The organism is Streptomyces sp. NPDC045956 (assembly GCF_056430705.1).
Genome location: NZ_JBWKKZ010000009.1, coordinates 202199 through 258445, shown reverse-complemented (window position 1 = coordinate 258445; position 56247 = coordinate 202199). Strand labels below are relative to the sequence as shown.

Genomic DNA, 56247 nt, shown 5'->3' with positions numbered 1-56247 from the left:
TCGCCGCGCTCGTTGTGCAGCAGCAACACGCGTTCGCGGGCATCGAGAGCAACACCCTTGACGGACACCGGCCACAACGACGGCTTGTACATGGGCTGTCCCTGAGTCGTGAGGGCGGGCATGTCCTCCGGAACGTAGCACCCGTCCGCAAGACGAAGTCGGGCTTGCCGCCTTTGTCCGGGTCGACAGTTTGTCGCTTTACGCCGCCCGCTATTCGTCCGGACGCTGGACGTCCAGCCCGATTTCAGAGGAGCACGTCGATGACGACCCGTTCGCTCACCCTGTTCGAGGCACACGTCACGCCCCTCGTCGGCGGTTTCGGCCGAACCTCCGCCGTGATGGAACTCCTGCGGGCGCGGGGTGTCGCCACCGTCGAGGGACTGGACACCCGGGCCAAGGTTCTCGCCTTCGCCCAGCGGGTGATGACGCTGGTACCGCACCCCGACAGCGACCCGGATGCGCTGACCACTATCCGTGACAGAGGCGCCGCCTCCCGACGCCCCGGGCTGGCGGGGCTGGGCACCGGGGAACTCCTCGCGCATACCGAGCGCTCCAGTCTTCCCCGTCCGCCCCGTCTGATGCTCCTGGTCTGCCAGCAGCCCGCCGCGTCCGGTGGAGACGTGCTCCTGACCGACGGCCGCGCCCTGCACGCCCTCCTCATGGAACGCGCGCCCCGGGCTTTGGAAGTGATGGCCGCGCCCGGTACCGCCTTCTACGGCGACGGCGGCGGACACCCCTCTCGGATCTTCACCCGCCACCGAGGCGAGCGGGTCTCCATCCGCTTGCGCCAGGACGCCCTCGCCGCGTTCAGCCCTCTCCTCACCCCCCACCTGCCCCACCTCCGCACGGCGATCGAAGCGCTCCAGCAGCGCGTCACTCTCGACGCCGGCCAGGGCTATCTGATCGACAACAGCCGCTGGCTCCACGCCCGCACCGGCTTCTCCGACGACCGTGTGTGTCTGCAGGCCCTGGGCGACCCCCGCACCCCGATACCCCCAGGCTTCCCGTCTCAGATCCACTGGCCCGCGCCGTGACTAACGGGCCCGTCGGCGCCTAACGGCCGAACGCTGCCGTGGAGCGACCCGCACGACACGGTCTCGCCGCAGGTGCAGTCCCCGGCCGCCCCCGCTCAGTCCAAAACCGCCCGGAGGAGCGCGACGTGACTTTCGACGTCGACCAGCTCACCCGGTGCCGGTCGAGAAACGCCTTCACGCACAGATGGTGACCGGATTTGTGCCTTGTCGGGACCGCTTAGGGGAGCTGATGAACGTGCATTTCTCCGACGCCGCTCCTCAGCGGCCGGACGAAGTTCTTGACGTGGCGGTTCACAACCTCGTGGGTCCCCATCCCAGTGCCCCCGTCGAAACCGTGCCGATCGCGGATCGGAGGCGTGCCTTCGAGATTGTGGCGGTGTACCCGGCGGAGGTGGCAGCAGTCTCGCGGGGCCGGCGCGAACTTCACGAATTGATGCTGGTAACGGGACTGGCGGCCATCGCGGACGCAGTTGCTCTGGGAGCCCATGAGCTGATGGCGAATGCAGTGACCCACGGGTGCCGTCACCAGGCGGTGAAGGCATTCACGCTGAAGGTCACCCACTCCAGCGGACGTCTCCGGACCGAAGTGCAGGACCCCTCCGGCAGACAGCCTTTCCAGAGCCTACCGAGCGACGAATGTGAGGGAGGCCGGGGCCTGCTCCTGGTCGACGCGTTGGCCGCGAACTGGGGAGTCCGACCTGGCCCGGGCGGGGGCAAGACGGTCTGGATGGAGCTGGACGTCCCCGGTGAAGGGACTACGTCGTGAACCTCCTCAGCCGCGGCGCTCGCACAGCCGCCTGGTCCGTTCTGCCGGTACCGGCCGGAGGCTTTGACCGAATTCCCGTTCGGGGAGCGGAGTATCAGCGAGGACGGCCGACTACTTGGTGCGCCCCTCTCATCTCTGCGAGCGGGGCCCTCATGAGCGCTGCCGCGAGCGACAGATCACTACGGCAGGTCGGCTTACGGACGCTCCGAGACATCCAGCCAGTACGTGGCAAGCATTTCGGCCGGCCAGGCTGGCTGATGAACCGGTCCTCGGGGCCCCATCTGGGTGAAGTACGGCGCTATGTCGAGGACGGGAGTGCCGTCCACAGCGTCCAGGTCGGTGACGACGAGGTCCCGGCCGTCTGTCTTGAGCAGTCGCGGATAGCTGATTGCCAGTTGGTTGGGGCGTCGGTGGTTGCGGTGGACGAAGGTTCCGGTTGCCGGCCAGATCGGGTTTCCCCTTGGGCTGCGGGCGTGGAGCTGCACGTCTTCGGGCCGCGCCAGGTGGAAGTGCCAGGTCACTGTGAGGTGGGAGAACTCCTCGATGCCCTGCAGCGTTTCGAGCGGGAAGGCGTCGTCCAGCCGGATGATCGATTCCACCCCGCCCTGGTAGTCGTCTTGGACGCGGGTGTGGCCCCCAATGACCGTTGCGATCGGTTCGACCTCGTACGTCGCCATCGGCGCTCGTTCCTCTCCCATGAAGTCGCGTGTGCAGCAACCGCCGGCCGCACCTGCGAACCTGCCCTGTGGTCAGCCTATGGCGCGCAGCATTTCCCGTGCCCGGCGATCCAATTCAACAACGTGGCGGCCTCCGCGTTGCCTCACGGGCGACAGGTCGCTCTGCATGCGGACGATGACGTCGCGGGCGCGGCCGGACTGGACGCCGACCATGGCATCGAGGGCTTGTCCCCAGGTGCCGCATGCCTCGTCGAGACGTCCTTGCTGGACCTGGACGGCGCCCAGGTAGCCGAGTGTCACGCTGTGGGTGCGGGCGTACTGCTGCCGGCGGCGGGTGCGGACGCTGCGCTGGAAATGGATCTCCGCCTCGACGGGGTTGCCCAGGTCGCGCAGGGCGCAGGCAGTTTCGTGGGCGAGAGAGGCTTCCTGGAAGAAGCCGACGCGGTCGGGGGCGTCCTCGTTGTCGGCGCGGGCGAGGTCCCGCTCTGCTCGGCTGATGGCCGCGAGGGTGCCGGGCCTGTCGCCGTCGGCGGCCAGGGCGCGGGCGTGGACGATGGAGAGCAGGGCCTTCTCGCGCGAGCTGGCCTGGCCGTAGTGAGTGCGGGCCATGGAGGCATCGGCCAGGTCGAGGGCCCTGCGTGGGTGTCCGAGGTCGACTGCCTGGTGGGCGAGGGCGCGCAGGATGTGGCCGCCCAGTGGTCCGTCTCCGGCTTCGGCCGCTATGCGGGCGGCGAGGGTGAGGTAGCGCTGGGCGGTGCGGTGCTCCGAGGCGTCGAACGCCATCCAGCCGGCGATGTAGGTCATCTCTGCCACGGCCGAGTACGTGTCCCGTCGGTGCCGTTCCGTTCGAAACCTGCTGCCCAGCAGGGGCGCCGCTTCGTCGCGAAGGTGGCCGGCCAGGGCAGAACGCCCAGAGGTTCCACCACGCTGCTGGTCCCGTGCGGAGTAGAAGGCTGTCAGGTTGCGGACGTCTTCGATGTCGGCCTGCGTGACCAGCCGTGGGGAGACTGCTGGGCGCGATGCTGCAGCGGCTGGGGCGGTTGTCCACCACGAGCTGACGGGCAGGGTGAGGCCGGCGGCCGAGTACGCGGCGGTCGCCAGCAGCTTGCGTCGGTGCATGTCCAGGTCGTCGCTTCCCAGCTCGGCCAGCACGGTCAGAGGGTCGACGCTCCAGTCGGAACTGCTGTCGGGCGAGCCTGTCGGTCCGTCTTCCAGCCCGAGGTCAGCGAGGGTGAGGGGGCGACTGAGCCTGCGGGACAGCGTCTCACGCAGGATATGAGGCGCTCGTCCGCTGGGCTTGGTGCCCTGGACCCACATGGCGATGTGCGAGCGGGAGATGGCCTCCAATTCGCGAGCACCGCTCTCCGCGGCGACACGAGCGACCGCGGCGGCTGTTTGGGGCTGGGACCAGCCCGCTTCGCGCAGGAGTGCGGCGAGGGCGACGTTTCGCTCACGGGCCATGGGCTGCCCCTCGGGTCCGAAATGATCTTTGACGTCTTTGACGGCCTTGCGGGCCGCACAGGCATACCCCCCAGCGGGGATTCGCGGTTCGCTCAACGTAGCGGCCGGATCACTCACCATGCACGCCGACCGACTGTGGTGCACGGCGTCTCTCACTCAACTTGGCTTGATCCACTTAGGAGTTGTGTCATGCGTCTCTCGCTGGCCCCTCGCCGGGCGTTCTGCCAGCGCAGTGGTCAGGACCGGTGCCTCGGTGATCCGGGTGCCGGGCGTGACCAAGCGGTGTCCGCGACGGAGACGGTGACGCTCGTGCTGGGCGAGGACTCCCCGGTGCCCGAGACCGCCGCCGATGTGGAGGACCTCGTCCTGCGGCTGCGAGGGCACGTCAACCAGCTCGGAACCCTGATGCCTTCGCAGGAGCCAGCCTTGCTCCGTGCGCAGCAACTCTGCTCGGTCGGGCTCCCGGAGGGCTATCTGCCCAGCCGGGTGCACCTCGTCAGACTCGCCGAGGCAACGCAGGAACTCATCGCGAAGGTCCGGCTGGAGGACGTCGGAGCGAGTCGACCGGCACGGAGGCTGGCTCGATGGAAGCCGCAGACCAACGTGCTGCGCGGTGCGGTCTTCGCCGTCGCCCTCACCTGCCTGGTGTGGGCCGCTTCGGTGCCCCGGACATGACCCTCACCGGAGCGCTCCTCATCGGACTGATCCTCGTCGCGATGGCGTGGCTGGTGTGCCGAGGCACTCGTGCGACTGGCCTCGATCCCGCAGACAGGGCCTCTACACCACCTCCGAGCGAGCCTGCGTCCCCGCGGTGACCGCTGACTCCTTGACTCCCGGCCTGTCCCCGGCCGCTTCGGCGGCCCCGATAACACCCCCAGACCAGCGGGGCTTTAACGGAGATCCACACACGATGAAACGCCTTCCGCGTATCGAGCAGTACGGCCTGATCGGCGACACGCAGACCAGCGCCCACGTCTGTGACGACGGCACGATCGACTGGCTGTGCCTGCCCCGCTTCGATTCACCGGCCGTGTTTGCCGGTCTGCTCGGCACACAGAAGCACGGCACCTGGCAGATCGCCCCGGCTTCGTCCGCAGGCCGGTCCGGCTCCGGAAGAGTGGCTGAGCGCCGGTACCGCGGTGACTCGCTCGTTCTCGAATCGCTGTGGCGTACCCCGACGGGTTCGGTCCGGGTCCTGGATTTCATGCCGCCGCGCGACGGTGCCCCGCAGGTGATCCGGATCGCTGAGGGCCTGACTGGCGAAGTGGAGATGGTCTCGGCCATGCGTCCTCGGCCGGGGTACGGCAGCGTCAGCCCGTGGATCCACGACGTCGGTGGGCGCATGGTCGCGGAGGCCGGCGCGGACGCTCTGTGGCTCGACACCTGCGTCCCGCAGGTGGAGAAGGACGGCGTCGTCGTCAGCGCCTTCACCATCGCCGCCGACCAGAGTGTGGCGTTCGTACTGGGCTGGTGCCCGTCGCATGCAGCCGCCCCTGACGTTGCTGCCCCTGAGACCGCCCTCGCAGAGACGCTCGCTTTCTGGCAGGACTGGACGCAGGAGTGCACCTACGACGGGCCCTATCGCGAGGCCGTGGTCAGGTCCTCGATCACGCTGAAGGCCATGACCTACGGGCCGAGCGGCGGGATCGTCGCGGCGCCGACCACGTCGCTTCCCGAGGAGATCGGCGGCGACCGGAACTGGGACTACCGCTTCACCTGGCTGCGCGACGCCGCCACGACGCTTACCGCGCTGCTGGGGACCGGATACCGGCAGGAGGCACAGGCATGGCGGCGGTGGCTGCTGCGCGCCGTGGCCGGAGACCCGGAGAACCTGCAGATCATGTACGGGATCACCGGGGAGCGTGACCTGCGGGAGCGGGAGCTTCCCTGGCTTCCCGGGTACGAGGGATCGGCTCCGGTACGGGTCGGGAACGGGGCGGCGAACCAGCTGCAGCTCGACGTGTACGGCGAGGTCATCGACACCCTGTACCTCGCGCACCAGAGCGGAGTCGCCCACTGCGCCGACACCGCGGTCCTGCACCAGCGGCTCATCGAGCACCTGGTCCAGCGCTGGCGGGAGCCCGACGAGGGCATCTGGGAGATCCGCGGGGCCCGCCGGCACTTCGTCCATTCCAAGGTGATGGCCTGGGTGGCGGTCGACCGCACCATCCGCCTGGCCGAGGCCGGCGCGCTCGACATGGACGTGGCCCCGCTGGTCGAGCTGCGGGCGGCGATCCACCGGGAGGTCTGTGACAAGGGCTTCGACCCGGTGCGCAACACCTTCACGCAGTCCTACGGCTCGCAGGAGCTGGACGCTGCCACGCTGCTCATCCCCCGCACCGGCTTTCTGCCGCCCGACGACCCGCGCGTCATCGGCACCGTGGATGCGGTCCGTCGTGAACTCTCCACGGAAGACGAGCTCGTGTACCGGTACCCGACCTGCGGTGAGGACGTCGGGGTGGACGGCTTGACCGGCGACGAGGGCGCCTTCTTCCTGTGCAACTTCTGGCTCGTCGACGGCCTCGCCCTGACCGGCCGCCCCGACGAGGCCCGTGCCTTGTTCGAACGCCTCCTGGCTCTGCGCAACGACCTCGGGCTCCTGGCGGAGGAGTACGACCCCGACCAGCAGCGCCAGCTCGGCAACTTCCCGCAGGCGTTTAGCCACATGGGCCTGATCCAAAGCGCCCTGCTCCTTCAGCAGATGGCGGCGCAGTCCTGCCCCCGCCACGCCGCGCTCGCGGTTCCCGCACCCCCCTCAACCTCCCGCAGCACGCGCCAGTCCACCGCCGACCTGACGCCGCAGCACTCATAGCCACCCCACCCCTGACGAGGATTCCCATGTCTGACAGCGCCTTCCCGGCACGGCCGGCCGCGACCGGCCACCGCAGACGGCGGCCCCCGGTCGACGCGACCACGCTGTACCTCGCCCGTCGCGCCGTGGCACTGCCCCTGGCACTCCTTGCCGCGCTGCTGCTCGCCGCCTTCGCTCTCCGGTCGGGGTCCGCCGTAGGCCCCGGCTGGGTCCTGGCCGGCCTGGTCTGCGGACTGGCGGCGGTCGTCGCGGTGGCGGCACACGGAACGCGCACCGTGGCCAGTGCCGTGCAGTCGGCAGTGGAGGAGTCCCAGTCAGCAGCGCTGACAGCGGTCACAGGGGCAGCGGCAGCCGTTGAGAAGTCGGTGCAGTGGTCGGCGGACGAGCTGTGCCGCGGAAAACGTCCAGCGTTGCCGGACCCGCACACCGCCCAGTCGCCCACTGCGAACGCCGGGATCTACAACGCGCTGAGTGCCCTCCAGGCGCAGGCCATCATGTCGCTGATCCGCGTGCACGACGAGTCCCAGTCCGTGGTGCTCCTGGAAGTGCTTCGCCGCCTGGCCATGCGCGAGCACGCCCTGGTCAGCAAGGCACTCCAGGCACTGAGCCAGCTGGAGATGCTGACCGACGACCCGGAACTGCTGGCCAAGATCTTCGAGATCGATCACCTCGTGACGCGGATGCGCCGCCAGGTCGAGAGCACGGCGGTCCTGGGCGGACAGTCCCTGCGCAGCGTGCGCCGGCCCGTTCCCGTCACGACGGCCCTGCGTGGCGCTGTCTCCGAGGTTGTGCAGTATCCGCGGGTGGCCGTCGCGGCCGGATCCGTGGGCGCCGAGCTGGGGTTGCCCGGCCATGTGGGGCCGGACCTGACGCACCTGCTGGCCGAGCTGATCGAGAACGCCTGCGAGTGCTCGGATCCAGCGACGCGGGTGATGGTGCGCGCGCAGCGGGTGCCACACGGGCTGGCCATCGAGGTCGAGGACCGCGCCATTCCCATGCACCCGCAGACGCGGGCACAGATGAACCACCTGCTCAAAGCCCCGGACGAGGTCGACGTCAGCGGCCAGGTCCGGGCTGGACAGCTCGGCCTGCTGGTCGCCGCGAAGATCGCCCAGTCACACGGGTTGTCCGTCCTCCTGCAGGAGAACGCGACGGGAGGCACCACCGCCCTGGTCGTCATACCGGCACGGCTCCTGGTAGCCATTCCATCGATCGAGGACGCGGGTGCGCCGCAGCCCGAGGAAGCTCGCATGTCCGGGCAGCAGCCGCATCAGGTGGCCGCGGCTCCTGCCGCCCCAGGGGTGGGGCAGGTCGCACGCCCCGGCGCCGCTGGGGCATCGACCTCGGCGGGTCATTCGGCCGACGCGCCCGCTCTTCCCACGCGCACGCGTCGGTCGGAACCTTTCCGTCCGCCACAGGAGCGGGAGCAAGCCCCCGTATCCGCGGCGACGCCCGGGCTGGCAGCCGCCTTCCGCAGCGGCCTCCAGGCCGGCGGCACCGCCAGTCCCCCTCCCGCGTCGACAGAAGACCCCACCCCCTGACCCGCTTCTTCCGCGTTCCCGGCGGCCCAGTACACCCACTGGCCCTTCCCCCTTCTGGAGCGATCCCCATGAGCACCCACCCCGCGATGAACAACGTGACCGACGGCACGCCCGCATCCGCGACGACAAGCGGACAGCGGGACAGCATGGCCTGGCTGCTGCGTCAGTTCGCCTCCGAGACGCCGGGCGTCACGCACGCCGTCCTGCTCTCGCGCGACGGACTGCGGCTGCTGGACAGCGAAGTCGACAAGGACTGGGCGGACGAACTGTCGGCCGCCTTCAGCGGGGTCGCCTCCCTCGCGGCGAACATCACCGGCCCCAGCCACAAGAAGAGGCCGGCCCGGCAGGTCATCATCGAGCGAGACGACTGCCTGTTCTTCGTCCAGAGCGCCGGGCGCAGCGCGGCCTTCGACACCCACCCCGGTGCCGAACGCGGTGAGGTGGACACGATCCTCGCTGTCATCGCCACCAGGGACGCCGATGTGGGCACCGTCGGCTTCGAGATGGGGCGCCTGGTCCAGAAGTTCGCCCCGTACATGCTGATCCCCGTCCGCGTTGGCACAGGCGGAGAGGTCCGGTGACCACGTACGGCCGCGCGGCCGAGGAGTCGGCGTTCGTGCGGACCTACTCCGTGACGCGCGGGCGTACCAAGCCGCGGCACCTGCTCGCTCTGGAAACCGTCCTGGAGGCCGGGCAGGGACGGCCGGGCCCGGCGCAGGCCGAGGAGTGCGGGGAGATTCTCGCCCTGTGCCGGGAGCGCCGGCGGTCGGTGGTCGAGCTGGCAGGTCGCCTCGGCCGGCCCGTGACCGCCGTCAAAGTGCTCGTCTCCGACCTCCTGGACGCCGGCGCCCTCGTCGTCCCCCTGACCCAGTCCTATGCCGATACCGGCGCAGGGTCCGGTCCGTCTATCCAACTGCTGGCAGCCGTTTCCGCCAGCTTGAAGAGGAAGTGGCCTGATGCCGTCGCCTACCCCCAGGCCGGATGACCCGTCCACGGTTTCGCCGCACTCGCAGGCCGGTGCGCCGACCGTGCTGAAGATCGTGATCGCCGGCGGTTTCGGCGCGGGCAAGACCACCGCAGTGGGCGCCGTCAGCGAGATCACGCCGCTGAGTACGGAGGAGTACCTGACCGAGGCGAGCGCGGACGTCGACAGCCTGGCTGGCCTGGCGTCCAAGCGGACCACCACGGTCGCCTTCGACTTCGGCCGATTGAGCCTGCCCGATGCACCGATGCCGCTGGAGCTCTTCCTGTTCGGCACGCCGGGCCAGGACCGGTTCGTCGACCTCTGGTACGACCTCTCCCGCGGCGCCGTCGGCGCGGTCGTCCTGGTCGACACCCGCCGCTTGGAGAGCAGCTTCACGCCCGTCAGCTTCTTCGAAGACATCGGCCTGCCCTTCGTCGTCGCGGTCAACCAGTTCGACGGCGCACACCGCTACCACCCCGAGCAGGTCCGCGCCGCTCTCGAACTCCCCGCCGCCGTGCCGGTGGTCACCTGCGACGCCCGCGACACGAATCACGTCGCCGGCGTTCTGCTGGCCCTCGTCGACCACGCCGTCGATTGCGCCGCCACCACCAATCGCGCTGGTCACACCCCTTCTACCACCCTCCAGGACGCCTGATGTCACAGCACCCCAGCGACCCCTACCGCACGCCGCAGACTGCCCCGCCCGCCCGGTCCTTGCCTCGGCGCGACATGCGGGACACCACCCCCGGCCCGTTCACCCCACCCGGCACCGCCCTCACCAGCCAGCGACCTCAGCAGTCGCGGGAACTGGCTCAGCGTTACGAGCTGCTCAACCGCCTGGGCGTGCCCCCGGTGGCCAACGAGGACTTCGACGAGCTGGCCCGCGACATGGCCACACAGGCCGGGTTCTTGTACGGGTTCGTCAACCTGTTCCTGGAGGAACAGACTTTCGTCGGGCTGCACCAGCCGCCGGCGGACAGCGGGTTCGTGATCGTCGGCCGCACCATGAGCCGGGACCACGGCTGGTGCCCGGAGGTCATGGCCCGCAGGAAGGCCCTCCCGCTGCACGACGTGCACGCATCCCCGCGCTTCAGCGGCAACGCGGTGGTCGACGCCGTCGGGATCCGCTCCTACTTCGGCGCTCCGTTGATCCACGACAGCGGCACGGTGCTGGGCACGGTGTGTGTGATCGACCCCGAGAAGCGGCCCCTGGCCGAGGCACGTCGTCTGCGGGACATCGTCATCAACGCCAGTGCACAGGTGATGGACCACATCGCCCGCGCCCCCGTCCGCTAGGCCGTTCCACAACTTCCCACCCGGGAGCCGTAGGCGTTCCCCGGCCGCTCCACGCGTTGCGACCTTCATCCAGGGAGAGGGAGACCATGTCCGCCACACCCACCACGCCTCCACCGGCGCTGCGTCCCTACCTCACCGCCCGCCACGATCTGCTGTGGCAGGAGGCGGACGCCTTCGCGGCCGAGCACGTCGCGCCGCGCGCCGCGCGGATGGAGGCCGCTCCGGGCAGGGTGGAGCGCAAGGTCGCCGACCTGATGGCCGCCCGGCGGTGGTTCGCTGTCACCGTCCCGGCGGTCTTCGGCGGGCTGGGCGCCGGACACGTGGCCAGGACCGTCTTGGTCCACCGCATCGCGCGGGTCTCGGCGGCTGCCGCGGCCATCCTGCAGGCGACCTTGATTCCCGTGGGCGCCCTGCTGCACTTCGCCACCTACGAGCAGAAGGGCCGTTGGCTGGCCCGGGTTGCGGACGGGTCCGTGCTGCTGTCGATCGCCGTGACCGAACCGCTCGCTGGCGGACACATCGGCGGCATCGAAACCACCGCCGAACGTTCCGGCAACGAGTGGGTGATCACCGGCAGCAAGATCCATATCGGCAACAGCCATCTCGCCGGAGCCCACCTCGTCGTCGCCCGCACCGCAACGGCCGGAGTGAGCACCTCGCAGGCTCTGACCGCGTTCATGGTCGAAGCCGACCGCCCCGGACTTTCCGTCTCCGACCACCGTGCCGGGCTCGGTCTGCACGGCTTCTCCGCCGGCCGCCTCGACCTCGATCACGTCCGCGTCCCCGAGGACAACGTGGTCGGGGAGATCGGCCAGGGACTGGCCGTGGCCCAGAGCAGCAGCATCCTCTACGGCCGCCCCAACCTGGCCGCCGTCAGCCTCGGCATCCACGAAGCAGTCGTGGACACCACCACCGCCCGGCTCAAGACCCGCCCCCGCTACCAGGGCGCCCTGTCCGACCTGCCGGTCCTGCGGGACCGCGTCGGCGACATGGAAGCCCGCCTGCGCGCCGCCCGGATACTCGCCTACCAGGCCGTGCACCTCCTCGACCAGGGCCTGCCCTGCGACGCCGACCTGATCAATTCGAAATACCTCGGCCACCAGTGGGCCGTCCAGTCCGCCCAGGACGCCATGGAACTGCACGGCGCCCATGCCCTCGATGGCGACTACATCGTCCACCGCCTGTGGCGCGACATCCAGCACACCTACCCACCGGCCGGAACCGGCGAAGTCCAGCGCATACGCCTGGCCGACGCCGCCTTCGCAGAGGGCCACATCCAGTGGTCCGAGCGCCTCGCCGCCGAAGCCGCCTGGGCACGACCCGATCCGACCGCCGCATGAGCCCCCGTGCGCGGCACCCCGTGACTCCCCACCGCCGCGCACGGGCCCGTGCCGCCGGCCCCCGTCCCCCGCGGGGACCGGCGACACCCCTCCCAGTGACCATCCACTCAGCCGAGAGAGACACCGTGACCCCGCCCGTGACGACCAGCGCACCGATCACGCCCCTGACGCCGACCCTGCAGCGCGTCGCCCAGCACCTCGCGAACGGCCTCACGGCCAAGGAGATTGCGGCAGAGACCAGCCTGTCGGCCGTGACCGTCCGCCAGTACATGCGCGACATCCGTGAGAGCCTGCACTGCCCGCCCCGCTGCAAGCCCCCGGTGATCGTGCACCGCCTGTTCACCACCCAGCAGGTGGCCTCACCCACGGCGGACCGGCCAGCGCCATCCCTCACCCCGGACCAGCGGCTGCTGCTCCGAGCCGTCGCCGAGCACAGCGACCCCCGTGACATCGCCGTCGCCGCCAAGCTCGCCCCCGCCGACCAGCGCGCCGCACTCGACCAACTCCTCGCCGACACGGGCGCGCGGGACACCACCCACCTGGTGATCCTTGCCCACGGCTGGAAGCTGCTGCCGACCGACCCGGCGGCGCGGAGCGGAGCGAGCCAGTGAGAAGGCCCCCCACTCCCCTGGCCAACGAGGAGGCTCCGGCTTCCACCTCGTTCGCAGCGAAGTACCCGGGCGCCGTGTACGCGGTGCGCAGGTTACGTACGGACGCCGAGCGCGCGGAAGCCGCTGCCCTCGTGCAGGACCGGCAGCGCTGGCTCACCCTGCGCGGCCTCCCCGTGCCCGCCCAAGCCGACGTGCCGGCCTTGTTCCGCGACCCGCACACGACGTCGGCCGGTCTGTTCGAGGACGGAAAGCTGCTCGCCTGCATGGTCCCCGCGCGCGACCCCGGACTCAGCTGGGGCGAAGGCCCCTGCCTCCGCCTGGGCTACGTCCACACCCTGCCCGACCAGCCCGACGACATCACCCGGCTGATCACCCTGTGGGCCTCCGACTTCGCCGCCCGGCAGAGCTTCCCGCTCGTACGGGCCGAAATCCTGGCAGGCCACACCGTGCAAGCCGAACCCATCGCCGCCCTGCTGCGTCGGCTCACGGACATGGGCTGGGACGTGCGGGGTTCCGGTCCGGGACGGGAGGGGGACCGGGTCGCCCGCCTCGAACTGGCCGCGGAGCACCGCCCCCGACTCAGCACACTAATCAGCTGCCAAACCCAAGCTCCCCATCTTGCCGCGGAAGAAGGGAGCAGCACGTGACAACCGAAAAGCCGCAGCGGCCCGACATCGCCCGCGAGCTGATCGCCCGCGCCACGGAATCGGCAGCGCACCGGGCCACACGCGTGCGCAACCAGCTCGATGGCGTCCAACTCGGCCGTGGTCGGCACACCGACTACGCCAACGCCAAGTTTCTGCACCGCGTCCTGGGCGAATACGAGTGGCCCGGCCACCGCCTCGTCGGCCCTGCTGCTGCCCGAGCCGCCTGGAGCATCGCCCTGCACAGCGACCACGATCTCGTCTTCCAGCGCGCCGCCACCATCCTGCTCGGACGTGCGGTCGAGGTCGGCGACGCGCTCGTCCACCACTGGGCACACCTGCACGACCGCACCCTCATCAACACCGGCCAGGACCAGGAGTACGGCACCCAGCTCCTGCTGAGCTCCGACCGCATCGAGCTGTGCCCACTGCGCGCGCCGGGATCCGTCGACAAACGAAGGGCCACGGTCGGTCTGCCGCCGATCGCTGTCGCACTGGAGACGGTGCGTAGCCGGTACATGCCTAACGGCTCTACCGATGAAGTCCCGAGCATCGTCCTCGCGGAGGCCGCGTGAACAAGCGGAACACTGCGGTCCCCACCATTCGGCCTTCATGCCGCACATCCGCTCTGCGAAAGGGTTGTTGATCGATGAAGCTCCCTACCGCCGTCCTCGCTGCCGGTGTTGCCCTGTCCCTCACGACCGCCGTGGTCGGAGCCGCCCGGCTCAGGCAGAACGCACGGCACCAGGCCGAGCGGCACGAGGCACTCCTCGCGGGCAACCAGCTCGACTGGCTGAACCGGGTGTCCACCAACGCCGACCTCGCCGAGCTGTGGAAGCCCGAGGACATGAAGGCCGAGGAGTACATGCAGCTCATGTCGGCCAACCGACTCATCTGCGCCCTCAGCCTCCGACACTGCCTCGGCCGCGTCCGCGACGGACAGCTGCCGTTCTACGCAGAGATGGTCATGAGCAGTGACGTCTGCCGGCGCTACTGGCAGCGCTTCGGCGACCTCCGCGCTCAGGAGGCCGAGGGCGACAAGCGGGCCGAGCACTTCACCCGGGTGCTGGACCAGGCCGCGAAGAACCATCCTCAAGCGCAGCCCGCGGCAGCCTGACGGCGTATCTCGGTTCACCTTTCGGACTTCCGTGTCCCGTCCCCAACTCCTCTTCCGGACAGCAGTTCTCGTGTCTGAAGAGGTGGCCGCGAGGACCCGACTGGCGCAGGCCACACAGCTGCTGCCCACCGGGGTCGGCCGTACCGCAACACACCGAATCGAAGTGTTCCACCGGACCAATCAGGAGGATTCCCGTGACTCCCAGGGTGACCGACCAGGGCATGAGGACCGCCTCGGCCTCTGCCGCGCAGGACCCGTTCGACCTCGACATCAGCGTCATCGAATCGGGTGGCACGGTCGGGGCGAGTATCGCCTCCGACGGCGGCTGCGGCTCAACCTGCGGTGGCAACGCCTGTATCTCCAGCGGCTCCTGACCGCACCAGACCACCGGCACGACGCCCATGTCCTGTCGGCGCCGCCCACGCGGCACGTCCCTCGCGGCTCGATCGGAGCCGCGCATGACAACGGAGGAATCACCACATGCAGAACGACGAATTCGACCTCGACATCAGCGTCCTGGAGTCCGACGACGGCTCCGCCACGCTGATCAACCTCACCGACGACGGCTGCGGCAGCACCTGCTCCAGCCCGTGCGCCACCAACGTGGCCTGATCATCTTCCACCGCACGACGAGTAGGGAGAAACCCGCATGAACGCGAGCACGATCAAGGGCCAGGCACAGTCCCCGGCCGCCACGGCGGGCGGTGACGCGTTCGACCTGGACATCAGCGTCCTGGAGTCCGGCGACGGCTCCGCCACGGTGATCAACCTGACGGACGACGGCTGCAAGCCGAGCTGCCAGGGGTCCTGCGCCACCAACGTGGCCTGACCTCGGCGCATTGATCTGCCAGCCCGCGCGGCCTTGCGCCGCGCGGGCTGGCACCCACCCCAACACACCACAACCAGGGAGGGTGCATGGGTACCCGGAAGGACGGCCCGCTGTACCGGTGCGCGGATACTGCGCTGGTGCGCGCCGCCCGTTCCTCGAGGCTGCGGCTTCCCGCGTGGCCGGACCTCACCGACGACACCCCGGACTGCGAGGTGCGGTGGCAGACGTGGCTGCGCGACGTCTGGTCGCTGTCCGAGGCCGCCGACTCCATCGAGCAGGCCAGCCCTCTGCTCGCGCAGCAGGTTCAGACCCTGTGCTCGGTGGCCAGTCCCGAGACCCGTCAGTTGCGCCGCGCAGTGGTGTCGGTCATGCGGTACCTGCTGCGTATGACGGGCCGGGCGACCCCGAACGGTCTGTTCGCCGGTATCGCCTCCGCCTCGTTCGGGGAACGACCGGGATGGTCCTGGGGTGAGTGGCATCGACCCGTCATCCGTGCCGACGGCGACTGGATCGCGGACCTGGTCGCCCGTCTGGAAGCAGATCCTGAACTCCTGCGGCACCTGCATGTGATGGCCAACAACACCATCTTCGTACGGGGCGATCGGCTGATCGTGCCCTACCCGCCCCGTTCATGCCGTACCGACGGCAGCCCAGCGGCCGAAGTGTCCCTCCGGTACACCAGCGCCGTACGTATCGCCGTTGATGCCACCGTTTCGCCCGTCCCCGTCCATGCGGTGGTCGCACTGATGAGGAGCGAGTTCCCCGACGTTCCCGCGGACCGGGTGGAAGGGCTCGTCAGCAGCCTCGTCGAACGCGGTGTGCTCATCAGCAGCCTGCACGCGCCCTCTGCCACCCTCGACGCCCTGGACCACCTGGCCGAGCAGGCCGAAGCAGCCGCCGCCTCATCAGCCACGGACCTCGTGGCCGACCTGCGGACGGTCCGCGACGCCATCGCCCGGCACAACCAGGTACTGGCCCCGGCGGACGGCCGGCGCCTGCGTACCGCCCTGCGTCGGAAAATGACCGCTTTGAGTAGCGTCAAGGCTCAGCCGTTCACGCTGGACCTTCGCATGGACTGCTCCCTCACTCTGCCCCCACAGGTTGCCCGCGAGGCGGGGCAGGCCGCCACAGTGCTGGCCCGGCTGAGCGCGTACCCCTTCGGCACTCCGGCATGGAAGGACTTCCACAACCGATTCTTCGAGCGGTACGGCATCAACTCACTCGTCCCGGTCCGGGACCTGGTGGACCCCGATGTCGGCCTCGGGTTCCCGGTCGGATACCGCGATGCGCAACCTGAACAGGGTGAGGCCCTGACCGCCCGTGAACAGCGGCTGCTCTCCCTCGCCCAAGCGGCCGTCCTCGACGGCCGCGACGAGATCCGCCTGGACGAGGACCTGATCCGCACGTTGACGGTCGGAGATCGCAACGCCCCGCAGGTACCGGCCCACACGGAGCTGCGCTTTCGAATCCGTGCCGCTTCGCAAGAGGCCCTGGAGAGTGGAGACTTCGTTCTCCACGGCATCGCCCCGTCCCGCGGGATCGGCACCACGATCGGCCGCAGCCTGGGGCTGCTCGCATCAGACGATCAGGCCCGCGTGGCCGTCATGCTGGAGGAGCTGCCGGTCAACACGCCCGGCGCGGTGCCCACGCAGGTCTCCTTCCCCCCACTCGACCGGGGCGACACCAACGTCACCCGCGTTACAGAACTCCTGCCGGCCGTCATCAGCCTGGCGGAGCACCGTCCGGTCGACGCGCGCACCATCCCGCTCGACGACCTCGCCGTGGGCTGCGACCGCCGCAGGCTCTACCTCGTCTCCCTCTCCCGCGCCTGCCTGCTGGACCCCATGACGCTGCACGCGCTGGACCTGCGCGGCCACACGCCGCCGCTCGCACGCTTCCTCACCGAGATCAGCCGGGCCCAGACCGCCGTCCTGACCGTCTTCCCCTGGGCTTCCGCTACCGCACTGCCGTACCTGCCGCGGGTGCGCTACGGCCGCGCGATCCTCTCTCCGGCGAGGTGGCGACTGGCCCAGTCGGAGCTGCCCGACCGCCGCGCCTCCTGGGGGGAATGGCACAAGGCGGCCGACGAGTGGCGCGCACGCCGCCGAGTTCCGGACGAAGTCGCGCTGGCCGAGGGCGACCAGCTTCTGCCGCTGGACCTCTCCGAGCGCGCGCACCTCGCGCTGCTGCGCGCCCACCTGGACACCCACGAATCTGTGATCTTGACGGAAGCGGAATCCGACAGGGGCTGGTTCGACGGACGGGCCCACGAGATCATCGCCCCGATGACGGCCGTCCACCCGCCGCAGTGGCCGGCCGTCCCTCCCGTCACCGCCGACCAACTCGTCACCCGCGACCACGGCCACCTTCCGGGCACCGCCTCCCGGCTGCTGGTCAAGCTGTACGGGCACGTCGAACGGCAGCCCGAGATCCTTGCCGACCACCTGCCCGCGCTGCTCGGCCAGTGGAACGAGCCGCCGACCTGGTGGTACATGCGCTACCGCGATCCCCGCTGGCACCTGCGCCTGCGCATCGCGGTCCCCAGCGAGCAGGACTTCGCCCTCACCGCACAACGCGTGAGCGCCTGGGCGAACGGACTGCGCCGTGCCGGGCTCCTCACCGACATGCAGTTCGCGACCTCCTACCCGGAGACCGGCCGCTGGGGCCCCGGGCCGCTGATGAGCCTGGCCGAGGACGTCTTCGCCGCTGACTCCCGAGCCCTGGCCGTCCAGTTCGCCCAAAGCTCCCGTCCGCACCAACAGGTCCTCGCCGCAGCGAACTTCGTCTCCGTCGCCGCCGCCTTCACCGGCAGCACCGCAGCCGGCATGAACTGGCTGATCGCCCACAGCCGGATCACCGACCCGCGCCCTATGGACCGGACCGTGCGCGGTCAGGCGCTGCGCCTAGCCGACCCAGCCGACGGCTGGGCGGCCCTGCGCGCGGCTCCCGGCGGCGACGCCATCGCCAGCGCCTGGAGCGAGCGCGACGCGGCCCTGGCCCGCTACCGGCAGAAGCTGGACACGTTCGGTGGCATAGACCTAGACCTCGTTCTCGACTCGCTCCTGCACGCCCACCACATCCGCGCCGCCGGCATCGACAAGGACGACGAGCGGATGTGCGTACGGCTGGCCCACGCCGCCGCCATGGCCTGGACTCACCGAGGAGATCACCATGAATCTGCGTGAAAGCGCGCGGGCAGCCGCCGACACGATCGCCGAGCGGCTTGCCTCGCCGCAGGACGTACGGGAGCTGCATCACCGCCAGGGCTGGTGGCCGCAGTCGCTCGCACACGGCGCAGCCGGTGTCGCCCTGCTGCACATCGAGCGGGCCCGCACCGACCAGGGGCCGTGGCAGCGCGCCCACGACTGGCTCGCCTGCGCCGCAGCCGAACCCGCTGTCGGCGGCCCGGACAGCCACCTCTACTACGGGGCGCCCGCGCTCGCCTTCGCCCTGCACGCCGCCGCCAACCGCCCCGGACGCTACGCCCGCGCCCTGGACACCCTCGACCGGTACGTCACGAAGGCGATCCGGGACCGGCTCGCGGACGCCCACGCACGCATGGACCGCGGCGAGATGCCCGCGCTGGCGGAGTTCGACGCGATCCGCGGCCTGAGCGGGCTGGGCGGGCTCCTGCTGCACCGCGACGTCCATACCGACGTCGTCCGCGAGATCCTGACCTACCTGGTCCGCCTGACCGAGCCGGTCAAGCACGACGGGGAAGTTCTGCCCGGCTGGTGGAGCTCCCTAGCTCCCTCCGGCACGACCTCCCCGGAGTATCCGGAAGGGCACGCCAACAACGGCGTCGCCCACGGCATCGGCGGCCCCCTCGCTGTGCTCTCCCTCGCAGCCCGCCGCAGCGTCACCGTCGAGGGCCACCTCGACGCGATCACCCGCATCCTGGCCTGGCTCGACCACTGGCAGCAGGACGGCCCCGCCGGCCCGTGGTGGCCGTACTGGATCACCCGTGAGCAACTACGCTCCGGCACGATCGGCCCCGGACCATCCCGGCCGTCCTGGTGCTACGGCACCGCCGGATTCGCCCGCGCCCAGCAGCTCGCCGCCCTCGCCCTCAAGGACCCGGCGCGCCAACACGCCGCCGAATTCGCCCTCCTGCGCGCCATGACCGACCCCGGACAACTCGACGCGACCGTGGACGTCTCCCTGTGCCACGGCTTCGCCGGCCTGGCGCACATCACACAACTCGCTGCCACCGACGCCCTCACTCCCGGCCTCACCGAATGCCTGCCCCGGCTCCTGGCACCAATCACCGACACCACGCCCGGCGCCCTGGCGGACTCCCTGATCAACCCTCCCGGCGGCGGCGACATCGGACTCCTCGAAGGCGCCGCCGGCACCGCCCTCGCCCTGCACTCCTTCCACACCGGAACGCCGTCCGCGTCCGGGTGGGACACCTGCTTCCTGATCAACTAGCCGACGAGAAGAGGAAACATGGCAGCGGACGAATGGCCGCAACGCCTCATCCGGTTCACCGACTGGAGCCGCGCGGAGGCCACCGCCGTGGAGCATCTGCTCCCAGTGCTGATCGCCCAGGAGTCGGAACTGGCCCAGTGGTCATTCCTGCGAAAGTTCCCCTGGTGGCGGTTGCGATACCGGGCCGCGGGCCCGGACACGGCGAAGGCCCTGGACGCTGCCCTGGACGAGCTGGTCGACGCCGGCGTCCTCGCTTCCTGGACGCGAGGCATCTACGAGCCGGAAGAGACAGCCTTCGGCGGCCCCGCCGCGATGAAGATCGCCCACACCCTGTTCCACTACGACAGCCGTCACCTGCTGGAGGAGGCGGCCCGCCAGCAGGCAGTCACCGGTCCCCAGCTCGGCCGCCGCGAGCTGGCGGTGCTCCTGCTCAGCGTGGCGATGCGCGCGGCGGGTCTCGACTGGTACGAGCAGGGTGACGTCTGGGCGAGGATCGCGGCCGAGCGCCCCGGCGACGAGGTCTGCAGTCCGCAACGTCACCGGGCCGCTGTCCACCGGTTGATGACCGTCGACGTCAGCACCACCAGCCGCAGCGTCACCCAGGGCCGACTCGCGCCGCTGGCCGAGTGGATAGCCACGTTCGAGTGGTTTGGCCAGCAGCTCGCAGACCTCAACCGTCAGGGCCGCCTGGAACGAGGGTTGCGGGCCGTGATCGCCCACCACGGCATCTTCCACTTCAACCGCCTGGGTCTCCCCGCCCAGGACCAGCGCACCTTGTCAACACTCGCGAAAGAGGTAGTCATGGGAACGAGCGACAACACCGCGTCCACCCGAGCTGAGGGGACGGCGAGCACTACGGTCAACGGGGTGAACAGTGACACCATCGAAGCCCCCTCCGCAGACCGTCTGCGCGCCCAGCTGATCGACCACCTGGTCGAGACCGGGTGCGTGCGCACGCCCCGGGTGGAGGAGGCCATGCGGACCGTACCCCGCCACCTCTTCGTCCGCAACGCCCCCCTCGAAAAGGCGTACGGCAACACACCCGTGGACACGAAGTTCGACGGATCCGGCCGCTCCATCAGCTGCGCCTCCCAGCCCGACATCGTCGCCATGATGCTGGAACAACTCGACGTCCAGCCCGGCCAGAAGATCCTGGAGCTGGGGGCCGGCACCGGCTTCAACGCCGGACTCCTCGGCTACCTCGTCGGCGAGACGGGACACGTCACCACGATCGACGTGGACGAGGACATCGTGGACGGAGCGCGCGGCGGGCTGGCCGCCGCCGGCATCCACAACGTCGAAGTGGTCCTCGGAGACGGAGCCGTGGGCCACGCCTCCAACGCGCCGTACGACCGGATCGAAGCCACCGTCGGCGCCCACGGCGTTCCGCACGCCTGGCTCGACCAGCTCGCCCCCGGCGGACGACTCCTCACGCCACTACGCCTGCGCGGCAGCGTCTCCCGCTCGATCGCCTTCGAGAACCAGGACGGAGCCTGGCGCAGCGTCGGCAGCCAGATGAACACGTTCATGCCGCTGCGCAGGGGCATCGCCGACGACCCGCGCGTCTTCGTTCCCCTGGACACCGACAACACCGTCACGCTCGTCACCAACGGAGACCAGAAGGTCGACGCGGACGCCCTGCGCGACATCTTCCGCCAGCCGCGCGCCGAGGCGTGGACGGACGTCACCTTCCGGGGCCCGGAATCGGCGGAGTACCTGGAGCTGTGGCTCGCCTGCGCCATGCCGAACGGCCTGAGCCGGATGCCCGCCAACAACGAGGCCATCGAGAAGGGCCTGGTCACCGCGCCCTACCCGTCCTCGACCGCGGTCTTCGAGGGTGGCACGCTCACCTACCTCACCCGGCGCCCCTACGCGAAGAAGGCCCCCGATGGCGCCAGCCTGTACGAGTTCGGCGTCATCGGCCACGGCCCTGACGCCGAAGCCCTCGCCTCGGACGTCGCGGACCAGGTCCGCACCTGGAACCAGGGCTTCCGGGCGCTCGACGTCGGGTTCGAAATCCAACCACTCGACGCGACCCCGCTCGCCCCGAAGCACGGCCGCTTCACCTTCGACAACCCGCTGAACCGCATCGTCATCGAATGGCAGTGACATGGACGTCAGCCAGATAGCGAAGCGGTTCCCGCTCGTTGCCCGTCCACGTCCAGCGTGCCCGCCCCTCGCTGAACGCATCCGCGAAATCACCGACCTCGCTGCCGCCGCCGAGCGCAACGACAACGTGACCTCCGCAACCGTCGCCCTGAACAAGGCGGCACTGATCGCAAGCGACTGCGGCATGCCGGACCTGGCACGCTCTCTGTGCTGGCGCCACGCCGAGGCCGTCCTGGGCGCCCAGCCCCTGGGCGCGCAGGAAGCCCGGTACGCCTTGGAACCCCTGGTCAACCTGGCCCGACTGCGCATCCGCGACGGCGACGGGACTGGCGCGTATCATCTGCTCGATTCCCTGAACCGAGCAGTCAGATCGAAGACGGAAGCGGTCATCGACGACCGCGCCACGTCCTTCCAGCGCCTCACGAAGTCGGCTTCCGACCATCAACAGGTATGCCAATGGCTGTGGGCCGTATTCCTCGGCGACGGAACCCGTGCCCTCGTCGCAGCAGGTGAATGGGACTACGCCCGGGCGCACAGTAGGCAACACCGGGGCGTGGGACAGCGCCTCTTCGACGGGCGCCAAGTCGAGGTGCTCGTCCGCTGCCTCGGCGAGCAGCCCAGCGATGCGTTGAAGTTCCTACACGAGAGCACCCTGGTGGAGCCATGGGAGCACGCCGTCGCGGCAGCCCTTGCCGTCCTCTGCCACAGGGCAGCCGACGATCAGCCAGTTGAGCCGATCAACAAGATGGTGCAGCACTACCTGGCTCTCGACTCGGCCCCCGACCTTGCCGTCTTCCGCTCTCGTGTAGGACTAGTTGTGCTCGACCTCTCCCCAGAGTCCCGACAAGCCGAATTGATGCGCCGCCTCACCAGCGAAGCGACGACGCATCCCGACGGGTACATCGCACGAGACATCCTGGCCCACTCTGTGTGCAGCGAAGGGCTGAGCCAGGACGAGCGCAGAACGCTCTCCACTGCAGTCGCCTCCTCCGGCCTCGGACGGGGCAGCATCCCCGACCCTCTGGATCAGGCAATACGGGACGCTTCAACAGTCGCAGCGGATGTCTGGCAACGCCACGCTAGCTGCCGAGCTAACGCCTGGCCCGCATGACCGGCTCCCCGAGCGGCGCACCCCGTCGTATGTCCACTGCAACCGCGGTTGGCCGTGCGAACACGACGCGAATCAACAGGAGTTCTCGTGAACGAGATGCGGCCCAGCGAGCAGATGCGCAACCTCGGCGTAGTCCAGGAAGGCGCCTCCGTCCTTGCCGAGCCAGCACGCCCCTTCTCACTCCCTGCCGAACGTGAGGCCGCCGAGCAAGCCGTGGAAAGCCTGTTCACCTCCATGGCGCGCATCGCAGGCGTCCACACGTTCGCCAAGGGCATGGGCATTGCAGCCCCACAGATCGGCATCCGCCGGGCCGCGGCCGTCGTCCAGCCGGCCGAGCCAGGAGCGGGCGCGATCGTACTGCTCAACCCCCGGGTCATCGCCGCCTCGCAGGAGACCGACGACCAGTACGAGGGATGTCTGAGCTTCTTCGACGTACGCGGCCTCGTCCCTCGCCCCCTCCGGATCACGGTCGAGACCACGACACTCGACGGGACGACCGTGACCACTGACTACGAACGCGGCCTCGCCCGTCTGGTCCACCACGAGATCGACCACCTCGACGGCCACCTGTACACAGCCCGGATGCGCCCCGGAGTGCAGCCCATCTCCGTGACCGAGTACCGGCAGACCGGACGGGCCTGGCCCTACGAGCACTGAAACCCGATCCTGCCGGCCCGCGAGCTCGGGGATGCAGAGGCCCGAAAGCCGGGTGAGATACCTGGGAGGCGTAGCGGTGGTCTCAACCACGCCCCTCCTTCGGATCAGCGCGCCAGGTGGAAGACGGCTGCGGCCACGATGGTGCCGAGGATGGTGCCTGCGATCACTTGGTTGCGTGTATGGTCCCGCAGCTCGACGCGGGACCAGCCGACGACAACGACCAAGAGGAAGCCCAGGGCCATCCACGGGCCGTAGGTCTGCACGAGCATCGCGCAGGCACCTGCGGACACGGCCTGGTGGACGGAGATCTTCCAGGCGAAGGTGATTGCGGTGAGGATCGCGAGCGTCACGAGCATCGAGACGATGAGGGCAACCATGGTGCGCGGCGCCCCCGCGACGAGCATCAGGACGATGCCGGTGGCTACGGAGAGCAGGATGACGGCCATCACGACTAGCCGTGCTGGCTTCGCTCCGACGTGTCTGTCGCCCCAGTGGCCTTTGCGAATGCCGTACTTGATGAAGGTGATCGGGATAACGGCCGCAAAAAGGGCGCCGACCACGCCCCAGGCGACACCTGTCCATTGTGCGGTGTGCCAGCCGACCAGCAGGGTGACAGCGATGATCCAGTTCTTCGGCTCAAGCCAGTCTGTAATGCGGCGGGCCAGCCGCGACTCGCTGGGGCGGACATCAGTTGCCATTTGAGGAGATCCTTTCCGAAGCGCCCTGCTCGTGGGAAACGGACGAATGTTCTTGCCGGACGAATTCGGAAACGACTGGCGAGGTTAGGTACGCGCGGGCAACGGTGCGCAGCCATGACAGTTCGCTCGCTCTGTCTCGGCCAGTGACGCCGAGGGGTGGATATTCAACTCCCCGCAGCCGTTCCCCATTTCGTGCGCTCTGGACGGCTGCACGCAACCAGCAGGCTTCCGCCACTGCGTCAGAGAGTTGCGCAGCGACCCCTTCCTGACGGACGAACCTCCGGGCCTTTGTGTGCATGTCGACTGACACGTACTCGCGAAGCGCCAGGCAGGCATCCTCGATCTCGATGACGCACCGTTCCAGCCGGAAGCGGACACGCCACCTGCCTACAGATGTCGCCAGCACCACATACGGGGCTGCTTCCGTGAGCTGCACCCAGAGGGGACGCAGTTTCCGCAGGGTGCTCCACGCGGCGACGTATTCCACGGCGACGGAGAGAGGAGGCAAGCAGACGCCGACTGCGACCGACAGGACGGTGGCTTGCTTGAGCGTTGTGGAGAGAAGGTTCTCCAAGGCTGGATAGCTGGTGCCGGAGGCAAGCTGAACCGTCACGAAGACGATGCGCTGGAGGGCGTACAGGCTTCCGAGCAGGGTTCCCGAGCCCAGAAATCCGAGGCCGGCCTTCCCCAGGAGAGTCCGGCTGTGGCGTACGCCGCCGAGGAACAGCCATGTAGCGACGACCATGGCGATGCCGATGTACAGCGTGAAGACCGTCATGTAGAGGACGGGAAAGAGGGCGCCACGGCCCTCCCCAAGCCTGACGGGCCCTCCTGACGTCCAGTTGGCCAGGGCGTAGAAGGCGAGCATGAGGGGCAACGTCACGCCGGCGGCCACCAGCCGGGTGCGACTTGCCAGGCCCTGCGGTCGAACGACTGCGATGACGAAGTCGAGCAGATATGCCGCCGAGGTAACGCCGAGCAAGTGCTTCAGCAGCGGCGACAGCCTGGCATCTGCGCCGACGGCGGCATCGACTGCCTCTTTGACCGGCGGAACCTCGAACGTCATGGCAGCTGCGAGAGCCACCAGGGTCAGCGCCAGACTTCGCTGCTTGCGAGAGTGCCGGAGGGACGGCAGTCGCCACAGAGCCACCAGCCAGAGGACGCCGGCGATGAGGGTGGATGTACTCATGAGCGGCGGTTCCTCCGTGGGTGGACCAGGGCGTCGTCGAGCCGCGCCACGGCACCGGACCGACCGCGTTCCCGGCCCGAGTGGGCAAGATCGTGAAAGAGCTCTCCCAGACAGGAGGCGGCCATCTCGGCGTCGTACTCGGTCTCGCTGTCGTAGCTCGTCCGGCCGAGAGCGGAGAGCACGGCAGAGGGGTCGACCCCGTCAGGCAGGACTCCCAGTAGAGACCTGACGACGCTCTCGTTGTTCCCGGCGTGCCCGAGCAGCAGGTGCGCTAGCTCGTGGCGCACGATTTGTGCACGATGCCGCTCGCTGGTAGCCGCGACGTGAAAGACGTAATCCCCGTGGTCGAACGAGAGGACCATTCCGCAGGGAGCGTTGGCCCCTCCGGTCTCAGGCAATTCGTGGAGGTGCAGGGGGCGGCCACGCTTGACGGCGAGCTGCCGACATATTTCATCCACCGCGTAGGGATCGGATATCTCGACCCCCCGCAACTGCTCCTCACACAGTCGCCTCAGCTGCGCCTCTCTGCGCGCGAATTGCCGCTTGAACATGGACGAGATCCTTGCTGTAGCCCCCGAATGAGCGCTGACACGGCCTGCGCTAACCGGAACCCACCATTCCGCGTGGTTCTAGCGGAGCTTTGCATAGGTACAGATGGTTGCCCAAGGCGATCTTGAAGATCCATGCGCGGCATACCAGTCAAATCCGCCCAGCAGGTGAGGGAGGTCACATCACTCCCCGGGCTTGTCGAGCCCTTCCCACCGTCTCGCCTGATTGATCACATCCGTGATCATCCTCAAGCTGTCCGCCGAGAGGCCGTTGGCTCGAAGCGCAAGGCCGCGGACGTCGCTGTCGGCTACGGCCTCGATGAGTTCCATGGAGGCGCGCACCTTCTCGGCCTCCTCGGCGTCGTAGTCCGAGAAGAAGTACTGCTCTTTGACATGGAAGTGGCCGGCCAGTCGTTCCACCGTCGTGTAGGTGGGGTTGGACTTCGCACCGGTCCGCAGCTGCGAGATCGCACTCTCGGACACGGAGATCGCCCGGGCGACCTCGGCATTGATGTAGCGCTTGCCGGTCTCCGGGTTCGTCACGGTCTGGAACAGGTGGTTGAGCTTGTCGGCGAATGAGCGCCGAGCGTCGGCCGCGCCGCCGGGCGCCTCCGCCGGTCCGCTGGACTCCACCATCACCGACTCCTCTCATCTAGACGCCGACTCCGGACTGTACTGCAGTGTAGTTCCCAGGGCCAAAGGCCGAGGCGCTTCACTTCAGTGTTGACAGACTGGGATCACTCTGGCGTAGGTTTTCGATCACAGCTTCACTGAAGTGTTGTGACGCCGACGGGGTGCGGTAAGCGCTCCTTGCCCGGCCGTCGTGGCCTACGTACGCGCTAGGACTCGCCCATGCTCGCTCCACCCCCGTCGCAGCAGCTCACGCGACTTCTACAGGGTTTAAGAACCAACTCTGGACCTTGACGCGGAGCCGTGCGTATGTTCGTCGTGCCCCGCCGGGCAGACCGCCCGCGCGGACGAGCACAGGAGCAATGACGTGCACAACCTCCGGGCCTCATAGGTCCCAGGACACAGCGACGGCGCCCGAGAGCGGCAACTCCCGGACGCCGGACGCTTAACGGCTGTACCGCCCCGGCAAGGGCGGAGATCGCCACCATCACCACGCTGATCCCTTCCACGGGGCGTCTCAGCGTGGCAACACCAAAGGAGATTCTTGCATGCGCTCCGCCCTGCGCAAAAGGTCCTACCGTCCGGCCTGCGCGGCAGCTAGCTCCGCCTCGGCGCCTCAGCGCCCCGAGCCGGACCGCACCATCCAGGCCCCCGCGAGCCGCCCCGCCCGCCCGCTTGCCGGGAGCGGCCGATGAGCAGCGAAGCTCGCGAGTGGGTGTGGGAGCACAGCTCCAGCCGAGGGGCCGCGCGTCTGGTCCTGCTGTCGATCGCCGACCGGGTGGCCGACGACCAGTGCATCTCCTGGGCCTCCCTGTCCAGCCTGGCCAAGCGCACGCACGCCTCGGTCTCCACGGTGCGCGAAGCCATCGAACGCCTCGTCCTCGCCGGCGAGCTGGAACAGCTCGACGACCTGGTGGGCCCGCAGCGCAGCACGGTCTACCGCCTGCCGCTCGCCGCCGAAGCAGTCGCACAGGCGCTGCGAGAGCAGCGGGAGGAAACGGGCGACACGGCGGTGCCGGACGAGCCCACTGGTCCTGCCAAGCTCCGGCTGTCAGCGCTGCGGCGGTACGGAATCCGCCCGCGTGAGGTGCCGGAATCCCCCGCCAGGGTCCGGAAACCGGCAGTGCCGGAAACCGGCAGGTCCAGGCGGAAACCCGCACAGCGGCGTACCGGCCACCGGCACAGCGATGTACCGGCCACCGGCACACAGAACCGTAGTGAACCTGATTTGAACCGGAGGTACAGCAGTAGTGGTGGTGCTGCGGTCACCTCGGCTGCCGAGTGGCAGGTCGACCCCGCCACCCACACCTGGGCCCGCCAGCAGGGACACCTCGACCGCCTCGGCGAGCATGGCCTGCAGGCCGCCGACGCGAAGTGGCGTGCCCACCGGGCGGCCCACGCCCCGAGGCCGGCGGAAGCCTGGGCTGCCGACTGGCGCTCCTGGATCACCCGGGAACACGCCCCCAACCGCCCGAACCTCTACGCCGTGCCCGGCCAGAACACCGCCGCGCCCGGTGGCATGACGCGGGCCGAGAAGCACACCGCCGCCCTTCTCGCCGCCCTGGACGAGCCGACCGGAACGGAGGGCTGACCGTGGACCGCCGCGAAATCGCCGCCCTGCTGGCCTACATCGGCCGACTCGACCCCCGCAGCATCCGCACCGACGAGGGCGAGGCCCGCGACCAGCTCGCCCAGTGGCACGAGCTGCTCGGCGACGTGCCGATGGCCACCCCGCACGGCTGGGACGCCCGCATCGCCGCACGCCAGCACTACCGCACCTCGCCGTACCAGATCCAACCCGCAGACGTGGTCCGCCCCTGGGAGAGCTACCGGCGCAACCGCCTGGCCCTCCACTGGGACCCCACACCGTCCGCGGACCCGGACGACCAGGCCGCCTGGACCGCAGAGCTGGTCGACACCCGCCGCGCTGTCGCCGCCGGCATAGCGCAGCCCGCGTATGCCCCGGCCATCACCAGCAGCCAGGAGGGGATCAACCCGAGGCTGCAGGCTCGGCTGGACCAGATCGGCTCCTGCATACCGCCCGCCGCCCGCGCCGCTCTCGCACCGTTCCGGCCCGCCCGGGCAGCACGCGAAGCCGCCGTCGCGCAAGGGCTGCCCGATGCCCTGAGCGTGCGATGCGAGTGGTGTCTGGCCCCGGTCGGCGAGCCGTGCCGGCGCCGCCGGATCGGCCCCAACGACGGGGTACGCGCCATCACGCCGCGCGCCACCCCGCACCCCGGCCGTGTGGACCTCGCCGCCCAGCAGGCCCAGCACGCCGAGCAGGCCCAGCTGCCCGCCCTGGCCTGACCGGCGCCTCCGGCGCGTGCATCCCGTCCGCTGCACCGCCGCAACCTCACCGTCCCGCACCGGATGCGGCGCACACCCACGCGCCGCAGCCGGCGCCCGACGCCGCACCCGCCAGGCACTGCGCCAGCCGGCCGGGGTGGCAGCACATCGGAGACTCGCCTTGCGCCACATCACCACCCACGACGCGCCGGCCACCGGCCTGCGCGGCATCGGAGACACCAGCTGGCACGTCCGCGGAGCGTGCCACGGCATGGACGTCGAGGACGCCGACGCCGTGTTCTTCCCCGGGCCCCGGGATCACGAGGAGATCGCGGAGGCGAAGGAGCTGTGCGGCTGGTGCCCCGTCCGCCGCGCGTGCCTGAACTTCGCCCTGGAGAACGTCCTCAAGGAGGGCGTCTGGGGCGGGCTCACCGAAGCCGAGCGGCGCCCGCTGCACGACAACCTGCACCGGCGCCTGGACTACCGGCGTGTGACCGCCTTCTTCCAGGGACGCGACGTGCACCTGACGGAAGCCGAGCGGCAGGTGGCCATCGACCACGCCTATGTCCGGGGCTGGCAGCCCGACCGGCTCGCCGCCGCCCTGCAGATCAGCCACAAGCACGCCCGAGACCTGCTCCGGCAAGCGGCCAACAAGGTCTTCGACCGGGACCGCAACTACGGCGTGCCCCGCTCCAAGAAGAAGCGGAAGAAGACCTCCAAGGCCAAGGGCACCCCCGCGCCCGCAGCTCCCGGCACTCAGCAGCCGACAGGCCGCCTGGCGGCGTCGACCCCGGCGCACGCCCCTCTCGGAAAGGCAGCATGACCCACCCTGTCCTCGCCTTCGGTGCTACTTCGGACCTCCCTCTCCTCCTCGCCGCCGCCGTGCCCGCCGCCCTCGCGCTCGTGCTGACCGCCTGGGCGATCCGGCGCCGGGGAACCCGCCCGCGGAAACGTCTCGGCGGCCCGGCGGTCAAGGTCGCCGCCGTCGCCGCCCTGGGCTGCACCGCCTACAGCGCCGACACCAGCTGGCGCTTCGCGGCCGACTACCTCGACATGGCCGGCACCGCCGAGCGCGCCGGCATGTTCGCTGCCGCCGAACTCGCCCTATTCGCCACCGCGCTGATGGCACGGCAGAACCTCGCCGTCCAGGGCGCTCCCGGCCTGCCGGGCACGCTGGTCTGGGTGATCACCACAGTGCAGGTGATCCCCGCCTACGCCGAGAGCGGCCCCATCGGCGGCACGGTCCGCGCCTTCGTCGGACCGGTCATGGCGGCGATGCTGTGGCACCTGGCCATGGGCATCGAACTGCGCCTGCGCACCCCGGGTGCAGCCTCGAACGGACTGCTCGCCGTCCTGGGCCGGGAGGCACGCGAGCGGCTGCTGTCCCGCCTGGGCATCGCCGCGCGGGACCGCGACGCCGCGCTGATCACCCGGGACCGGGCCACCGCCCGTGCGGTCACCCTCGCCGCCCGCCTCGCCGAGCGCACACCCGAGCAGCAGCAGAGCCGTCGCGGCCGGCGACTGACGCGACGCCTGTCGAAGGCGGTCGGCAGGGCTTCGGTCGGCACCGACCCTCACCAGCGGGCGCAGCTGCTCGACCAGCTCGCCGCTCGGCGACACGCGCTGGCGCTCGCCACGGTCCCGCTCCCTTCTCCCTGGTCCCCGGCGCACAGCAGCGCATCGGCGGCCACGGTCCCCGTACAGCCGACATCGGATGTGCCGGTCCCCGTCCCCGGTCCCGACGGTTCCGACGAGCCGGTCCCGGACCGAGGACCGAGGGCTCCTCGGAGCCCCGTCCCCGAGAACCCGGAAGCCGAGGTCGCCGCAAGGACCAAGGGCGACGCAACGGGAACGTTCGCGGAAACCAAGCCCTCTGAAGACGGTGCGGTCCCAGGGACCGTGCTCGCCGGACCGGGAGCCGCAGCGCGGGACGCAGCGGCCATGAGGACCGACCACAGCACGCGAGAAGTGGCAGCTCAGGACCCGGATTCTCATCGGGGACCGGGCATCACGAAGTCGGGGACCGAGACCACCGAGGACCGAGGACCGACCGCCCCACAGTCCGGGACCGAAACCACCCAGGACCGAGGACCGACCGCCCCACAGTCCGGGACCGAAACCACCCAGGACCGAGGACACAAGGTCCCGCTTCGCCGGAAGCCGACCAGGACCTCCCGGACGAAGAACAAGGACAAGCGTGCACGGTCCCGCTCGCAGACGGAGCGCCAGGCACGCGAGCTGGGTGAATCCGAGCGCCAGCTTGTCCGTGAGGTGCGTCCCCATGTGCCGGCTCTGCTCAAACGTGACGGCAACGGCGCGGTCACCCGAGTGCAGCTGCGCGAAATCATCCGCCGCCAGGGCCTGACGGGTGTCGGTAACGACCGACTCGGCCTGGTCCTCCAGGAGCTGCGGAACGCGGACATCACGACGGCGAGGAGCACCGCCCGATGAAGACCTGCCACCAGTTCAAGACGGTCCGCGCCGAGTACGAGCGCGAGATCGGATTCATGCTCGCTCACTCCGAGCGGCATGCGGGCAGGCCGGCGGCGAAGTCCAGCGCGAAGCAGGCAGCCTCGGCGAAACAGCGGATGGCCCGCGCGCTCAACAGCCACGTCGGACGCTGCCCCGAATGCGGCTGAACCGGCAAATCCCAGCACAAGGCCCGTATCCGTAAAGGTGGCCCGGCTCCACGCCGGGCCACCGCCCCGCTTAGGAGGTACGCCATGATTCCTCGTCCCCCTCGCTTTTCCGGGCCCACCACCGCCGAGGCCGGTGCCTGGGCGGACGTCTTGGTCCGTCGGCGACTCCTCCACGCCGTCGTCCTCACGCCGACCGGGCAGTGGCTCGTCCAGGACCGTCCCAACAGACCGGTTCGCGTCCTTGCCAGCCCAGCCGAAGTTCTCGCGCTGGCCGCAACCATCCAGCAACGCACCCGCTCTACGAGGCCCGAATCTCAATGACGAACGCACCCAAGAACGGCACCACCCAGGAACCTGATCGCGGCTCCAACTCGGTCTCGGGGCGAGCAAGTTATCGCAAGAGCATTGCTCCCGAGGGGAGCAATGCTCTTGCGTTCCCCGCCCCTGGAGTGGCGGGAGCGGAACGGCACCGGGAGGCGCCGATCCGTGAGGATGCGACCGAGGGCGGCTCGCATCCCGAGGAGCAGGACCAGCACGCCTGCCACAGTGCGCACTACACGCACACCGCCCCTTCAAAGCCGCATGTGCAACAGCGTGAGCGCCTGCGCGACGAGAACAAGCGCATGCGCCAGCCCAGCTGCCGCATGAACGACGACGAGTACCAACTCCTAGCTCGTGCAGCCGCCGTGTGCCACATGAGCGTAGCCAGTTTCCTCGCCCACGCCGCTCTCAAAGCCGCCCACGATCTCGACCGTACGGCGGCGGAAATCGCCGCCCAACGAGAAGTCCACAACGAGCTCTTCGCTGTGCGCCGGCACCTCGGCCACATCGGCAACAACGTCAACCAGGTAGCTAAGGCCGCCAACTCCGGTGCCGACGTCCCCTACGCCGAAGCCGTACTCGGCGCCGTCCAGCGCGCCACCCAGCGCGTGGACGCCTTCATCCAGCACTACCTCGACACCGAAAGGCGAACCGGTTGATCCCTCGCGTCCACAAGCGTGGCTCGAACACGTTCGGCCTGCTCATCTACCTCTACGGCAAAGGGACCCATGAGGAGCACGTCGATCCGCATCTCGTGGCGGCATGGGACAGCTTCGCTCCCGACCCCGGTCGCGATCCTCAAGCTACGAAGAGACAGTTGCAGCAGCTCCTGGACCAGCCCGTCCAGACGCTCGCGGAGTCGCGCCGCCCGGCTTTGCACGTCTGGCACCTATCCGTCCGGGCCGCACCCGACGACCCGGTTCTCTCCGACGAGCAATGGGGGGAGATCGCCCGACGCATGGTCGCCGCGACCGGCATCGCTCCGGCCGCCGACGAGGCGGGATGCCGCTGGGCAGCCGTGCGCCACGCCGACGACCACATCCACATCATCGCCACGCTCGTCCGCGAAGACGGCCGGCGCCCCCGACTCAACAACGACGCCAAGCGATCCCAGGCCGAAGCCCGCCTGATCGAAGCCGAGTACGGGCTCAAGCAGCTCAGCACCGGGGACGGAACCGCAGCGCAACGACCGACCAGCGCCGAGCGCCACAAGGCCCAGCGCCAGGGCCGCGAGCGCACCGCCCGCGAGGAACTGCGGGAATCCGTGCGGCGTGCGGTGGCCGGCGCGAGAAGCGACGAGGAGTTCTTCGACCGCCTCGCCGCCGCTGGCCTCCTGATCCGCAAGCGCGCCGCGCCCTCCGGTGACCTGCTCGGATACAAGGTCGCCCTGCCCGACGACCTGAACAAGGACGGCGAGCCGGTGTTCTACCCCGGCGCGCGCCTCGCTCCCGACCTGTCCTTGCCTCGCATCCGCGAGCGGTGGTCCGGTGATGCGCAGGATGTCCCTGCGGCCCGGCGGGAGGAAGCGATTCGTACGGGGCCGGGCAGTCCGGCCGCCGCGCGCCGCGGCACGGCATCGGCCGTGTGGAAGGCCGTGCTCGTCGTCGAACACGGCGAGGACGGGGTCGCCGCCGCCCACATCGCCGCGGTCGGCGAGGTCCTGGACGCCCTCGCGAAGACGTCCGCCGCTCACACCCGCCGCGAACTGCACGACGCCGCAACGGCCTTCGAACGGGCCTCGCGCTCTCACGTCCGCGCCGTACGCGGGCACGATCGAGCCCTGCGACAGGCCGCCCGCGACCTCGTCCAGGGCGGCCCGGCCCTCGGCCGCGGTGAGGACGGAGCCACCACGGCGATGGCGATCGACATGCTGTTCTTCCTGATCACCGCCACCGCGCACTGGCACGCCCGGAAGGGCCACGCCCAGCAGGCCGAGGCCGCCACCCGAGCTGCCGAACACCTGCGCACCGCTTACCAGGCCGCCTCGGCCCAGCCGCTCGGTGTGCTATACCAGCGCGGCCGACGTCTGAGCCGGCCGATGCTCCAGCGGCAGACCGCGCTGCTGCGCGAGGCGCTACCGGAACTGGCCGAGCAGATCCTCGCCGAACCCGGCTGGTACGCCCTGGCCGCGACCATCACGGAAGCCGAAGCCGCCGGCCACGACCCGGCCGCCCTCCTGTCCGACGTTGCCGCTCGGCGCGAACTGGGCACCGCGGACTCCATCAGCGACGTGCTCGTATGGCGGATGCGACGGACAGCCGACCTGCCCGCCGATGCCTCCCAGCTTCCCGAGACCAGCACCGCAGCGAACCGGTCCGCGACGCGCAGGGCGACGACCAGGCCCTCCGCGCCCGGCAGGCGGCGCAGCGGAGAGGAGTCACCGCGTCAGGCCCGATAAGTACACCAGACGGCACGCAGGCTCCCCGGATCGCCGCTGTGCCGTACCGAGACATGCGTCGTGGCCTCCTCGTCGCCCGGGCAGCCGAGAGGCCACACCCGTGCTGACCTGGCCGAAGGGACTGTGGACGTTGTGAATTGAAACCGCCGACGGCGTGGGGCACGATCATGAAACGCGCAGGACGAGGTGCCGAGGTAGAGGAGGACGCCAGGGTGTTTCACCGAATACGCCGCAGGGCCAAGGGGCCGAGCGGAGCTCAGAAACGGTTCGCCGAGCTGCACGCGCAGATGCAGGGACAGGTCCCGCCCGGCATCGGAGTGCCGGCGCCCGAGCCGCAGCCCGCCGAGCCGACCGCCATCGTGGACGACTTCCTCCCGCCGGAGCTGCGGGTGCCGAGCCACGACCAGATCGAGGGCAAGATGATGCCGTGGAAGCAGCCCCTGGTCCTCGACGGCGAGATGGCCACCTGCGCCGAGTGCGGCGCGTACCGGGACTGGCTCATCCTCTCCACCCGCGGTGAGATCTGGCTGCGCTGCAGGGCCGGACACCAGCAACTGGAGACGCGCATCGACACCGCCTGGTACAACCGGCACTCCGGGCCGGCGGACTCGACGCACGCCACGTTCGAGGACTGCCTGCGCCACCTCGGGCACTGACCACCACTCCTACGACCCCACCGGGCCCGCGGGCCCGCACTGACCACCCGTCGCCTAGCACCAAGGGGTCAGTTCCGTCATGCGCGTTCGCGTCGCCACCACCGCACTCGGCATCACCGCCGCCCTCCTCGCCGTGCCCGCCTGCTCCACCGACACCCCCGGGTCCAAGCACAGGACCGCCTCCTCCCGTACGGGAAAGCCGACCGAGGTCGCCCAGGAGCCGGCCGCGCTCTCCTCGGCCGCGCTCGAGTCCCGCCTGCTCGACCCGCGCGACCTCGGCAGCGGCTACCTTCCCCAGCCGGAGCGTCCGGCCCAGCACGATGACGTCACCTTCCTCGGCTGCCCGGCCCTGAGCGAGTTGGGCGGTGACGCGGCGACTGGCGGCACACTCGCCTTCCCGCACAAGACGAAGGCGGACTTCACCTACGGCTACAGCTCCTCGGAGATCTCCGAGGAGCTGTACAGCGACAGCGTGAAGAAGCTCTCCGACGGCACCGGCCGGATCTTCGATGCCATGACAGGCTGCCCGGCCTATCAGGTCGTCGCCGGTGGCACCCAGGTCGACGTGACCTCGCAGAAGCTGCCCGCGCCCAGCGTCGGCGGTGATGAGCAGTGGAGCCTGCTTCTGACGTACATCGCCGGGGGCCGGAGCACCGTGGTCAAGCAGACCGCGATCCGCGACGGCAGCCTGCTGCTGGTCCTCTCCGGCTCCCCGGCCCTCGTCGACCGCCACCTCGACAAGGCCCTCGCCAAGGCCACGGCAACGAGCTGACCTGCGTGCACGTCACGCTACTGCCTCCGACCGTCGCGGTCGGGGGCAGCAGTGCGTTATGGGCTAAGCACTAACGACCCGACCGGCCACTTCGCCCAGGAAACAAGAAAGTCCGGCACCCCCAACTGGGAGGATGCCGGACTGCGATCGTCGAGAGGGGTGCGCGGGACGTTAGATGGCCGGCGCGCGCAGGAGGCGCTCCTGGGTGGCCTCGGGCAGGACCCGCCGCAGGACCGGTGCGGTCGAGCTGAGGGAGGCGGCGAAGGCGGCGACGAGATCGTGCGGGACGCTGGCGGCGAACGAGGCCACCCACAGAAGCGGGGCGCCGAGTACGGGCTCGGCCCACGCCTGCCATCCGGCCGGTCTAGTCTCGTCGTCCTCGGCGGACAGGGCCCGTAGGTCGCCGTCCTGGATGAGGGGCGGCACCTCCCCCAGGCTGATGTGCGAGGTGAACGTCGGGTCCATCGCCGCCGCCTCGGGTTGGTCGATGTCGCGGAACCAGCCGTGGGCGGCGACAGCGTCAAGGACCAGCTCGGTTCCGGCGAGCGCCGAGGCAGGCTGGTTGCTTGCGTCGAGCGCGACGAGGAAGTCGACCACCGCCTCGCCGGGGACGTCACGGGTGAAGTAGGCCGACCACTGGGCGAGCGGGCTGCTCGTCCCGGCTCGGGCGGAGATCTGCCAGGCGATCGGCAGCCCACCCAGGTGGAACGGCTCGTCCGCCAGCCCCCACTGGGCCCAACGCAAGGCGTCGGGGCTGATGTGCAGGACGGTGCTGCGCAGGACCTGGCGGTCCTCCGGTTCTTCGTCCGGCTCGTGCCGTCCGCGGACGATCGTCAGGCTCGTCCAGCCCAGGCCGGCGAGCGCGTCGGCGACGACGTCGTAGAGGCGTCCATCGTCACCGGCTAGGTGCCGGGGGCCGACCCAGAACGCGGGCTGGCCGCCGCGCGGGGCGGACGGGTCGGGCGGAAGGTCGGGGTACAGGGGCGCCTCCAAGGGCTCGGTGCGTGTCTAGTTGCCGCCGGCACGGCGGCGAGGGCGGCGCGGGGGCGCCTGGACGGGGCCCTGCCACGTCAGGGCGATGGCGACCTCCGGCGGAAGGTGGCCGAGCTGTGCGTCCTCGTCCCGCCCTTCGGCGAGGTAGACAACGGTCCGGCCGGTCTCGTCGACTGACTGCAGGACCTGCGCCAAGCGGTGCGCCATCGGGAAGAACGGGTTCATGGCCTGGCGGACCGGAGCGCTCCGGTCGCAGCCGGACAACAGATCGATGAGATCGCCGACGGTCATCTCCGGGGACGTCACGGACAGCCTCCTGGGGTTCGAGGGAAACGGGGGCGGTGGAGCCGGGCCGGCCTACGGCACCGCCAGCGCTCATAGGACGGGCGCTATGTATCGGTGGCCGCGCTGTCAGAGGCGGCGTGAGGTCTGCAGCACCCTCGCCACGGTGGCGGCGACGATGTCGGCCGGCGTCTCGGTGTCGAACGACATGTGGTAGCCGCGGACCTGAGCGGTGCCGGTGACAGCGATCTTCCGCCCCTCGCCGTCCGTGCCGGGTCGGCCGTGCGGAAACCAACCGAGGTAGAACCGGCCGTCCTTGGAGCTGACGTGCACGTCCGCGCGATCATCAACGATCAGGTGGAAGTCCTCGGCCGAGAACTGGTCCAAGACCAGAGTCGGCTGACCGGGGCCGAGCTGCCACTCCCGCAGTCGCAGGGCCTCGACAGTGGTGGCGAAACCGGGGCCCGCAGGGGCTACGGTCACGAGCAATCACCTCTCTGACCTGGGGTTTCTTGCAAGGTCGTCTACGTTGACATGCTCTCGCCCCCGTTGGCCAGTCTTTCCCGGAACATTTCTGTCTGCCCCCGGCGAACTGCCGTCCGTCGACAGCTGTGGGATCTCAGATGCTGTGGCCGAATCTCACGTCAGCTGGCCAATCAACGGCCGTTTGGCCACGAATCCGAGACCGACGGCTCAGCCTGTGTTCGCTCTACGGAGCGAGTCGACGCGAGATCAGCTGGATCTGGTACGGGTAGGCAGCCGCACCTCCAGCACGGCTCTCGTCAGCTGCGATTCCTGGTGTCGCCTCAGCCAGGACCGGCGCCGAACTTGATCGATATGGCCCCGAGATCACACGGTTTCGCTACCGTCATGTGCACAGTCGCCGTTCATGACGCCGTTGTACCGGAAAGTGACGAATGTTCATCGAGAAGCTGGTGCTGGAGAACTTCAAGTGCTTCGGGCCGGGGCGCACTTCCCTCCGCCTGGACCGGGGGATGACTGCCTTCATAGGCGCCAATGGTTCGGGCAAAACCGCGGCCTGCGAGGCGCTACTGCGGTTGTTCGGGATATCCGGGCAGGAGCGGTCCGTACGTGTAGACGACTTTCACGTGCCCGTCGGCGAGACCGACCCGCCCGCCAGCCGCGAGCTCACGATCGAAGCGGTGCTCGCCTTCCCCGAACTCGACGGCAACGGGGAGAACGACGAAGTCGGAGAAGCCGACGATGGTGATGCCGTGGAGGATGCGGAGCGCCAGCAACAGGCCGGCGCATCCCGAGCGGTCCCGGAGTTCTTCCGGCGCATGGCCGCCACGGAGGATGGCGACCTGAAGGTCCGGGTGGCACTCCGGGCCGAATGGGTCGATGACGGCACGGTGGAGGGCGCGATCACCGAGTCACGCGTGATCGTCAACACCCTTGCCGAGGAGTACGACGAGGACGACTACGTGCAGCTGACTGCTGCGGAGCGCAGTCGTATCCAGATGATCTACATCCCGGCCTCCCGTGACGGCGTGCGTCAGGTGACGGCCTTTCTCCGCAGCCGGCTGTGGCGCGCTGCGCAGTGGTCAACTGGCCTGCGTGACCTCGTCAGTGGCCACGCGGCTGAAGTCGCTGAGAAGTTCACCGAAGAGCCCGTGGTCCAGGCGGTCGAAGGCGCACTGACAGCCCGGTGGCAGGAACTGCACGACGCGGGGATGCACTCGGATCCGAAGCTGCGACTCCTCGACGGCGACTTCAACCAGCTGGTCCGCGATTCCGAACTCGTCTTCGAGCCCGACCACAACAGCCGGCCCAGGCCAGCCCGCATGCTGAGCGACGGGCAGCGGTCGCTGCTGCACCTCGCACTGGTGGCGGCAGCTATCGACGTCGAGGCAGCGGTCTCTGCCGGCCAGCACATGGATGACTTCACACTGCAAGCCGCTCACCTGCCGCACCTGACCCTGATCGCGGTCGAGGAACCCGAGAACAGCCTTTCGCCGTTCTTCCTGTCCCGGATCGTCAGCCAGATGCAGGACCTGAGCGGCACTACGGCGACACAGACGATCCTCTCCAGCCACTCCGCCAGTGTCATGCCCCGCATCCGGCCCGAAGACGTCCGATACTTCCGCACGGAGCCAGCCGCCGCGACCACATCGGTCCGCGAGATTACCCTCCCCGGCGACACCACCGAGGCGGGCAAGTACGTACGCGAGGCGGTGCGCGCCCACCCGGAGCTGTACTTCGCCAAGTTCGTGGTGCTCGGCGAAGGCGACACCGAGCAGCTCGTCATCCCCCGGATCGCCCAGGCTCACGGTGTGCAGCTGGACCCGTCGTTCATCGCGATGGTGCCACTCGATGGCCGACACACCAACCACATGTGGAGGCTGCTCAATGACCTGGACATCCCCCATGCCACCCTGCTGGACCTCGACTATGGCAAAGTCGGCGCGGGCCCGGCCCGGCTACGTGATGCCTGCAACCGCCTCATGGACAACGGGTTGGACCCACTGGAAGGTCTCGCCGACTACGACGAGGTCGACGACATCCACGACGGCCTCCGTCTCAAGCACATCAAGCCGATCCTGAAACACCTGCGCGCATTCGCCGTCTTTTACTCCGAGCCGCTCGACCTCGACTACGCCATGTTGTGGGCGTTCGAAAACGCCTACAGACACCTTGAAGCCAACCAGCGCGGGCCGGATTCCAGTGATCCGACCATCACGGTCCTGGGAGAGAAGGGGACCAGGCCGCTCTACTGGAATGAGAAACGGGCCGAGTGGTTGCGGTGGTACCGCTACCTGTTCCTGTCGCGTTCAAAACCGAGCACCCATTTGAGCGCACTCGGCCGCCTGAGTGACGAGGAGCTCCGGCTGAACGCGCCGGAGGTGCTCGTGGCCCTCGTAGAGCACATCCGGAAGAAGGTGTCATTGTGAGCGCTTCCGACCGCCTCGTCCCGACGAGAACGCCGACGCTGCGCCCAACGACCCTGATCTCTGTGGAAGATTGGCGCCCGGCCGGTATCGAGGATCTGGAACCGGCCGCGTGGGAGGCCCTGCGGGACACCGGGAATGTGGCGGTCGTGGCCGGGCCGGGCGCGGGCAAGACGGAGTTCCTCGCTCAGCGCGCCGCCTATCTGCTGCAGACCGGGCTGTGCCCGTGGCCGCAGCACATTCTGGCGATCTCCTTCAAACGGGACGCTGCCGCCAACCTCGGCCGCCGGGTCACCGCCCGCGTCCCGGAACACGCCAGCCGCTTCGCGTCTATGACCTTCGACGCATTCACCAAGGGACTGGTGGATCGGTTCGCGCCGGCCCTTCCACGGGACTGGCGGATGTGCCACGGGTACGACATCCGCATGGCGCCCGACTCCGAGGTGAGGGCATTCCTCAACACCGTCGCCTTCTCGGCGCCACAGACGCTGGCCGGGCAAGTCGGGTTCCAGCCGGGACGCTTCGTCTCCGACATTGTCGGGGGATGGAACCTGCCCGAGAGCGTGCCGACGGACGACGCCGTCGACGCCGTCTCCTACGCCGCACGCGAGTGGTGGCGCGCCCGCTACCTGCGGCCAGGGAAGGCGGAAGTCGACTTCGTCATGCTCAACCGGCTCGCCGAGCTGCTGGTCCGTGCGGTGCCGAGGCTCCGCCGCGCCCTACGGATGACCTACCCCATAGTGTTCGTCGACGAATTCCAGGACACGACCAGCGCGCAGTTCTCCTTCCTCACATCAGTGTTCGGCGAGGAGACCGCGGTGACCACAGTCGGGGACAGCAAACAACGGATCATGGGCTGGGCCGGCGCTGTGCCCGAAGCCGTCCAGCGCTTCACCAGCACGTTCCAAGCCACCACCTACTGGCTGGCCTGGAACTTCCGCTCCAGCGACGCCCTGGTCGAACTCCAGCACGTGATCGCCAGCAAACTCGATCCGACCACAGTGCGGGCCACCTCGAAAGCGACCACCGAGGACGGGCACGAGCCGGCCGTGCTGTGGACGTTCTCCGGCGGAGATAGGGAAGCGAGGTTCATCGCCGACTGGATCGCCCGGGATATCGCCAACTCGGACCGTGCGCCAGCAGACTTCGCGCTCATCGCACGACAGAGAATCAAGGACTTCGAGCCGCTGTTTCGGGCTCGCCTCGCAGCACACGGCATCCGAGTCCGCAACGACGACGCACGGGTCGGCAAGATGACCCTCCAAGACCTGCTGAAAAGCGATACGACTCGCCTGTTCGTGGGGCTGCTCCGGCTGGCGCACCAGCCTCGTGGCCTCGCCGCCGTGTGGCAGGAGGTATCGGCGATTCTCGAGCGTGTACACGGCGCAACCGATGACGAGACGGCCCAGCAGCGTGTCGGCGAGGACTTGAGCGACCTGACCACCCGGCTCCGTGCCTGGCTTCAGGCCCACCCGCCATCCGACACGTCCGCGGCCGACGCCGTCCGAAAGGTGCTCGATCTCGTGGACAGCGCGGCCCTGCGCCGCTACGTGAAGGCCACGGCACCCGGTGAGGAGTTCGATCTCGTCACCGGCGCATTCGAGGCGCGCCTTGAGACGGTGCTTGACGGCGCAGACGACTGGGGTGTGGTGCTCGACGAGTTCGAGTCCGCCGATGCCGTCGTCTTGCTCACCACCCACCGCAGCAAGGGCCTCGAATACCACACCGTGTTCTTCCTCGGTATTCACGGCAGGCAGTGGTGGGCGCTCGGAAGCGACCCGCGTGAAGGGACATCGACCTTCTTCGTGGGTCTGTCCAGGGCAGCTCAACGGCTGGTCTTCACCACGGACCGGTCGGAGCGCACCGGCCCAATCGCAGCCTTCTTCGCGATGCTCACCGAGGCGGGAGTGCCCGAGGTCGATCAAGGATAGGGACAGGCCCGTGAGACTGCTCCATCCGACACAGTGTGAGACGCCTTGAGAAGCCGCAGGTCCCAGCCTCGCTGTAGGACGCGAGCAACGAGATCCCACAACAGCTGTGGCATCTCAGATTCCGTGGCCCTAACGCCAGCTGCCCCGGCGCACTCCCGCGCGGGGACTACGCCGTACAGCCCGTCGGCGACCTTGTCCCGAGTCGGGACAGGTATCCCACGATGACTTTGCTGCTGGTTCCCCAAGCGTCACCAGCCCGAAGAGGGACACCGCCCCCTATGGGCTTCACAGGCTCTCTGGCGAGCCTGCCTCATCCGCTAGCGAGACGGATCTCGAAGCATCGGTCCGCCAGAGCCCCCCAAGGTCGGCAAGGTGCTGGCGAAGGGCGCCGCGCTGCTCCTCAAGGTCCTGCGAGGCGGGAGACAGAAGATAGACATTGTCTCGATAGGGACGGAAACCCAGGCTCTCCCACCCCTGGGCAATTTTGGCGTTCACGCGGTCCCACTCGGCTCTGGCCGTCAGCCGATGGCTGCTGAGATCGGTGATGCCGGGCGAACAGGCTACGGCCCGGCAGCCGGCCATGAGCCGGGTGATCACCTCGCAGGCAAGCACGGCCGCCAGGCCGTGCCCGCGCCATGGCGGATCCAGCGTCACGCGATTCATGACGAGCAGCGCTGAGCCGACGTACTCCAACTGTTCGCTGACTTCGTCGGTGAAAGAACCCGTCTCGGGATCAAGGAGGACCTGTGCGGTCTCGTACCGTTCCTCCGACTCCTCCTCCATGGCCCAGTAGGCGTTGCGGCCCCGGTCGAGGTGCACCCGGTAGAACGTCATGGAGCTGACGACTACGTCCTCGACCGTGCACGAGAAGCAATCAGCAGTCGTACACCCGCTGGAGCTGACCGGCTCGTGATGTTCACCATGAGCGCGTCGGCGGTGCAGGACGGCCACGTTCCAGCACTCCAGCTTGTCCGCCTGGGGAGTGTCCCAGAGTCCGTCGTCGTAGGAGATGCGCAGGTGTAGCTCGGAGGGGTCGCCTGGCAGCGGGGAGGGCTCGGTCACGGCCGCAGCGTAACGAGGTGTCCGCGCGTTTGTGGATAACGGAGCCCCAGCTCAGAGATGGCGTGCCCACACCCACGCCGAAGCGAGGAGTTCGCGCGCTGGGACCCGCGGTCCTTCGCCGAGCTGAAGGCCAGCTATTCCTCCTGTCCCGTCCGCGGCAGCTCACCACACGCGCGTCACGGTCACTACGGCATGCCTCGTCGTCCCCGCCAGCACCTCGACGAGCAGTCCGGACTCCACCGCCGTGAACGACTCGCCCCCAGCCGCCCGACCTCGCGCGGCCGGAGCAACGGCCACCAGCGCCGCCGCGACCTGCGCGGCCAGCTGCGCCCCGAGCCGCTGAGACAATGCAACACGGCCGTCAGGCAACCGCACCGCCAGCGCCCGCGGCCGACCCGCCGCCCCCGTGAACCCCACCACCTCCGCGTCGATCGTCTCCGCGTGTCTGACCTTCTTCCACGACGACGACCGACCCGCCCGGTACGGCGACCGCCCCGACTTCGCCACCACCCCCTCCACACCGGAGCCGGTCAGCGTCTCGTACCAAACCCGGGCGACCTCCACGTCTTCCGTCGCCGACACTGCCTGAATTGGCGACCCCTCCGGCAGCCCGGCCACCATGTCCAGCATCAAGGCGCGCCGCTCCTCATACGGACGCGCCCTCACGTCCCCGGTGGGCAACGACAAAACGTCCCACACGATGAGCAGCGCAGGGTGCCGCGCCACCAGCTCCCGCGACCGTGCAGGCGAGGAAGCCGCCCGAGCCTGAGCGGCCTCGAACGACACCCGCCCGTCAACCACGACGACTGCCTCGCCGTCCAGGACGACACCAGGCGGCAGGGCCATCCCCGCCACGGCAAGATCCATCCAGGGCGTCGTCACGTCCCGACCCGACCGCGCTTGAAGTCGAACCGTCTCAGCCAGCCGCCACAAAACTGTCCGGTGACCGTCGAGCTTCACTTCATACCACCAGCGCGGCTCGGTCGGCAGTTGCGGCACCAGCTCGGCCAGGGCAACGTCGACAGGGAACTCCACCCCGCCACCCTCAAACGCCGCCCGGGCCGCCCGCGCGCCGGGCTACTCCAGCAGGCCCAGCCGCGTGTCCGGCCGACACTTCGAGCACGCCGGAACCTGCTGACGTATCGCGTCGCGTGCCTGCTCCCGCGTCGCCGGCATCTGGCGCTTACCCGGGTCCCAGTAGTCCCCCGTGTGCACCGCCACCAGGCTGCTCCGGTCAAGGCCCCGCTCGATCAGCCACTCCGGGGGCGGCAGTCGCCGCTCCTCGGCCTGCCGTCGCTCGGCCTCGCGACGCTCCTCGTCCGCGATCCACCGGTCTAGCTGCCGAAGGCTCGCCCGCGCCTGCTGCTCGACCACGCGGCGCGTGAACTGCAGCAGTTCCAGACGGGACGGAGTATCGCTCACACGTTCGATTATAGAGGGGCGGTTCACAAACACCGAGGTCCCCACATCCAGGAGGACGCTGTTGGCGGTCGCGAACAGCGTGTCCAGCTGGGGCTGCGGGGGCTCCGTGTAGTGAAGAAGGGTGGGTGCGGTCAGCTCCCGGTGTTGTCTTCTGTGTGGCTGTCGGTGCGACTGCGGCGTGCCACGGTGAGGGCGCCTCCACCGGCCGCGATCAGAACGGCCGCGCCGCCGATCAGCCACGGCGTGGCGTCAGCACCGGTGTGGGCGAGGGAGCCCGTCGGCGTCTTCGGTGTGGAGTCGCCGACCGGGGTGGCTGCGATGGCGGAAGTGTCGGTTTCCGGTGTGTCGCTATCCGTTACGGACGGCGTGGCCCTGTCCGTACCGCTGTTCGGCTTGCCTGGGCTGGAGGAGGGGGTGTCGGTGGGCGTGTGCGTGGGCTTACCCGAGGGTTCGGGCTTCGGGGTCGTGGTGGTCTTGGCGTTGGTGACGGTCACGGTCACCGGGTCGCCGGGACCAGCGGTGAACGTCTTGGTGGGCTTGTACAGGTCGTAGCCGGCAGGGGCTTTGATCTCTTTGACCCAGAACTGGGCCTTCCGGCTCGACATGGGCAGCTCTCCGGAGGCCGTGCCCTTAGCTCCCGTGGTCAGAGTGAGCAGCGTCGAGCTGCCGGTGCCGATGTTCACGGTCGCGCCGGGCAGGAGCTTGCCGGTCTTGTCGTCCTTGGCCTGCAGGAGGACCTTGGCGGCCTTGAACGGATCGGTGATCGTCAGCCGGGTGGTCGCGCCCGGGGTGACGATGACGTCCTGGTCGGCGACGACCTCGTGCAGCGGGCTGCCGGAGGCCGTCTCCTTGAGCCGGTAGACGCCGGGCGCGAGGTCGGAGAAGGTCAGCTTTCCCTGTGCGTCGGTCTTCCCGTGTCCGGCTACCTGGCCGGCGGAGTCGAGCAGCAGGAACACGGCGCCGGGCAGGGCGTCTCCGGCTGTGTCCCTGGTGGTGATCTCGACGCTGCCCGCGTCCGCGGCCGGAGTCTCGGCAGCGGCGGAGGCTGAGGGGGTCGGTTCGGTGGGCTCGGCACTCGCGGCCGGTGCCCAGGTGAGGGTGCCGGCCGCGGCGACGGCGATGGCGGCGGCGGATCGGACGAGATGTGCGTGCACGAGGAAGGGGACTCCTTGATCGGTCGGGGAAGGTCAGCGGGCGCGGCCGGCGGGGTGGGGTGCGGACGGCAGAGCGGGCGGCAGATGGCTGGGCGGCTGCGGGGTTGCAGCCGGTGCGACGTAGAGGTGACGACGGGTGTGGAAGGGGATCTGCTTCACGGCCCGGTGCAGCGGTTCGGTGGAGATCAGCGAGGCGGTGAAAGCCGCGGCGAGGGTGGTGGGCGCGCCGGCAGAGAACTGGGCCTGCCAGTGCGGTTCGCTCGGGTATCCGCCCCAGGCCCGCCAGACCGGACCGTCGGACCCAGTGGTGGCGTACCGGTGGCGCACACCGCCAAGGCCCTCTGGTGGCAGAAAGGTCTGCGTACCGTCCGTTTTGACGCTGTGGCTCCAGCCGTGGGTGAGGAGCGGCGTGTACACCTCTTGCGGGGCCGTCGGATCCTCGACCAGGTGGTTCTTGTCGCTGTGGCGGTCTTCCAGGTACAGGTCGAGCAGTTCGGTGTGGACGTCGCGCAGGAGCTCGGCGGGGGTGGTGGCGTCGAAGGTGATCTCCCAGGCCCGCGGGCCGAAGGGGGCACGGTCCATGCCGATGGTCCACGTGTCTGCGCCTCGCTCCTCGGGCTTGGGAGCGAAGCGGGTCCACAGCCGGGCGCAGGGGCTGATGGCGAACACCATCCCTTCGAGTCCCTGGTGAAGGTGCCATCCGTCGTCGAAGGGGAAGGCCCAGATCGTCTCCAGGTCTGCCTGGCCGGGACCGGCGAGGTGACGCGGGAGAACTCTCACGGTCTGGGCAGGGTCGAGACTGTTGAAGGGGTCGCGTGGTGGGTCGGGCAACACGAGGAGATGCTCCTGCTGAGTAGGTGGCGCGGGGATCGGGACGAGGCTCAGCGGGTGCGGGCCCCGGCGGGGACGGTCGGCGGAGCTGGAGTGCTGCGCGGCGTGGGGCCGGCCGCACGCTTGGGCGCGGAGGCAGCCCAGGCGCCGGGGAACCAGACGGCCGTGTACTGCTCGATGGCGTCGCGCAACCTGGTGGTGACGGCTCCGTCCCACGGGGGGCGGCCGGGGCGGTGGTAGGTGCCGAAGGTGCCGTACTGCTTGGTGTTCGGAGGGGTGTTGGTGGCTTCGTCGCGGCGGTGGAAGGTTCCGTGGTCCACGAAGCTGAGTGCCACCGCGTCGATCTCCCCGCGTTCCGGGTGGACGACTGCGACACGCAGCCCGCCGTAGGTGTCCGCGTGGATGGTGCGGGTGAAGTCAATCCGCAAACGCAGCGGCGTGCCCGGCACGGGGGCGGCGTAGTAGGTGTTGCCCACGACGGCGTGCTCGTGGAAAGGAAGGCACAGCTCGGTGAAGAACTCGGGAGCCTGCAGGAACACGAGGGTCTCCGGTCGGAGTTGAGTGGAGTCAGCGGCGTTGGCCGGGCAGGGCATGTCGGCTGGTGGTGCTCCAGCACGGAACGCTGGCCGCGGGAAGCGCGGCCGGGCGGCGGGACGCTGCGGCCCGCCGGACGTCGAGCGGGGTGGGCGTCGGCGGAGAGGGCGGGTGGATCGGGGAAGTCTGGGCGTGGTCCTTGACGTAGCTGGAAGTGTCGTCCCGCCATCGAGGCAGGGGTGCGGGGTCGGCCACGGCCTCGGTCACAGCTCGCAGAAGGGCTGCGGGGGTGTCGGTGCTGGCCGTGGCGTACCAGTAGGGCCGAGCTGAGGAGGTGCCGGCCCACAGGTGCCAGCGCGCGTCGCGGGTTTCCAGCTCGATCGGCGGGTCGAGGTCGCCGGTGGTGTATTCCAGCGTGGCGAGCCCGTCGGGTGCGGTGATGGCGAAGGTCCTTAGATCCGGGCGGTCGAAGCACCAGCCTCGGTTGATGAGCGGGTCAACGGCCTGGAACGGGTCACGGTCGGTGCTTCCGGCAAGCGGGCGGGCAAGGTAGCGGTCTGGGCCCTGCCGGTACGCCTCGGCGAGGGCGGTGGTGAAGGCAGTGACGAACTCCGTGGGCGCGCTGTCGTTGAAGCAGACGCCCCAGGCCGGTGGGCCGAAGGCGTCCTTGTAGGCGTTGATGCGCCACAGGCCGTCGTCGTCGCCTTCGGGGAGGTAGCCGAGGCGGACCTTGCCGTCGGGGGCCGTGAGGTAGGCGTTGCCGAGGTGGTCGTGGTGCAGATCCCAGCCGAGGTCGTGCAGCGGGTCGAGGCCGGGGTCGCTGACCGCGGTGGAGCGGGCCAGGTGGCGTGGGAAGACGTAGACGTCGCCGTCGATGGTGTCGTGGTCGTCGTGGGGCACTGAATCCTGGGGGGAGGAAGCGGGTCAGTTCGGGGGCTGCAGGGCGGCTGCGAGGTCGGTGGGGTGGCCGGTGTAGTGCAGGGTGCGCAGGCCCAGGTGGCGGGCTGCATGGCAGTTGTCGTCTCGGTCGTCCACGAAGAGGACGCGGTCGGGGTCTGCGGCGCCGGTGGCGTTCATCGCGTGCTGGTAGGCGGCCGGGTCGGGTTTGCAGACCTGGAGCCGGGCCGAGTAGAAGGCGTGGGTCATCAGGCGGCGCCACGGGCGGCGGTCGAGGACATCGCTGAGGTGGCGGGGTGCGTTCGACAGCAAGACCAGCGGCAGCCCGGACTCGTGGGCCTGGTGGAGAACATCGATGACGTGATCGTCGATGGACGTCCACATGTCGGTATCGGCGTCGCGGAGTTCACGCAGCCTGCGGGCACCGGGGTGGTGGTCGAGGACCGTGGCCCAGTACGCGAGGTCGCTGAGGTGGCCTGCGTCGTAGGCGGTGCGGGCGGTCCAGAAGGCGTGCTGGAAGGCGGGGAGGTCGTCCTCGGGCCACAGGGCGGTGCGGGCCAGGCGGAGCCACTGGTCGGTGGTGGGTTGCAGGCCGATGACGCCGTTGTAGTCGAGGATGACGGCGTCCAGGCCCGCGTGGGCAGTGGTGGGTGTCAAGGGGTGGTGTTCTCCAGGGCGCGGTGGGCGAGGGCGGCGACGGCGGCTGCGAGGAGGGCAGGCAGCAGCAGGGCCGTGGGCAGGGTGGTGGCGCTGGCCAGGGCTCCGATGAGGGCCGGGCCGGCGAGGAGACCGAGGTAGCCGGTGGCGGTGACCGTGGCCACGGCCTTGGCGCCTCCGGCGCCGGCCGCGGTGATGAGCGAGGGGACGGTGGTGGACAGGCCGAGTCCGAAGACCGCCCAGCCCGTCAGCGCCAGTGGGGTGCTGTTCCCGATGACGCCGATGGTGAGACCGGCCGTGGCGAGAAGGGCTCCGGCCCGTACGACTGTCGGGGCGCCGAAGGCAGCGGTGAGCCGGTCACCGGTCAGCCGTCCGGCCGCCATGGCCGCGCTGTACAGCGCGAACGCGGTGGCGCTCGCGGCCGTCGGGGCACCCAGGGTGTGCAGGTGCACGGCGGCCCAGTCAGCAGCGGCTCCCTCGCCCAGCAAGCTCGCAGCGGCCAGCGCGGCCAGAAGCCAGAGCTTCCCCGGCGACGAAAGCAGGGGCAGCTTCTCGGCGCCAGCGCGCATTGCGGGTCGGTCTGCGCCGCTCAGGCTTCGGGTGACCGGCACCGCTGCGACAGCGGCCCCGGCCAGGAGGGCGCCTGTTGCGGTGAAGAGTGTGCTGTGCGGGGCCTGGGCGGTGAGGGCGGCCAGGGCGGCGCCGGCGAGGGCGCCGAGGGAGTATGCGGCGTGAAGACCAGACATGATGGGCCGGCCGAAGGCGTTCTGGCAGCGGACGGCCGCAGTGTTGGCGGCCACATCGAGGACGCCGTGCGCGAGACCGAACGCGAGAGCCGCCGCCAGCAACGCGGACAGGCTCTCGCCTTGCCCCACCAGGACGAGGCACCCGGCCAGGGCGAGGGACCCACTGGTGAGCTGGGCTGGTAGCCGCGCCGGGCGGGCGTAGCGGCCTCCGAGCTGCAGTCCAGCGACCATGCCGACGGCGGCGGCCAGCAGGACCAGGGCCAGCCCTGCGGTGCCGAGGTGGGCAGCCTGCTGCACGGCGGGCATCCGGGCGCCCCACACCGCCATGATGGCCCCCAGGCCGAGGAAATAGCCGGTCAGCAACGCCCGGCTCTGCCGGTCAGCCGCAGACACCGCGCTCACGCCGCAGCGCTATGGGGGCCGGAGGTCCGGTCGAGGACCGCGGTGACGGCACGAGCAGCCTGGTCGGCGCGTGCACGCGCCTGCTGGCCGGTGGTGGCGGTGGTGATGAGGTAGCCGATCCGGCCGGTGTACAGGTTTCCTCCGTCGGCGGGGAGGAGGAGCAGGTCACCGGGGCGGCACTGGTAGTGCAGCCGGTCCAGCCACGTCGGGCGGGGCCCGTCGTAGGTGAGGTGGGTGAGGGTGCCGGAGGTGTCCGGATAGAGGAGCCGGATGGCGGCGGCCGACGACCTGGTGGGCGTGAGGTCGGGGGTGCGGTCGCAGGCGATGTCGGCGGCGGCACGGACCAGGTCGATGCCGGTGGCGAGACGCACGAGGTGGCCGATCATGTCTCCGGCCAGGCGAGCGTTGACCTCGATGAGGCGGGGCCTGCCGTCGACGAGGCGCATCTCTATGTGGCTGACGCCGTCGGTGATGCCGAGGGCGTTGATCGCCGCCCGGGCGGCCGGCGCGACGGTCTCCCGGAGCGGGTCGTCGGCGTCCACACTGTGGGCCAGCTGCTCGAAGTGCGGCGGAGGGCTGATGGTCTTGCGGTTGACCGCCACCACCGTGGTGGCGCCGCGGTAGGTGACACACTCCACGGAGATCTCCGGCCCGTCGAGGAACTCCTCGACGAGGACGCTGGTGCTCTCGGTGCCCTGACCGGCCGTCCGTTCGGCCGCCCGGTAGGCGGCCGTGAGCTGGTCGCGGTCATCGACGCGGAGCACGCCGATGGCACCCGCGTGTGAGGCAGGCTTCAGCACCACGGGATAGCCGATCCGGTCGGCGGCGGCTTCGGCCTCCTGCCGGGTACGCACGCTCACCGAAGCGGCCGAGGGCACGCCGTGGCGGGCGAACAGCGACCGAGCGGTGGCCTTGTTGCGGCACCCCTGCATCACTTCGGGCGCGGTGGTGGACAAGCCGAGCTGGCGGGCGAGTCGGGCGGTCGTGACCACACTCCACTCGTCCCAGGTCATGACACCGGCGAAGTCGTGGCGTGCGGCCAGGGCCCGGCCCCCCGCCAACAGCGCGGCAGGATCGCTGAGGTCCACGACGGCGTGATCGGTGATGTGCGGCTTCTCCCACGAGGGTTCGGTGCCGGTGAGCAGCACGACTCTGTAGGCGTCGGCGACCTGCTCAAGGCAGTAGCCGCGGTAGTTCTCATCTCCGGGAGCGACGACAAGTACAACAGGGCGAGCGGGCAAGAGGGAATTCTCCGTATCAAGGGACGGCAGGGCAGGGAAAAGGGGGTGTCTCAGGCGGCGCGGCGCCGGCGCAGCTCGAACGCGTGGGACCAGTAAGGGTGGTCGTCGATGAGGCGACGGGCGTAGAGAGCGGTGAAGTTGTTGTTCAGCCCGGCGACGCCGTACGGGAGTTGGCGTCGCAGGTCTTCGAAGAGGTCCTTGAGGCTGATCCGGGTGGCGCCGGCGGCCAGGCGGCGGGCGGCCATGCGTTCGAGGGATCGGTACACGTGCGGGTTGCGGGCGTCGAAGGCGTGGAACTGCTCGGTGATGGTGCGGCCGGTCGCTCGGTGCGACCCGAGGGCGGCGATGGTCATAGGGGTCCTCCACGGGCGGGACAGCCGGGTCAGGCGCGCAGGGCAGGGTCGGTGCGCAGGCGGGCGAAGGCGCAGAACAGGCCGAGGGTTTGCAGGGCGGCACAGGCGGTGATGACGTGGCCCAGCGCGTCGGGCGGGGTGAGCGCGGTGAGCACGCCGGCGAGGGGGAAGGGCAGCAGGAGGATGAGGATGGTGGCCGACAGGGTGCTGCCGAATGCCTCCGGGGGGATCAGGCGGGAGCGCAGGGTGCGCAGGACGACCGCCAAGCCGCCATCGGCTGCCATCAGGACCGCGACCATGACCAGGTAGGACAGGTAGTCGGGGGCCAGGGCGGCTGCGAGACAGGCGAGCGAAGCGATGACGGAGCAGGCGACTCCCACCGGCCACAGGCCCAGGCGGTCCAACGCGAACCGACAGACGGTGACGGCCACCAAAGTGGCCGCCGCTGCGGCGGACCACACCAGGCCGACGGCCGTGGTGGACTGCCCGAAGTGCTGGACGACGATCACCGGACCGGCTGCCTGGAGAAGGCCGATAGACAGGTTGGACAGGGTCAGCCCGGCCACCAACCAGCCGAGCGCGGGGAGCGCGCGGATGGTGCGCCACCCGGTGACGAGCCCGGCGCCGGGCCGCCCCTTCGGCGCGCGGGCCGGGGCCACGGGTGAGGGCGGTATGCGCAGGGCGAGCAGCGCGGCAAGCAGCGAGAGCACGGTGACCACCGCGAGCATCGACGGCGGCCCGGCGAGCAGCAGCACGCCGGCGAGCGCCGGTCCGGCCAAGGTCGCCGTCTGGTCGATGCCGAGCAGGGCAGCCTGGACACGGTGAGCCCGAGGTCCCGCTCGTCGGCCGGCGGCGGCACCTGCAGTCTCGACGGCGATGTAGCTGAACTCAGTGAGCACACCGGTCGCCGCCGCCAGCACCATCACCGTCACGCTCGCCGCAGCACCGGACGGGTAGAGGTACAGCAGGACAGCGCCGGCGGCGAGAGCCAGCGCCCGTCCCAGGGAGGCGAGGTGGAAGACCACCGAGGCGCCGCGTCGGTCGACGATCGACCCGGCCCACCCGAACGCTGCCAGGCGCGGGATCCACTCCAGGGCGAAGGCGGCCCCTGTCAGTACGGCGGATCCAGTCGTGGCCAGAACGAGCAACGGGATGCCGTAGGTGGACATCGCGAATGCCAACGCGTCCGCCGTGCGCGGCAGGTAAATGCTGCTCATCAGCCCGGCCGTGTGGCGTGCGTGCCGGGGTGTGACCGCTGCGCTCACGCGGCCCGCTCGGGCTCGGCCCTGGTCACCTGGGGGTTGCCGGCCAGCCACTGGATCAGGTGCGTGCGGACACGCGCTAGGTCCGCCTCAGCCTCCGCGCTGATCGGGTGCGCGTCGGGCAGGGGTGCGGGGCGGTCGGCGTTCCCGGGGGTGAGTGAGGGTGCCAGCAGGCCGAGAACGTGCTGGATGCGGCTGCTGAACTCGCAGACGGCGGCGGGGGCCGAGTGACGCCGCGCCCACCGGGCTAGCGCGTCGTACAAGTCGGCCAGTTCCATCCCGGAGTCCGTGAGTTCCAGACCGGCGCCGGGCGCGACCCGGACGAGGCCGTGGGCACGGGCTGTGTCGGATGCACTGCGCAGTTGGTGCGCGGAAAGGTCGGGCAGGGTGCCGGCGAGCCGTCGCGGCGGTATGGCGCCGTTGTCGTCGATCTCGGTGACCAGACGGATCAAGGAGCGTGAGGCCAGCAGGTCGATGACCTGGCGCGCTTCGGCAGGGGTGAAGGAAGTGCTCATCGGCGCGGGCCTCCCGCCGGGATGGCTGCCGTCGGGCGGCCGGTGGCAGCGTGCGAGAAGAGGTCGCGGTGGTGCCACACCGGGGACGACCCAACCGCCCGAGCAGGTGGAAGCGCCACGGGCGCCGGCCGTGACGGGCTGCTGACCCACGGCCTCGGCGCGCTCTTGGCCTGCGGCTGCCCCCAGACGGGGTGGCTGGCTGCCTGGTCGAGGGGTTGCCCGGCGGACCAGGCGGACAGCGTGCCGAGGACGGGGCCCAGGGCGTCGCCGGCGGCGGACAGCCGGTAGGGCCGGCCGTTTCCCTCGGTATCGGCCAGACCGTCGGCAACGAGCTGGCGCAACGGCGGATAGATGTTGGTCCAGTCGCTGCTGGGCATCACGATCCGGGCCAGAACCCGACCACTGACCTCCTTACGCGACTTGAGCACCCACAGGATGGCGGCAGCATGGCGCCGGGTGAGCAGGGTGAGGCTGTCCTCGATCTGCTCGATCGCGGCCAGCGGGCGCTCCGCCTTCTCCAGGTGCTCTTCGGCCCAGGTGACGATCATCGGCAGGATCGGCAGCAGGGCAGTGGCTCGCTCGGTGTGGCCGTAGGTGACATGCCGTGCGGTGTGTTCGGTGCGCTCGACGAGACCGGCGTCGCACAACGACTTCAATTTGGGGTGGAGCTGGCCGTTCTGCAGCCAGGACACCTTGGCCGCCAACTCGCTGTAGCGCAGCGGCGGGCCGGAGAGGGCCAGCAGGATCCTCACGTTCCAGCGCGGGGTGATCATGGCGAGGGCCTCGGTGACCCGGGCGATGTCGGCGTCGGCATCGGGGGGCAGAGCGGTGATGGCCAAGGGAGGAACTCCTGGGTTAAAGAAGGGGGAATCGCCTGGGGGTCGGGTCAACGGCTGTGCGCCGCGCTCTGCGCCATAAGGGGCGCGGACGGGGCAGGCGGCGCGGGAGTCGGAGAGGCAGACGTCGGAGCCGGGACGCGGGCCAGGCTCTGCAGGACGGCTGCGACCGATGTGGCCTGGGTCTCACGGATGGCGACGGCTTCGGTGAGCCGGCGGATAGCGTCGAGGAGGTGGGACACCTCGTGCGGGCCGATCTGCCGCTCGGGGTGGACGAGCCGGGCCAGCTGGTCGCGGTGGAAGTCGATGCTGCGCTCGGCCAGGGCGAGGGCGCCGTGCATGCCGAGCAGGGCGGACAGCATGCCGGGTGGCTGGTCCTGTGCATGGGCTTCGAGGTCGGCGAGCGGTGCGCCGTACAGGTCCTCGATCCGGTCGGCTATGTCGGTGGACGTGAGGTGGGGCAATCGGGGGCTTTCACGGTCGGCGGGCCCGGGCCGCCCCGGCACGCTGGGGTGCCGGGGCGGCAGACGGGGGCAGGGTGGCGGTGGCCTTGAGCTGTGACGTGCGAGCGGGCCGGGTTTGCTTTGCAGGCGGAGGCATGGTGCGCAGCAGCTCGCCGAGGGCTGCGCGGTAGCCGTCGCGGGCCTCCAGTGCTGCTTCCAGCCACTGCGCGTCGAAGCGGAGCTTGTCCGCCGACAGTTCGCCCATGTCCCGCTCGGGGTCCATGTCGGCGTGGACGCGGTCGCGGACGCGGGCGACCTGCTCCTCGGTGAGCGCCAGGAACGAGCGCAGCTCCAGGGCACGGGCTAGCTCGGGTGAGGCATCGTGGCCGGCAGCAGCCTCGTACAGCTCGGGTACCGGGTTCCCGAAGACCTTCTGCAGGTCGGTGTCCATGGTGCTGGCCTTGTCCCGGCTCATCGGGCGGACCTCGCCGGCCGCCACGCCGACGCTGGTGCGAGTGTCCCTGCCGGCCGGTTGGGGGCGCTGGTCTGCACCGCCGGGCCGCTTCGGGGCCGGAGGCGGGCCAGGCGCTCTGCGGCGAGGTCCTTCTTTCCCGGGGCGTCCGGGTCGAGGAGCCACCGCACGACCATGGCCCGGCCGTCGCGGGTGGTGACGGCGGAGTTCACCCGATGGGCGAGGCCCATCGTCGGGTCGTCGACCTCGCTGGGCTGGGTCTCAAGGGCGGCGAGGAGGTCGTCCTCTGCGCGCTCCAGCACGGACTGGGCCTCGACGAGCAGGCCGTGCGACTTGACGACGTCAGTGGCGTCGGGGTTCGCGGTCGGAGCGGCGGCGACCGCGGCCTTCAACTGGTCCATGCCCATGTCGAAGCGGGCCTCGATCCGTTCGGTGAGCACGCCCACGACATCCGCAGACTCATCGGATATGCCGTCGGTCAAAAGGGATCTCCTGTTCTGGATGGGCCGGTGCCTGCGGAATGTGAGGGGCGGCTGTACTCGGTGCCCCCGCCGCTGGGCGGGACGTGCTGGATCCGGTCACTCAGTCCAGACACATGCGGACGTCGCGGTAGACGTAGGTGCCGGAGACCCAGCCCTTGACGCCGGTCGTCTTGTCCGTGATGTAGAGCCAGTTGCCGCTCTTCTTGGACACGCTGAACTTGTGGCTCTTGTAGAGCACACCGAGCGCGGTGGACTTCGAGCTGGCCTTGGACCGGATGGTCACGGCCTTGGTGTGCACCGCGTACGGGAGCGGCGGCAGGTTGTGGCAGCTCACGGCAGGGGTGGCGGTTGCTGCGGTGGGTACGGTCGCGGCGCTGGCGGGCGTGGCGGACAGCGCCGGCAGCCCGAGCGCGCCGGGCATCGCCGCGGATATGGCGATTCGGGTGGAGCGCATGCGGAAGAAACCTCCGTGAAGGCACAGGGAATGCGGGGAAGTGGCCGCAGGAGTTGTCCCGGCGGCTGTATAAGAGTCCGGAGAATCGGCGGTTTGGCTAACCGGCGATCGTCGGCTATGTTGCGCCGCCCGCGACTGGAACAGCGCTCAGCGAGAGCGGCCGGGCGGGTGTGGGGCAGGGGCCTTCGCTACACCTGCCGGGCGGCTGGGGGTGGCTGCCGGGCGGACCGGCGGGAGCGGCCCGGCCTTGCCGGTGAGGCGGTCGTCCCACCACTGCAGGGCCTCTCCGGCCGTGTCGAAGCCGCCCTCCCGCAAGGTGTGCGTCCACGTCTCGGTATCGACCTCCTCGACCACCACGCGGAACGGGCTGGGGACTTGCTCGTCGTGTGCACGCAGTACCACGACGATGACCATGTCGTCCGGGTCGTCGCTGGTGTAGGAGTAGCCCATGGCGTAGTGGTCGCCGTCGCCGACGAGGCGTCGCTCTAGTGCTCGCGTGGCCTCGTCCGCCGGTGGCGGGCCCAGTTCGGGGTGGAGGCCGATGGCGTCGGGCGGGCAGCCGCGGTGGATGAGCCAGGACTGCGCCATCGCGGGCAGCGGCAGCTGAGCGTGCTCGAAGCTGAACATGCTTTTTTCGTGGTCCCGTTGCAGATGCACGGCGAGCACCTGGGGCATGCCGGGGCGTCCCCAGGTGGCGGTGCGGTCGAACAGCACGTAGTAGCTGTTCGGGCCGTCGTGGTGTTCGGCGAGGGGGACGAGCATGTCCTCGTGGACAGCGACCTTGCGGTAGAAGTCGAGGTACCTCTCCTCGTCGGAGTCGAGGTCGTCCAGC

62 protein-coding genes (2 of these 62 only partly in view) are annotated in these 56247 nt (G+C 69.8%); 33 read left to right on the top strand and 29 right to left on the bottom strand.

The features are described from left to right. Positions 1-92, bottom strand: partial view of an NUDIX hydrolase gene (locus tag AC07FV_RS24585; RefSeq protein ID WP_109296535.1) — the beginning only. 352 nt of this gene lie to the left of the window's left edge; 92 of the gene's 444 nt are visible here — the first part of the coding sequence; the start codon lies at positions 90-92; the stop codon falls past the left edge of the window. A 168-nt stretch (positions 93-260) separates the two neighbouring features. Between AC07FV_RS24585 and AC07FV_RS24580 the strand changes: the two genes are divergently transcribed. Together AC07FV_RS24580 and AC07FV_RS24575 are read left to right on the top strand one after the other, a co-directional pair. After that, complete coding sequence (locus AC07FV_RS24580) at positions 261-1034, top strand: TauD/TfdA family dioxygenase (protein ID WP_479089413.1); 774 nt, start codon at positions 261-263, stop codon at positions 1032-1034. A 229-nt stretch (positions 1035-1263) separates the two neighbouring features. Continuing rightward, a complete protein-coding gene (locus tag AC07FV_RS24575; protein WP_479089412.1) occupies positions 1264-1800 on the top strand; it encodes an ATP-binding protein in 537 nt (178 codons plus the stop codon). A 194-nt stretch (positions 1801-1994) separates the two neighbouring features. Here the strand turns inward: AC07FV_RS24575 and AC07FV_RS24570 are convergent, their stop codons facing one another. Next, positions 1995-2477 (bottom strand): SAM-dependent methyltransferase, encoded by a 483-nt coding sequence (locus tag AC07FV_RS24570; RefSeq protein ID WP_109296532.1) that lies wholly within the window; start codon positions 2475-2477, stop codon positions 1995-1997. Positions 2478-2549: 72 nt separating this feature from the next. Beyond that, positions 2550-3938 carry a Tat pathway signal protein gene (locus tag AC07FV_RS24565; RefSeq protein ID WP_479089411.1) on the bottom strand — a complete coding sequence of 463 codons (1389 nt, stop codon included), beginning with the start codon at positions 3936-3938 and terminating at the stop codon, positions 2550-2552. A gap of 189 nt (positions 3939-4127) precedes the next feature. Here AC07FV_RS24565 and AC07FV_RS24560 point away from each other — a divergent pair, with 189 nt between their 5' ends. From AC07FV_RS24560 to AC07FV_RS24465, 20 genes are all read left to right on the top strand, one after another. Then, positions 4128-4613: a DUF6415 family natural product biosynthesis protein gene (locus tag AC07FV_RS24560; protein WP_479089410.1), complete on the top strand. Its 486-nt coding sequence runs from the start codon at positions 4128-4130 to the stop codon at positions 4611-4613. 235 nt (positions 4614-4848) lie between these two features. After that, entirely contained in the window at positions 4849-6750 is a 1902-nt protein-coding gene (locus tag AC07FV_RS24555; RefSeq protein ID WP_479089409.1) for a glycoside hydrolase family 15 protein, read from the top strand. Between the two features lie 26 nt (positions 6751-6776). Further along, positions 6777-8291, top strand: a complete 1515-nt coding sequence (locus AC07FV_RS24550; protein WP_479089408.1) for a sensor histidine kinase — start codon at positions 6777-6779, stop codon at positions 8289-8291. 68 nt (positions 8292-8359) lie between these two features. Continuing rightward, positions 8360-8872 carry a roadblock/LC7 domain-containing protein gene (locus tag AC07FV_RS24545; RefSeq protein WP_479089407.1) on the top strand — a complete coding sequence of 171 codons (513 nt, stop codon included), beginning with the start codon at positions 8360-8362 and terminating at the stop codon, positions 8870-8872. After that, positions 8869-9276, top strand: a complete 408-nt coding sequence (locus tag AC07FV_RS24540) for a DUF742 domain-containing protein (protein ID WP_479089406.1) — start codon at positions 8869-8871, stop codon at positions 9274-9276. The genes AC07FV_RS24545 and AC07FV_RS24540 overlap by 4 nt, the downstream gene beginning before the upstream one ends. A 43-nt stretch (positions 9277-9319) precedes the next feature. Next, positions 9320-9910, top strand: a complete 591-nt coding sequence (locus AC07FV_RS24535; RefSeq protein ID WP_399845901.1) for a GTP-binding protein — start codon at positions 9320-9322, stop codon at positions 9908-9910. Then, positions 9910-10551, top strand: coding sequence for a GAF domain-containing protein (locus tag AC07FV_RS24530; protein WP_442749313.1), 642 nt, complete (start codon positions 9910-9912; stop codon positions 10549-10551). The genes AC07FV_RS24535 and AC07FV_RS24530 overlap by 1 nt, the downstream gene beginning before the upstream one ends. 86 nt (positions 10552-10637) lie before the next feature. Beyond that, positions 10638-11891 carry an acyl-CoA dehydrogenase family protein gene (locus AC07FV_RS24525; RefSeq protein WP_479089405.1) on the top strand — a complete coding sequence of 418 codons (1254 nt, stop codon included), beginning with the start codon at positions 10638-10640 and terminating at the stop codon, positions 11889-11891. A 137-nt stretch (positions 11892-12028) separates the two neighbouring features. Continuing rightward, positions 12029-12502 carry a LuxR C-terminal-related transcriptional regulator gene (locus AC07FV_RS24520; RefSeq protein ID WP_233520684.1) on the top strand — a complete coding sequence of 158 codons (474 nt, stop codon included), beginning with the start codon at positions 12029-12031 and terminating at the stop codon, positions 12500-12502. Next, positions 12499-13149 carry a hypothetical protein gene (locus AC07FV_RS24515; protein ID WP_479089404.1) on the top strand — a complete coding sequence of 217 codons (651 nt, stop codon included), beginning with the start codon at positions 12499-12501 and terminating at the stop codon, positions 13147-13149. The genes AC07FV_RS24520 and AC07FV_RS24515 overlap by 4 nt, the downstream gene beginning before the upstream one ends. Then, complete coding sequence (locus tag AC07FV_RS24510; RefSeq protein WP_054100457.1) at positions 13146-13721, top strand: DUF6624 domain-containing protein; 576 nt, start codon at positions 13146-13148, stop codon at positions 13719-13721. Before AC07FV_RS24515 ends, AC07FV_RS24510 begins: the two co-directional genes overlap by 4 nt. A gap of 74 nt (positions 13722-13795) precedes the next feature. Continuing rightward, positions 13796-14263, top strand: coding sequence for a DUF6082 family protein (locus AC07FV_RS24505; protein ID WP_054100456.1), 468 nt, complete (start codon positions 13796-13798; stop codon positions 14261-14263). 194 nt (positions 14264-14457) lie between these two features. Continuing rightward, positions 14458-14637: an FxLD family lanthipeptide gene (locus AC07FV_RS24500; protein ID WP_007491159.1), complete on the top strand. Its 180-nt coding sequence runs from the start codon at positions 14458-14460 to the stop codon at positions 14635-14637. 106 nt (positions 14638-14743) lie between these two features. Further along, positions 14744-14875, top strand: coding sequence for an FxLD family lanthipeptide (locus AC07FV_RS24495; protein ID WP_011031314.1), 132 nt, complete (start codon positions 14744-14746; stop codon positions 14873-14875). Positions 14876-14912: 37 nt separating this feature from the next. After that, positions 14913-15092, top strand: coding sequence for an FxLD family lanthipeptide (locus AC07FV_RS24490; RefSeq protein ID WP_479089403.1), 180 nt, complete (start codon positions 14913-14915; stop codon positions 15090-15092). 86 nt (positions 15093-15178) lie between these two features. Then, complete coding sequence (locus AC07FV_RS24485; RefSeq protein WP_479089402.1) at positions 15179-18277, top strand: lantibiotic dehydratase; 3099 nt, start codon at positions 15179-15181, stop codon at positions 18275-18277. Beyond that, on the top strand, positions 18264-19523 hold the full coding sequence (locus AC07FV_RS24480; RefSeq protein ID WP_479089401.1) for a lanthionine synthetase C family protein: 1260 nt from the start codon (positions 18264-18266) through the stop codon (positions 19521-19523). The genes AC07FV_RS24485 and AC07FV_RS24480 overlap by 14 nt, the downstream gene beginning before the upstream one ends. Positions 19524-19541: 18 nt before the next feature. Further along, positions 19542-21632, top strand: coding sequence for a methyltransferase, FxLD system (fxlM, locus tag AC07FV_RS24475; protein ID WP_479089400.1), 2091 nt, complete (start codon positions 19542-19544; stop codon positions 21630-21632). Position 21633: 1 nt separating this feature from the next. After that, positions 21634-22743 carry a hypothetical protein gene (locus AC07FV_RS24470; RefSeq protein ID WP_479089399.1) on the top strand — a complete coding sequence of 370 codons (1110 nt, stop codon included), beginning with the start codon at positions 21634-21636 and terminating at the stop codon, positions 22741-22743. Positions 22744-22839: 96 nt separating this feature from the next. After that, positions 22840-23400 (top strand): peptide deformylase, encoded by a 561-nt coding sequence (locus AC07FV_RS24465; RefSeq protein WP_358315241.1) that lies wholly within the window; start codon positions 22840-22842, stop codon positions 23398-23400. 104 nt (positions 23401-23504) lie between these two features. Here AC07FV_RS24465 and AC07FV_RS24460 read toward each other — a convergent pair whose 3' ends face one another. The 4 genes from AC07FV_RS24460 to AC07FV_RS24445 all read right to left on the bottom strand — a co-directional run bounded on the left by AC07FV_RS24460 (position 23505) and on the right by AC07FV_RS24445 (position 26471). Further along, entirely contained in the window at positions 23505-24098 is a 594-nt protein-coding gene (locus tag AC07FV_RS24460) for a phosphatase PAP2 family protein (protein ID WP_358315226.1), read from the bottom strand. Beyond that, entirely contained in the window at positions 24088-25287 is a 1200-nt protein-coding gene (locus AC07FV_RS24455; protein ID WP_358315220.1) for an MAB_1171c family putative transporter, read from the bottom strand. The genes AC07FV_RS24460 and AC07FV_RS24455 overlap by 11 nt, the downstream gene beginning before the upstream one ends. Next, positions 25284-25838 carry a secondary metabolite protein gene (locus AC07FV_RS24450; protein ID WP_381726787.1) on the bottom strand — a complete coding sequence of 185 codons (555 nt, stop codon included), beginning with the start codon at positions 25836-25838 and terminating at the stop codon, positions 25284-25286. Before AC07FV_RS24450 ends, AC07FV_RS24455 begins: the two co-directional genes overlap by 4 nt. Positions 25839-26018: 180 nt before the next feature. Continuing rightward, positions 26019-26471 carry a helix-turn-helix domain-containing protein gene (locus AC07FV_RS24445; protein WP_479089398.1) on the bottom strand — a complete coding sequence of 151 codons (453 nt, stop codon included), beginning with the start codon at positions 26469-26471 and terminating at the stop codon, positions 26019-26021. 685 nt (positions 26472-27156) lie between these two features. On the opposite strand from AC07FV_RS24445, the gene AC07FV_RS24440 reads away from it, so the two are divergent. The 9 genes from AC07FV_RS24440 (at position 27157) to AC07FV_RS24400 (ending at position 35537) form a co-directional block, all read left to right on the top strand. Continuing rightward, entirely contained in the window at positions 27157-28056 is a 900-nt protein-coding gene (locus AC07FV_RS24440; RefSeq protein WP_479089397.1) for a helix-turn-helix domain-containing protein, read from the top strand. A gap of 2 nt (positions 28057-28058) precedes the next feature. After that, entirely contained in the window at positions 28059-28772 is a 714-nt protein-coding gene (locus AC07FV_RS24435; RefSeq protein WP_479089396.1) for a zinc finger domain-containing protein, read from the top strand. 160 nt (positions 28773-28932) lie between these two features. Further along, entirely contained in the window at positions 28933-29574 is a 642-nt protein-coding gene (locus tag AC07FV_RS24430; protein ID WP_479089395.1) for a WhiB family transcriptional regulator, read from the top strand. After that, the gene (locus tag AC07FV_RS24425; protein ID WP_479089394.1) at positions 29571-31202 is read left to right on the top strand and encodes a hypothetical protein; all 1632 of its coding nucleotides are present in this window, start codon (positions 29571-29573) and stop codon (positions 31200-31202) included. The genes AC07FV_RS24430 and AC07FV_RS24425 overlap by 4 nt, the downstream gene beginning before the upstream one ends. Then, a complete protein-coding gene (locus AC07FV_RS24420) occupies positions 31199-31390 on the top strand; it encodes a hypothetical protein (protein WP_007491133.1) in 192 nt (63 codons plus the stop codon). The genes AC07FV_RS24425 and AC07FV_RS24420 overlap by 4 nt, the downstream gene beginning before the upstream one ends. A gap of 317 nt (positions 31391-31707) precedes the next feature. After that, positions 31708-32370, top strand: coding sequence for a plasmid mobilization protein (locus AC07FV_RS24415; protein ID WP_469643560.1), 663 nt, complete (start codon positions 31708-31710; stop codon positions 32368-32370). Then, positions 32367-34109 carry a relaxase/mobilization nuclease domain-containing protein gene (locus AC07FV_RS24410; RefSeq protein ID WP_469643564.1) on the top strand — a complete coding sequence of 581 codons (1743 nt, stop codon included), beginning with the start codon at positions 32367-32369 and terminating at the stop codon, positions 34107-34109. Before AC07FV_RS24415 ends, AC07FV_RS24410 begins: the two co-directional genes overlap by 4 nt. A gap of 212 nt (positions 34110-34321) precedes the next feature. Next, on the top strand, positions 34322-34765 hold the full coding sequence (locus AC07FV_RS24405; RefSeq protein ID WP_479089393.1) for a hypothetical protein: 444 nt from the start codon (positions 34322-34324) through the stop codon (positions 34763-34765). A gap of 79 nt (positions 34766-34844) precedes the next feature. Next, positions 34845-35537: a hypothetical protein gene (locus tag AC07FV_RS24400; protein WP_479089392.1), complete on the top strand. Its 693-nt coding sequence runs from the start codon at positions 34845-34847 to the stop codon at positions 35535-35537. A gap of 171 nt (positions 35538-35708) precedes the next feature. On the opposite strand, the gene AC07FV_RS24395 is transcribed toward AC07FV_RS24400, so the two are convergent. From AC07FV_RS24395 to AC07FV_RS24385, 3 genes are all read right to left on the bottom strand, one after another. Further along, complete coding sequence (locus AC07FV_RS24395; RefSeq protein WP_479089391.1) at positions 35709-36530, bottom strand: SPDY domain-containing protein; 822 nt, start codon at positions 36528-36530, stop codon at positions 35709-35711. Between the two features lie 15 nt (positions 36531-36545). After that, positions 36546-36836, bottom strand: a complete 291-nt coding sequence (locus tag AC07FV_RS24390) for a hypothetical protein (RefSeq protein ID WP_054100434.1) — start codon at positions 36834-36836, stop codon at positions 36546-36548. Between the two features lie 105 nt (positions 36837-36941). After that, positions 36942-37295, bottom strand: a complete 354-nt coding sequence (locus AC07FV_RS24385) for an SPDY domain-containing protein (protein WP_479089390.1) — start codon at positions 37293-37295, stop codon at positions 36942-36944. 434 nt (positions 37296-37729) lie between these two features. On the opposite strand from AC07FV_RS24385, the gene AC07FV_RS24380 reads away from it, so the two are divergent. Together AC07FV_RS24380 and AC07FV_RS24375 are read left to right on the top strand one after the other, a co-directional pair. Continuing rightward, entirely contained in the window at positions 37730-39724 is a 1995-nt protein-coding gene (locus AC07FV_RS24380; protein ID WP_479089389.1) for an ATP-dependent nuclease, read from the top strand. Beyond that, positions 39721-41652, top strand: coding sequence for a UvrD-helicase domain-containing protein (locus tag AC07FV_RS24375; RefSeq protein WP_479089388.1), 1932 nt, complete (start codon positions 39721-39723; stop codon positions 41650-41652). Before AC07FV_RS24380 ends, AC07FV_RS24375 begins: the two co-directional genes overlap by 4 nt. Before the next feature lie 285 nt (positions 41653-41937). Here AC07FV_RS24375 and AC07FV_RS24370 read toward each other — a convergent pair whose 3' ends face one another. From AC07FV_RS24370 to AC07FV_RS24280, 19 genes are all read right to left on the bottom strand, one after another. Continuing rightward, complete coding sequence (locus AC07FV_RS24370; protein ID WP_479089387.1) at positions 41938-42714, bottom strand: hypothetical protein; 777 nt, start codon at positions 42712-42714, stop codon at positions 41938-41940. Between the two features lie 162 nt (positions 42715-42876). Further along, a complete protein-coding gene (locus AC07FV_RS24365; RefSeq protein ID WP_479089386.1) occupies positions 42877-43749 on the bottom strand; it encodes an ATP-dependent DNA ligase in 873 nt (290 codons plus the stop codon). 42 nt (positions 43750-43791) lie between these two features. Beyond that, positions 43792-44136 carry a DUF6233 domain-containing protein gene (locus AC07FV_RS24360; RefSeq protein WP_479089385.1) on the bottom strand — a complete coding sequence of 115 codons (345 nt, stop codon included), beginning with the start codon at positions 44134-44136 and terminating at the stop codon, positions 43792-43794. 131 nt (positions 44137-44267) lie between these two features. Next, the gene (locus tag AC07FV_RS24355; protein WP_479089384.1) at positions 44268-45290 is read right to left on the bottom strand and encodes a SpaA isopeptide-forming pilin-related protein; all 1023 of its coding nucleotides are present in this window, start codon (positions 45288-45290) and stop codon (positions 44268-44270) included. A 33-nt stretch (positions 45291-45323) separates the two neighbouring features. Then, a complete protein-coding gene (locus tag AC07FV_RS24350) occupies positions 45324-46070 on the bottom strand; it encodes an SPDY domain-containing protein (protein WP_479089383.1) in 747 nt (248 codons plus the stop codon). A 101-nt stretch (positions 46071-46171) separates the two neighbouring features. Further along, the gene (locus AC07FV_RS24345; protein WP_479089382.1) at positions 46172-46660 is read right to left on the bottom strand and encodes a hypothetical protein; all 489 of its coding nucleotides are present in this window, start codon (positions 46658-46660) and stop codon (positions 46172-46174) included. A gap of 28 nt (positions 46661-46688) precedes the next feature. Then, positions 46689-47555 carry an SPDY domain-containing protein gene (locus AC07FV_RS24340; RefSeq protein WP_469643589.1) on the bottom strand — a complete coding sequence of 289 codons (867 nt, stop codon included), beginning with the start codon at positions 47553-47555 and terminating at the stop codon, positions 46689-46691. Positions 47556-47579: 24 nt separating this feature from the next. Next, positions 47580-48209 (bottom strand): HAD family hydrolase, encoded by a 630-nt coding sequence (locus AC07FV_RS24335; RefSeq protein WP_406721952.1) that lies wholly within the window; start codon positions 48207-48209, stop codon positions 47580-47582. Beyond that, positions 48206-49357, bottom strand: coding sequence for an MFS transporter (locus AC07FV_RS24330; RefSeq protein ID WP_479089381.1), 1152 nt, complete (start codon positions 49355-49357; stop codon positions 48206-48208). Before AC07FV_RS24330 ends, AC07FV_RS24335 begins: the two co-directional genes overlap by 4 nt. After that, positions 49354-50598 carry an ATP-grasp domain-containing protein gene (locus tag AC07FV_RS24325; protein WP_479089380.1) on the bottom strand — a complete coding sequence of 415 codons (1245 nt, stop codon included), beginning with the start codon at positions 50596-50598 and terminating at the stop codon, positions 49354-49356. The genes AC07FV_RS24330 and AC07FV_RS24325 overlap by 4 nt, the downstream gene beginning before the upstream one ends. A gap of 50 nt (positions 50599-50648) precedes the next feature. Then, positions 50649-50951: a hypothetical protein gene (locus AC07FV_RS24320; RefSeq protein ID WP_479089379.1), complete on the bottom strand. Its 303-nt coding sequence runs from the start codon at positions 50949-50951 to the stop codon at positions 50649-50651. 29 nt (positions 50952-50980) lie between these two features. Continuing rightward, positions 50981-52168: an MFS transporter gene (locus tag AC07FV_RS24315; protein ID WP_479089378.1), complete on the bottom strand. Its 1188-nt coding sequence runs from the start codon at positions 52166-52168 to the stop codon at positions 50981-50983. 44 nt (positions 52169-52212) lie between these two features. Next, positions 52213-52728, bottom strand: coding sequence for a regulator (locus tag AC07FV_RS24310; RefSeq protein ID WP_479089377.1), 516 nt, complete (start codon positions 52726-52728; stop codon positions 52213-52215). Then, a complete protein-coding gene (locus tag AC07FV_RS24305) occupies positions 52725-53567 on the bottom strand; it encodes a winged helix-turn-helix transcriptional regulator (protein ID WP_061441565.1) in 843 nt (280 codons plus the stop codon). Before AC07FV_RS24305 ends, AC07FV_RS24310 begins: the two co-directional genes overlap by 4 nt. A gap of 47 nt (positions 53568-53614) precedes the next feature. Next, positions 53615-54028: a hypothetical protein gene (locus AC07FV_RS24300; RefSeq protein WP_479089376.1), complete on the bottom strand. Its 414-nt coding sequence runs from the start codon at positions 54026-54028 to the stop codon at positions 53615-53617. Positions 54029-54038: 10 nt separating this feature from the next. Further along, complete coding sequence (locus AC07FV_RS24295; RefSeq protein WP_479089375.1) at positions 54039-54482, bottom strand: hypothetical protein; 444 nt, start codon at positions 54480-54482, stop codon at positions 54039-54041. Next, positions 54479-54961 carry a hypothetical protein gene (locus tag AC07FV_RS24290; protein WP_479089374.1) on the bottom strand — a complete coding sequence of 161 codons (483 nt, stop codon included), beginning with the start codon at positions 54959-54961 and terminating at the stop codon, positions 54479-54481. The genes AC07FV_RS24295 and AC07FV_RS24290 overlap by 4 nt, the downstream gene beginning before the upstream one ends. A gap of 100 nt (positions 54962-55061) precedes the next feature. Then, positions 55062-55382 (bottom strand): SH3 domain-containing protein, encoded by a 321-nt coding sequence (locus tag AC07FV_RS24285; RefSeq protein WP_479089492.1) that lies wholly within the window; start codon positions 55380-55382, stop codon positions 55062-55064. A gap of 180 nt (positions 55383-55562) precedes the next feature. Next, positions 55563-56247, bottom strand: partial view of a hypothetical protein gene (locus tag AC07FV_RS24280; RefSeq protein ID WP_479089373.1) — the 3' portion only. Its footprint extends 59 nt past the window's final position; 685 of the gene's 744 nt are visible here — the last part of the coding sequence; the start codon falls outside the window, past its right edge; it ends in the stop codon at positions 55563-55565.

Coding starts and splice junctions, on each gene's coding strand:
- AC07FV_RS24580 (WP_479089413.1), top strand. CDS start 261: ATGACGACCCGTTCGCTCACCCTGTTCGAGGCACACGTCACGCCCCTC.
- AC07FV_RS24575 (WP_479089412.1), top strand. CDS start 1,264: ATGAACGTGCATTTCTCCGACGCCGCTCCTCAGCGGCCGGACGAAGTT.
- AC07FV_RS24570 (WP_109296532.1), bottom strand. CDS start 2,477: ATGGCGACGTACGAGGTCGAACCGATCGCAACGGTCATTGGGGGCCAC.
- AC07FV_RS24565 (WP_479089411.1), bottom strand. CDS start 3,938: ATGGCCCGTGAGCGAAACGTCGCCCTCGCCGCACTCCTGCGCGAAGCG.
- AC07FV_RS24560 (WP_479089410.1), top strand. CDS start 4,128: ATGCGTCTCTCGCTGGCCCCTCGCCGGGCGTTCTGCCAGCGCAGTGGT.
- AC07FV_RS24555 (WP_479089409.1), top strand. CDS start 4,849: ATGAAACGCCTTCCGCGTATCGAGCAGTACGGCCTGATCGGCGACACG.
- AC07FV_RS24550 (WP_479089408.1), top strand. CDS start 6,777: ATGTCTGACAGCGCCTTCCCGGCACGGCCGGCCGCGACCGGCCACCGC.
- AC07FV_RS24545 (WP_479089407.1), top strand. CDS start 8,360: ATGAGCACCCACCCCGCGATGAACAACGTGACCGACGGCACGCCCGCA.
- AC07FV_RS24530 (WP_442749313.1), top strand. CDS start 9,910: ATGTCACAGCACCCCAGCGACCCCTACCGCACGCCGCAGACTGCCCCG.
- AC07FV_RS24525 (WP_479089405.1), top strand. CDS start 10,638: ATGTCCGCCACACCCACCACGCCTCCACCGGCGCTGCGTCCCTACCTC.
- AC07FV_RS24505 (WP_054100456.1), top strand. CDS start 13,796: ATGAAGCTCCCTACCGCCGTCCTCGCTGCCGGTGTTGCCCTGTCCCTC.
- AC07FV_RS24495 (WP_011031314.1), top strand. CDS start 14,744: ATGCAGAACGACGAATTCGACCTCGACATCAGCGTCCTGGAGTCCGAC.
- AC07FV_RS24490 (WP_479089403.1), top strand. CDS start 14,913: ATGAACGCGAGCACGATCAAGGGCCAGGCACAGTCCCCGGCCGCCACG.
- AC07FV_RS24485 (WP_479089402.1), top strand. CDS start 15,179: ATGGGTACCCGGAAGGACGGCCCGCTGTACCGGTGCGCGGATACTGCG.
- AC07FV_RS24480 (WP_479089401.1), top strand. CDS start 18,264: ATGAATCTGCGTGAAAGCGCGCGGGCAGCCGCCGACACGATCGCCGAG.
- fxlM (WP_479089400.1), top strand. CDS start 19,542: ATGGCAGCGGACGAATGGCCGCAACGCCTCATCCGGTTCACCGACTGG.
- AC07FV_RS24470 (WP_479089399.1), top strand. CDS start 21,634: ATGGACGTCAGCCAGATAGCGAAGCGGTTCCCGCTCGTTGCCCGTCCA.
- AC07FV_RS24465 (WP_358315241.1), top strand. CDS start 22,840: ATGCGGCCCAGCGAGCAGATGCGCAACCTCGGCGTAGTCCAGGAAGGC.
- AC07FV_RS24460 (WP_358315226.1), bottom strand. CDS start 24,098: ATGGCAACTGATGTCCGCCCCAGCGAGTCGCGGCTGGCCCGCCGCATT.
- AC07FV_RS24455 (WP_358315220.1), bottom strand. CDS start 25,287: ATGAGTACATCCACCCTCATCGCCGGCGTCCTCTGGCTGGTGGCTCTG.
- AC07FV_RS24450 (WP_381726787.1), bottom strand. CDS start 25,838: ATGTTCAAGCGGCAATTCGCGCGCAGAGAGGCGCAGCTGAGGCGACTG.
- AC07FV_RS24445 (WP_479089398.1), bottom strand. CDS start 26,471: ATGGTGGAGTCCAGCGGACCGGCGGAGGCGCCCGGCGGCGCGGCCGAC.
- AC07FV_RS24440 (WP_479089397.1), top strand. CDS start 27,157: ATGAGCAGCGAAGCTCGCGAGTGGGTGTGGGAGCACAGCTCCAGCCGA.
- AC07FV_RS24425 (WP_479089394.1), top strand. CDS start 29,571: ATGACCCACCCTGTCCTCGCCTTCGGTGCTACTTCGGACCTCCCTCTC.
- AC07FV_RS24420 (WP_007491133.1), top strand. CDS start 31,199: ATGAAGACCTGCCACCAGTTCAAGACGGTCCGCGCCGAGTACGAGCGC.
- AC07FV_RS24415 (WP_469643560.1), top strand. CDS start 31,708: ATGACGAACGCACCCAAGAACGGCACCACCCAGGAACCTGATCGCGGC.
- AC07FV_RS24400 (WP_479089392.1), top strand. CDS start 34,845: ATGCGCGTTCGCGTCGCCACCACCGCACTCGGCATCACCGCCGCCCTC.
- AC07FV_RS24380 (WP_479089389.1), top strand. CDS start 37,730: ATGTTCATCGAGAAGCTGGTGCTGGAGAACTTCAAGTGCTTCGGGCCG.
- AC07FV_RS24320 (WP_479089379.1), bottom strand. CDS start 50,951: ATGACCATCGCCGCCCTCGGGTCGCACCGAGCGACCGGCCGCACCATC.
- AC07FV_RS24315 (WP_479089378.1), bottom strand. CDS start 52,168: ATGAGCAGCATTTACCTGCCGCGCACGGCGGACGCGTTGGCATTCGCG.
- AC07FV_RS24310 (WP_479089377.1), bottom strand. CDS start 52,728: ATGAGCACTTCCTTCACCCCTGCCGAAGCGCGCCAGGTCATCGACCTG.
- AC07FV_RS24295 (WP_479089375.1), bottom strand. CDS start 54,482: ATGAGCCGGGACAAGGCCAGCACCATGGACACCGACCTGCAGAAGGTC.
- AC07FV_RS24285 (WP_479089492.1), bottom strand. CDS start 55,382: ATGCCCGGCGCGCTCGGGCTGCCGGCGCTGTCCGCCACGCCCGCCAGC.